The following is a 57,300-nucleotide window of genomic DNA, read 5'->3' on the forward strand; positions in this document are numbered from 1 at the left end:
TAAGCCCTAGAACGCCGGAAGTAGTTGGGGGTTGCCCCCTGTGAGATATGGTAGTCGCTTAGCAAGGTTGAGTCTAGTGGAAACTAGGCTCATTTGGGAGTTTAGCTTAGTTGGAATTGAGAGGCAATCGAGATTCCAATCGGCGGATAAGAGAAACGTAGTTTCTCACCGTTGGCTGAGTTAAACGACCATTTGGGAGTTTAGCTCAGCTGGGAGAGCATCTGCCTTACAAGCAGAGGGTCAGCGGTTCGATCCCGTTAATTCCCATTTTTCAAGCGGGTGTAGTTTAGTGGTAAAACTACAGCCTTCCAAGCTGTTGTCGCGAGTTCGATTCTCGTCACCCGCTTTGAACTGTTTGTTCATTACCAAGTTTTTAACTTGGGCGCGTAGCTCAGGTGGTTAGAGCGCACGCCTGATAAGCGTGAGGTCGGTGGTTCGAGTCCACTCGTGCCCATTTTTAATATTATGGTCCGTTGGTCAAGGGGTTAAGACACCGCCTTTTCACGGCGGTAACACGGGTTCGAATCCCGTACGGACTATATTATATTGGAGGATTACCCAAGTCCGGCTGAAGGGAACGGTCTTGAAAACCGTCAGGCGTGTAAAAGCGTGCGTGGGTTCGAATCCCACATCCTCCTTAATATTAACGCGGGATGGAGCAGCTCGGTAGCTCGTCGGGCTCATAACCCGAAGGTCGTAGGTTCAAATCCTGCTCCCGCAATATTTGGCTCGGTAGCTCAGTTGGTAGAGCAATGGATTGAAGCTCCATGTGTCGGCGGTTCGATTCCGTCTCGCGCCATAATTTAATATTATTCGGAAGGGTAGCGAAGAGGCTAAACGCGGCGGACTGTAAATCCGCTCCTTCGGGTTCGGGGGTTCGAATCCCTCCCCTTCCATCCTTTACGGGCATAGTTTAAAGGTAGAACTAAGGTCTCCAAAACCTTCAGTGTGGGTTCAATTCCTACTGCCCGTGTATAAGAATATGGCGGGTGTGGTGAAGTGGTTAACACACCAGATTGTGGCTCTGGCATGCGTGGGTTCGATCCCCATCACTCGCCTATTTTATATTATTGGGGTATAGCCAAGCGGTAAGGCAAGGGACTTTGACTCCCTCATGCGTTGGTTCGAATCCAGCTACCCCAGTTATACTTTGCCGGCGTGGCGGAATTGGCAGACGCGCTGGACTCAAAATCCAGTGTCCGCAAGGACGTGCCGGTTCGACCCCGGCCGCCGGTATAGTAATAAAGACAAGGTTTTAGGACCTTGTCTTTTTTTTCTCTGTTTTTGTTGAGTTACCAATTTTTTCCATTTTAAAATAAATCGTCAAGTTTATTAGCCAATGTTTTCTGTTTGCTAGGGTACAAATGAGAATAAGTATCAATTGTTGTTGTAATAGATGCGTGTCCTAATCTTTCTTTGACAACAAGGTAATCCTCTCCTTGATTTATTAGTAATGATGCATGAGAGTGTCTCAAATCATGAATTCTTATTTTCTTTAAATCTTTATCCCTTTCTAGTATTTGCTTAAACTTTTTATCAATCATATTTTTCGTAATTGTTATTGGTGTACTTTGTATTATTTGTAGTTCGTCTGTATTTTTCGTAAATTCCTCAAGTTTTTCTTTTTGTTTTACTTTCCAATCTTTTAGCATTTCTGCTAATTTCTGATTTATTGTTATATTTCTAGTTCCTGAACGTGTTTTTGTTGTATTAATGTAGCTTGTATTATTTACAAAGTATACCGTTTTGGTAACGTAAATCGTATTTGTTAAAAGATTTATATCATTCCAGTTCAATGCGAGGATTTCTCCCATTCTCATTCCAGTAAAGAAAGCAATTATGAAAAACAGGTCATAACTTATTTCATCATCTCGAATAAGTTCTCTAAATCTCGTGAATTCTTCTATACTCCAAAATTTAATACCAGGCTTCTTAATTGGTAATTTTCTCAGATTCTTAACTGGATTTTTGTCAATGAGAGATTTTCTTACACCAGTATCAAAAATTTTTTTAAGTAGAATTAGAACCTTATTAATTGTGTTATAGCTTAAAACTTCATTTTCATTTTGTTTTTTAGGTTTTGTTTTTAGGTATTCACGAAATTCGAATATATGGTCATACGTTAATTTATTTAAATTTGTATTTTTAAAATATGGCTTAATATGACGCTCATAATTGTTTCTTTGTGTACTTGTATAGCTTATTTTTCTGCCATTTTTCAGATCATCTTCTTCAAGTAAGTCGAATAACATATCCGTTGTTACTACAAAGTCAAATTGTTTTTCTTTTAATTCTACAACTCGAATATGTTGTTCTAGTTCTAGGGCTTCCTTTTTAGATTTTAATCCTTTTCGAATGATACGTATTCTTTTTTGTGTGACGGGGTGGAAACCATTAGAAACATCAACGGTCCATTTACCACTTTTAGTTTTACGAATAGTCATTCATTATGCTTCTTTCTGGAGTTCAATTCCTAGTAGTTCTTCAGCGACACTGGCTGGAATTGTACCAATCCGTTTGTTATCGTAGATATTAAAACCACGATTCACTAATAGTAATTTGCCAGTATGGATAATCTTTCTTGCAGTTCCTGGAGCAAATCCAAGTTCGATAAGGTCATCTTTTGTTACAGTTTTAATCATGTGATCTCCTTTTCTGATTAGATTAAGTAAGGGGAGGATTAACTCCCCTTGTCTAATACTTATTTTTGTTTTACATCTACTAAATGGATAGCATCCGCCTTGTAATACATCGTTGAACTAATCATAGTGGCTTGTAAATTGTCAAATGTAACTGGTACTTGATCCATTGCTTGGATATAGTCATTATCGACTAAAGCTTCTGGATTATCTACTGAGACTTGGGTTGATTTCTTTTTGAATTGTCCATCCTTGATCGTTACATTGTATTTCCAACCGATGATTTTATCGGTATTAAAACGTCTTTCGCTACCATCTCGGTTTTTGATAATTTCTCCGTTTGCATCTGCTCGGACTTCCGTTTCAAATTTTGGAATAACTTCATCCAATTCAAACTTTGTTCCAATGTTATTAAAATTCCAGTCATTTTGTGAAAGCATTTTTGCCATAGTTAATTTCTCCTTTTAATATTTTCTTTGATTGTAGGGATTAAATCCTCTCTTTTAAAGAGAATTGCCCTTTCTATTAATCCACTTGCTAAATCTGGTGGATATTCCATATTGTTGAGTGCGAGATAGTTAGCTTTCTCATACTCATGCAGTAAGTTATTGTCGTATAAAAACTTATACGCTTTTAGAATAGCTCCTGAACCTTTATAGGTAAACCATTCTAATTTTTGTTCCAGTTCTGTTTTTGGTTTTGAAATAATGATAGAGACAGGTTTTGAGTGACCTAAAAACTTTTCCCAAGATCTCAAAGGTTTTGAGAAATGGCTATCACTATAGAATCTCACTTTTTCTTTGAGATATCCCTTGGTAAAGTTAAGAAGTTCTATTTCTGAATGCAACCATTCTTGAATGAAGTAGTGAGCTTTTTCTTTTCTAAGTTCTAACTCAGTTCTTATCCAATTTTCTATAAAATGCTTGCTGATGCCGAGCTTCTCAGCTCGTTCTAAGCGTTTATCATAAACTCTAAGTCTTTCATCATCATTGGGTTTTCTCAAATATAAGGTTTGGCCGATTGTTTCATCTCCGTATGTATTGTAGTAGGTGCTTTTTCCATATATAAAGCGTTTCTTCTGACAAATCTTTAGAAGCTGATTAGGAGTGAAATAGGGTGTTTCATTAAAATCATCTATTGCAATATCAATTCGTCTTACTGAAAACTGATTGTAATTGTAGTAGAGGTTGTTCAGAAACTGTCTTTCGGACAGACTATTTGGATCTAATACCATATCTCTAAAGAACTCGAGTGCCTGTCCTGACATGACAAGCATGTAGGACGACTCTTTCGCTCCATAGTAGATACGGATATTCCCATGATGAAGCTGGCTATCATAGTTATAGTATTTAAGGCTCCCTTTATTCTCAATAAATAGGTCATAGTCAAGAAATAGAATGTCTTCGATTATTTCTCTTGGCGAAAATTCAGTCTTATCAAACTGAATTTGAATCCAGTCAAATACAGAACGTAAATGTTCATTTTTTGCCATAGATTTTGATTCAACTTTTTGCCTAATTTTGCCACCCTTAAAATCTCCGAAACCCTTGGAAATACTGAATTCTTTCGATGGTACACCTAACTTGCAGAGGGTGGTGTTACTACACACCCTATCGGTCAAAAATGGTCCGTCCGCATCTACGCTCATTTTCGGCTTTCTGCCTCCTGGCTCAGCCGAAAACTCGCTATTAGCCGAACCTATTTTTTGACCTCTTCTGAACAAACCCTAGTAAGCCGGTTTGCATCGACTCTTCAATATCTTGGATTTTCTTTTTTAGATTGGCATTCTCAATTTGTATCAGTCGTATTTCTCGCTTAAATTCCTGTTTTAAGGCGCTCAGTTCATCGTAGAGCTCATTTATTACTTGGTTTAGGGATTCTTGCTCATTGTCTGCTAGACTCCCAAATACGGCTTGTATAGCCTCTTTGAGACCTATTTCAAGTTTTAGGTTAGCTAACTTTTGAAATTGTCTAAGGTCTTCGTCTGTAAAGTCATAGGAAACTGTATAACTTAATTGATGAGTTCTTGGATTTCTACTGATAGGAATTTTAATTTTCTTAAATTCCTTGCCACTTATCTCTTTAATCAGTTGAATCCAATTTTTAAGAGTAGAGGTAGAGTTTAGGCCAGAAATTTGATTGACTAACTCTTTATTGGTCATCTTTTTGTGAAACCTCCGAAATTTTCTTGTGCAACTGAAGAGTTTTCTGTGGTATAATTGTTACATAATATGTTTTGATCTTGGAACGAACGGCACATTTGTTTCAAGATTTTTTTATTTTGTCGAATCTTACCTCCTTTATTAAAATTTTTTAAATCGACTACTAATTACATACGCTTTTACCTCCTTTTATGCTATAATATTCTCAATGGAATATTTAATCTCAAAATAAATATTCCTTATGGAATAATTCTATTTTATACCGTTTAGAATATTTTGTCAAGTAAAAATATACGATTAAGAATATTTATAGGAGACTTATGTATACAAAGGATTATAAATTTTCAGATAGATTAAAAACTCTCAGAAAATCAAAAAAATTAACTCAAGTACAAATATCGGAATTAATTGGAGTTCAGCAAGGGACATATTCTCGTTGGGAGAATGGAACGTTAGAACCGGGATTAGAATTAGTTGTAAAATTAGCAAATATCTTTGGTACTACTACAGATTATTTGCTGGGACAAAAACCTTATTCAATTATCAGTAGTTTACCTCTAGAACAATTAGATCTTACCAACATTGCAAACTTTTCAAAGGATGAGTTTGATATTTTGAAACATTCAATAGCAGTTTCGGTGGCAAGAAATAAAATAAAGGCAACAGAACTAAAAGATAGAGTTATAGAAAAAAATCAGTTGTCAGAAAAAGATGCAGAACTTTTGAATAAGATTTTTGAAGAAGTTAAAACTTATTGGGAAAACTAGAAGGACGCTAGTCTTCAAAATTTCCTCCCAAAATTTGTCTAAAACATTGACAGAATTCTATATAAAGAGGTTTATGATTATTTTAATGCAGATTGATGGTTTATTTGATTAAGTTTCAATAGGTAAAGATTAGTATATTCTTGTTGAGTGATTTTATTTTATGAAGGGTGTTTATAGTTGAAAGGGGGAAATAGATGGTCTCTAAACTTGATACAGCTTGGGACTTGTTTTTGGAGGGAAAAACATCAGAAGCTAAAAAGTTGGTTGAACAAGATTTTTCCATTGATACCTGTACAGATTTTAGTCTTTTAAATCTGATGGGATATTTATTGTTAGCAGAAAAAGACTATGCCTCGTGTACCCATATCTTTGAGAAATACATTTTATTAGCTAAACAAAATGAAGATAAAGAACATGAACATATTGGCTTACATCAATTAGCTATGATCTACAGAGATCAGGGTGATTTTCATAAGGCTTTAAAACTCATTGAAGATGAAGAGAAGATAGTTGAAGAGCATTTTCCAAATGATAATTTAAAGAAAGCTGTGAATAACTACGAACAAGGCTATGTGAGATTTAAATTAAACAACCTTGATGAAGCTCTTACATTCATGAATCTGTCATTGGAACAATCTTTAGAGACAGATGATGTGATTTCTCAAGCTTGTAGCTATAGAGGGTTAGGGGAAATCTATTTAGCATTGAAAGATACGGAATTATCCAACAGACATTTCAAACGAGCTATAGAACTTTTCGAAAGTGTTGGAGAATTTGAAGGGATAAAGGAAATTGAGGAATTGATTAATGAATGATTTGACATTTAGATTTTGCCATTAGTTTGTTTTTGCTTTGAAACTATGTTAGTCTAAGTTGTTAGTGTTAAAAAAAGACAAGGTTTTTTATCCTTGTCTTTTCGTTTTAGTATTGCTTTTGTTTCAATGTCAATAAGGATGATTAAAAGGCTGGGACAGTAGTCTCAGCCTTTTAATTGAAGATAAAATCTTCTTAGAAACTTTCCTTAGGAGAGTACATAACAGAAGGTTAGGGACTCTGAAGCTAAGTTTTGAGTATTTTTTTATTTGACAAATATAAGTAGACGGTGTATACTTTATAAAAGTAGACAACGTATACTTCGATAAGGAAAGGTGGTCAAATGAAACGGAATACGGAAGAACTGAAAGAAAAGTTAATTTCGGTCGGCATTGAAGAAATCAGAACTAACGGGATTGACCGGATGTCTATGCGTACAATAGCTCAAAAATGTGGGGTGACTCATGGAGCTCCCTATAAGCATTTTGGAAGTAAAGATAAATATATTCAAGTTGTTATGGAACACTTATCAATGTTCTTTTTGAAAAATATGATACTTGGGATTGATACTTCCATAGATGCAAGAACTCAACTAACTCTGATGGGCTGTAACTTTGTAAGGTTTGCCCAAGAGGAAACCTATCTATTTGAAGCATTATTTATCAAATTTCCATATAACTATATGGAGTTATCCCAGGAAACTATTTCAGTCAACTCCTCTTTACCAGGATTTGAACATTTTAAGTCGGTAGCGTTAAGACTTAAAGATGAGGAAAATCTTTCTAGTAGTGACGCAGAAATATTGATCAATTTTTGGAGTTTTATTGCTGGTTTGGCTCTATTGGTAAGGAGTCCTGTTGGAGAAAACTTTAAAGAAAATGATGTTCAAAAGACCGTCAGAACGATGCTTGATATTTATATAAAAGGAGATAGCTGATGAATGTTTTAATAATCTATTCACATCCGAATGAAACAAGTTATAATGCGTCAATCCTTCAAACTGTGCAAAAGCATTTAGCACCAGAGCATAGAGTTAAAATAATAGACTTATATAAAGAAAACTTTGACCCGGTTTTACGTTTTGATGAAATGCATAAAAGGAGAGATTTACAGCATAATGAAGACATGAAACCATATAGAGATTTATTGATTTGGGCAGATCAGTTGATTTTTATTTTCCCTACTTGGTGGAGTGGAATGCCAGCTATTTTAAAAGGTTTTATTGATCGTGTTTTTGTTGCAGGTTTTGCTTATCAGAATGGACCTCGAGGTCCGGTGGGGCAACTAGATGGAAAAGCGTGGATCATTACGACGCATAATACGCCAAAAATTTTTCTTCCTTTTTCTCAAGACTACGCAAAGGTTCTAAAATCTCAAATCTTGAAACCCTGTGGTATTAAACCGGTTAAAATGACACAAGTTACACGAGTGGAGTATATGAGTGATCGTCAACGGAAAGAAGAACTCGAAAAAATCGCACAGATAGCCAAAAGGATATAAAAACGTGCGTTATAAGTCATGACAGAGCATACAGAATATGAGCTGACAGGAAAAGGGAAATCGCTGATGCCGATTTTAAAGGACTTGAATCAATGGGGGAAAGAATGGTTGCATTAAATTTTCTTCTTCTTTTTGTCACTTTCATCTTGCCACTTAGGTTCTCATTTTGACCGCTTATCCCAAAAGGCCGTTTTTTAAACGGCTTTTTTGCTAGACTGATACTGTCAAAAAGGAGAGAGAACATGATATTACCAGCTAAAAACATCAGTAAACGGTATGGAAATCATCTAGTGGTTGATCATATTCACCTACAGTTTGAAAAGGGAACGTTTAATGCGATTCTAGGACCAAATGGGGCAAGGAAATCAACGACTGAGAAATAAGATTATTGACTCACTATTTATGGAAGTAGTTATTTAAGAGAGAAAGATGAGTTACCAAAAAGTTACTAAAATTTAAAAAATGAGTCTATTTTGCAAGATTCAAAAGTTCTAAAACCCTATTAAATCAAGGTTATAAGATTTAAAAAATGGGTTCATAGAACTCAAAATCCAGTGTCCGCAAGGACGTGCCGGTTCGACCCCGGCCGCCGGTATAGTATTAAAGACAAGGTTTTCGGACCTTGTTTTTTTCTTTTATTTGTTGAATTTTTGATGCTGAGTTACTTAACAGTTACTAAAAATTGTTTTTATTGTTTTCTGAAAATACTTTGACTATTTTCCTTTACTGTGTTATAATTAACCGGTAAAGTATTTACTGGTTAATAGAAAGGGAGTACGTATGAAAGTCGCTAATCAGATCGATGAGTTTTTAAATTCTATTTTACTTATTTCTGAGAATCAGCATGAAGTTTTGATAGGTTCTTGTACAAGTGGTTTTTCTTTAACCAATACGCAAGAACACATTTTAATGTTATTATCAAAGAATAATTATTCCAATTCTGAGCTTGCTAAATTGCTGAATGTTAGTCAAGCTGCTGTTACTAAGGCTGTTAAACAATTACTTTCTTTTGGGATGTTAGAAGCTCTAAAAGATGAGAAAGATGCTCGAATCGTTTTGTACCGTTTAACAGATTTGGGGCGTCCAGTTGCTGAGGAACATTCTCATCATCATGATCATACTTTGGCTGTTTATGATCAAGTTTTGAGCGAATTTTCTCAAGAAGAACAGATGGTTATTTCTAAGTTTTTATCTCGCTTATTGGAGGATCTTCGTTAATGCGTTATATCACTGTTAAAGATCTTTCATTTTATTATGATCGAGAGCCTGTTCTAGAAGGGGTGAATTATTACTTGGACAGCGGGGAGTTTGTGACGCTGACTGGTGAGAATGGCGCAGCCAAATCTACTTTGATCAAGGCAAGTCTTGGCATCTTAAAACCAAAAGTAGGGACGGTTGAAATTGCTAAGGAAAATGTAGCTGGTAAAAAATTACGAATTGCCTATCTTCCGCAACAAATTGCAAGCTTTAATGCTGGCTTTCCCAGTTCTGTTTATGAGTTTGTGAAATCAGGGCGGTATCCTCGTAAGGGTTGGTTTCGTCGGTTAAATCATCACGATGAGGAGCACATTCTAGCTAGTTTATCTGCTGTTGGGATGTTAGAGCATCGTGATAAACCATTAGGGGCTCTATCCGGTGGCCAGAAACAACGGGCTGTCATTGCACGAATGTTTGCGTCTGATCCAGATATTTTTGTCTTGGATGAACCGACTACTGGGATGGATGCTGGTAGTAAGGATGAGTTTTATGAATTGATGCACCACAGTGCCCATCATCATGGGAAGGCTGTTTTGATGATTACGCATGATCCTGAAGAGGTGAGCCATTACGCGGATCGCAATATTCACCTAGTGAGAAAACAAAACTCTCCATGGCGTTGCTTTAATGTCCATGAGAAAGATGGAGGTGAGGACCATGCTTAGTCTCTTTCAGTATGATTTTATGCAACGGGCCTTGTTGGCGATGGTTGCTATGAGTCTCTTCTCTCCTATCCTAGGTGTATTTTTGATTTTGCGTCGTCAGAGCTTGATGAGTGATACGCTGAGCCACGTTTCTCTATCAGGGGTTGCTTTTGGTCTCTTCCTTGGTTTCTCTCCGACTATTTCTACAGTCATTGTGGTGATCATAGCAGCTGTATTTCTAGAGTACTTACGCACGGTCTATAAAGATTTTATGGAAATAGGGACAGCGATTCTCATGTCAACCGGTTTGGCCTTGGCTTTGGTGATCATGAAGGGTGGTGGTAAAAGCTCCATGAGTCTGGACCAGTACCTATTTGGTTCTACCTTGACCATTACCGATGAGCAAGTGTTAGCTCTGTTTGTCATAGCGGCGATTGTTTTGTGTTTGACGGTTCTCTTTATTCGTCCGATGTATATTCTTACGTTTGACGAGGATACAGCTTATGTAGATGGTTTACCCGTGCGTCTCATGTCTATCTTGTTTAATATCGTGACAGGGGTGGCTATCGCCTTGATGATCCCGGCTGCGGGTTCCTTGTTGGTATCTACCATCATGGTCTTGCCAGCTAGTATTGCTTTAAAGCTAGGAAAAACCTTCCGTTCAGTCATGATTTTGGCAGTGGTCATTGGTTTTGTAGGGATGGTCAGTGGTCTCATTCTTTCTTATTACCCGGATACACCGGTTAGTGCGACCATTACCCTCTTATTTGTATTCTTCTTTTTGCTCTCAAATCTTTTTGTTAAATTTAGAAAATAGGTGATCTTATGAAAAAACTTGCATGGCTGGTGTTAGCCTTTTGTAGTCTTCTTTTAGTAGCTTGTAGTGGTGGTCAAAATCAGTCAGGGAAATTGAAAGTCATGACGACTTTCTATCCTGTCTATGAATTTACTAAGCAAGTCGTTGGAGACGAGGGAGATGTGGAGCTCTTGATCGGGTCTGGTTCGGAACCCCATGATTTTGAATTGTCTGCCAAGGGGCGCGCAAAAATCCAAGAGTCAGATGTCTTTGTCTACGAGAATGAGAACATGGAAACGTGGGTGCCTCAGTTGTTGAAATCAATGGATGGCAAGAAAACCAAGGTTGTCAAAGCGACGGAAAATATGCTGCTTTTACCAGGTGGTGAGGAAGAGCATGACCATGAGGGAGGGGAAGAACACCATCATGACTACGATCCCCATGTCTGGCTTTCTCCGCAGAGAGCCATTAAAATGGTGGAAACGATTCGTGATCAACTGGTGAAACAGTACCCAGATAAAAAGGCTAGCTTTACAGCTAATGCGGATGCCTATATTGCCAAGTTGAAAAAATTGGATGACAGCTATACGAAGAGCTTATCTGAAGCGAAACAGAAAAACTTTGTTACTCAACACGCAGCTTTCCGTTATTTGGCCCTGGACTATGGCTTGAATCAAGTTTCTATTTCAGGTTTGTCACCAGATAGTGAACCGTCTGCGACTCGCTTGAGTGAATTGACAGAGTACATCAAGAAGAATGACATCAAGGTCATCTACTTTGAAGAAAATGCTTCTAAATCCTTATCGAAAACCTTGTCTGCTGAAACCGGTGTGGATCTAGCTGTTTTGAATCCATTAGAGAGCTTGACAGATGAGCAGATGAAAGATGGTGAAGACTACATCTCTATCATGGGAGCCAACCTCAAATCTTTGGAGTTAACAACAACTCAAGCTGGAAAAGAAATCGCTCCAGAAGAGGAAGAAGACACCAAAACAGTAGCCAATGGCTACTTTGAGGACAGTGCTATTAAGGACCGAACTCTTTCAGACTATGTAGGTGATTGGCAGTCTGTGTATCCTTATCTAAAAGATGGAACCTTGGATCAAGTCTTTGACTACAAAGCTAAATTAACCAAGTCCAAAACAGTTGAAGAGTATAAAGCCTACTACACCACAGGTTATAAAACAGATGTCGACCGGATTGTCATTACAGACAAAACCATGACCTTCTATAAGAATGGCGAAGAGAAGAAGTTCGAATACCGCTATGCTGGGAAGCATACGCTAAACTATACAAAAGGGAATCGTGGAGTGCGGTATCTCTTTGAAGCAACTGATCCGAATGCGGGTGAATTCAAGTATGTTCAATTCAGTGACCATCAAATTGCTCCTAATAAGGCAGCTCACTTCCATATTTTCTTCGGTGGGGAAAGCCAAGAGGCTCTTTATAAGGAATTGGAAAATTGGCCTACTTACTACCCAAGTGACCTATCCGGATTCGAAATTGCGCAGGAAATGTTGGCCCATTAATCAATTAGAGAAGGAACCAGTTGGTTCCTTTTTTGATAGTAACAGAAACTTGTCAAATTGCTAGAAAAAGGATAAAATTAGGCTTATAGAATAGATTGAATATGGGGAGATTCATGATGAAAAAGTATCGTTTGCTATTGTTGATTTCTGCTCTACTGTTTTTCCTTGGAGCCTGTGGTGATAAAAAGCAGGAGACAGGATCTGAAAGTAAAGAAAGTACAGTTCGTCAATCGAAGGCTAGCTCAGCTACTAGTGAAACAAAGAAAGCTGAGAGTTCGAGTGATAAGAAAGAGAAAACAAAGATGGATATTGAAGCAATCGCTCAAGGGGATTATAGTAGTGTAGCTGGTGTCTGGCAAGATGATAAGGGGAATAAACTCGTCTTTGATCAAAATGGTTTGGTCTCTAACGAATATGAGTCTTATGGTCTTTCCTTGACGGATTATGGAACTGTTTCAGGAGGAGTCTACGGAGGAGTTACAGGAGGATTTTTGATGGAATTCATCCCTGCCGGGCTTACGATTGATGACCAAACGGACGAAAATGGAGAAGTCATCTTCCATGATGATTCTGATGTTAATAAGGACCGTCTCTGGACCGGAACTGGGATGTACAGTTTTACGGAACAAGGTTCTTTCCTCTATAAGGTTGGGAATTAGCTAGTATATGTGTAATGAAAAAGAATGAAGAGTGTCCTACTCTTCATTCTTTTTTAGATTTTAGGGAGCCAAGAAAGGTAGAAGTCTAGCTTCTCCGCTTTCAAGAGGTCTTGGTGGCTCACTCTGTCGACCTTTTTTCCATCAAGAGAAGCATCTTGAAGAAAGTGTGCTTGGGCTGTGTGAGCTGTGCTATGGATATGCAGCCATTTTTTCTCTTGAGGGAGAAAGAGGCGCAAGTGTTTGAAGAGGGGAATCCCTAGGTCATAGACTGGCTTGCCTGGACAAGTTGGATAGAGTCCTAAAACCGACCAGATATACCAGGAGGATAGGCTGCCATTATCTTCATCTCCTGGATAGGCTTGAAAGCTTGGCTGGAAGGCTTCCTTGCGAAGGGCCTGGATTAGGATGCTAGTGTATTCCGGGTGTTGGCTATAGCGGAAGAGATAGGGGATGTGAAAACTCGGTTGGTTTGAAATGGCAATTTGTCCAAAAGGAGCTTGGGCCATCTCACTCATTTCATGAATTTCGTAGCCATAGCCCGTCACTTCGTAATGCGGTGCTTGAGTGGCTAGTCGAGTTAAGTAGTGGGTAAATCCTCCTTCTCCACCAAAGAGTTGCTTGAGGCCCTCGATGTCGTGAAGGGCGCCTAAGGTTGCCTGAATGGCAGAGCACTCTGCATAGTCGCGTCCCCAACTGATGGGGGAAAAGTCTGGTCTGAAATGGCCCTTCTTATCTTTGGCCCGGATATAACCTGTTTCTGGATCAAAGAGGGTTCGATAGGAAAGACTAGACTGGGCATATTCTTTGGCCAAAGCTTCCTTGCCAAGTAGCTGGGCAGTTTGGGCGATACAAAAATCGCTATAGGAGAAGTCAATGGTGTGACTCACGCTTTCGTGATAGTCAGTGGATAGATAGCCTAATTCCTTGTATTCTTTAGCTCCTCGTCGACCGTAATGACCATTTGGGTCTTCCTTCCTAGCTGTATCTAGCATGGCTTCAAAAAGCTCCGTGTGGAGGTCGGGAGCTAGGCCTTTTTGAATGGCATCGGCAATGACCCCATCAATGAGGGTTCCAGGCATCATGCCTCTTTCGTCCGGCGCTAGCCATTTAGGGAGGAAACCGGTATCTCGGTAATGGCTGAGGAAGCCTTCGAGAAATTCCTGGTAAAGCTCGGGATAGACTAGGCTATAGAGAGGAAAGGTGGTCCGAAAGAGATCCCAGAAGCCCAAACTCGTGAAGTATTTTCCTTCTTGAATGCGGTTGTGGGCGAAATCGCGATGGACTGCTTTCCCCTCAGGGGTTACTTCATAACAAGTCTGAGGAAAGAGCAGACTACGGTAGAGACAGTGATCGAAAAATGTTCGATCCTCTCCGCCCGTATCTAAAATTTCAAATCGGTCCATTAGCTCTTGCCATTTGCGGCTCGCTTTTTCTTTCATCTCTTCAAAGCTAGCTGTAGGAAGGTGAGATTCGGCCAACTCAGGGTTGATAAAGGAAGTGCCTAATCGAGCTTCTAGGGTAGGGCTGTCAAATTCTAGGATCAAATCCTGTCCTAGCCAGTGAGTGCGAGTGATGGCTTGGTCAAATTCGACATGAAGATAGAAAGGATAGGTTTGTTGGTCGGTATGATTTTGGTCTAGGATGTAGAAATGTAGATTCGTTTCTCCGAATTCTACTTCAGCTAGTCCATTGGGGCAATGAATGGCCAGTGAAAGTGCAGACGGCCCTCTAAAGCGGAGAATGGCCCCGTAGAGGCTGGGTGTCAGCTCTGTATGGACTTGATAGCGCTCTGAGGTGAGAGCTAAATAATGGGGCTGAAAGACAGCTTCTTGGACCCGGTAACTGCTCTGTCTGAAATAGAGGTCTTCTTGAGTCGGAATGTCTGTTAGTGGGGTGAGGAGACACCAGGAAAAATCTCCAATCCAAGGGCTAGGCTGATGGGTCAAGCGAATACCTTGAAAGATAGGAAGGTTGGGGTTGAAAAACCAAGCGTCCTGTTCATGTGTCGTCTGTGGAAGGAAATAATTCATCCCAAAAGGAACTCCTGTGTAAGGAAGGGTGTTGCCGTTAGAATAAGCTGAGTGATTGTCTGTTCCTAAGCGGGTATCAATATGAGTAATATCGGTCTTCATGCGGGACCTCCTGTGTCATACTAGGGCCTTCAAGCCCTTTTCTTTCTTTATTTTAGCAGAAGCCCCTCAAATGGGAAAGTCTTTTTCAAAACTAGAAAAGTTTGTAGAAAAAGGGCTATAATTTGCGTATGTATTTCCCATCTGAAATCTTTTATACTGAATAGGAAAGAATCGATACGTGTGAGGAAAAGGAATGACTTATTCAAAAGAAATCGTCAGAGAATGGCTGGACCAAGTAGCAGAACGTGCCAAGGAGTACCCGGAGTGGGTGGATGTCTTTGAGCGTTGCTACACAGATACTTTAGATAATACAGTTGAAATTTTAGAAGATGGGTCAACCTTTGTGTTGACAGGGGACATTCCAGCTATGTGGTTGCGTGACTCAACGGCTCAATTGAGACCCTATCTTCATGTGGCAAAAAGAGACCCTCGTTTGCGCCAGACCATTGCTGGTTTGGTCAAGCGCCAGATGACCTTGATCCTCAAGGATCCCTATGCTAACTCTTTTAATATTGAGGAGAACTGGAAAGGCCACCACGAGACTGACCACACCGATTTGAATGGCTGGATTTGGGAACGTAAGTATGAAGTGGACTCGCTTTGCTATCCCTTGCAATTGGCTTACCTCCTGTGGAAGGAAACTGGTGAGACTAGCCAATTTGATGAAACCTTTGTCACAGCGACCAAGGAAATCCTTCATCTCTGGACAGTGGAGCAAGACCACAATAACTCACCATACCGTTTCGTCCGTGATACCGATCGTAAGGAAGATACCTTGGTAAATGACGGCTTTGGGCCAGATTTTGCTGTGACAGGGATGACCTGGTCAGCCTTCCGTCCAAGTGATGATTGCTGTCAGTATAGCTATTTGATTCCGTCAAATATGTTTGCAGTAGTTGTTTTGGGTTATGTCCAAGAAATCTTTGCAGCATTGAATCTAGCTGATAGTGAGAGTATCATTGCAGATGCCAAACGCCTCCAAGCGGAGATTCAAGAAGGGATCGAAAACTACGCCTACACTACAAATAGTAAGGGCGAGAAAATTTATGCCTTTGAGGTAGACGGTTTGGGAAATGTTAGCATCATGGATGATCCAAACGTACCAAGCTTGTTGGCAGCTCCTTATCTTGGCTACTGCGCGATCGACGATGAGGTCTACCAAGCTACTCGTCGGACTATTTTGAGCCCTGAAAATCCTTACTTCTATGAAGGGAAGTACGCAAGCGGACTCGGAAGTTCTCATACCTTCTATCGCTATATCTGGCCGATTGCCCTGTCGATCCAAGGTTTAACAGCTACAGATAAAGCTGAGAAGAAATTCTTGCTGGATCAGTTGGTTGCCTGCGATGGTGGAACAGGTGTCATGCACGAAAGTTTCCACGTGGATGATCCAACCAAATATTCGCGTGAATGGTTCTCTTGGGCCAACATGATGTTCTGTGAATTAGTCTTGGATTACTTGGATATCCGCTAATACTCTTCAAAAATCAAATTCAAACCACGTCAGCTTCGCCTTGCCGTATATATGTTACTGACTTCGTCAGTTCTATCTACAACCTCAAAGAAGTGCTTTGAGCAACCTGCGGCTAGCTTCCTAGTTTGCTCTTTGACTTTCATTGAGTATAAGGAGCACGCTTTAGCTTCACTGATTCTTGTTAGAATCACAAGTTTATATTTAAAACATTAAAAATTTAAGTTAGAATGAGGTTTTACTCATGGAAAATGTTGTTGTACACATTATCTCTCACAGCCACTGGGATCGTGAGTGGTATTTACCTTTTGAAAGTCACCGGATGCAATTGGTGGAACTCTTTGACAATCTCTTTGATCTCTTTGAAAATGACCCTGAATTCAAGAGCTTCCATTTGGATGGACAAACCATTGTCCTTGATGACTATTTAGAAATTCGCCCTGAGAACCGTGACAAGGTGCAGCGTTATATCGACGAGGGCAAGCTTAAGATTGGTCCTTTCTATATCTTGCAGGATGATTATTTGATCTCCAGTGAAGCCAACGTCCGCAATACTTTGATTGGACAAGCTGAATGTGCCAAATGGGGCAAATCAACTCAAATTGGTTACTTCCCAGATACCTTTGGGAATATGGGGCAAGCTCCTCAAATCCTTCAAAAATCAGGTATCCACGTAGCAGCCTTTGGGCGTGGAGTGAAGCCGATCGGATTTGACAACCAAGTTCTCGAAGATGAGCAGTTTACCTCTCAATTTTCTGAAATGTACTGGCAAGGGGCGGATGGTAGCCGTGTACTCGGCATTCTATTTGCTAACTGGTACAGTAATGGGAATGAAATTCCAGTGGATAAAGATGAAGCTTTGGCTTTCTGGAAACAAAAATTGGCAGACGTTCGTGACTATGCATCGACCAACCAATGGTTGATGATGAACGGCTGTGACCACCAGCCTGTACAGAGAAATATTAGTGAAGCCATTCGCGTGGCCAATGAACTCTTCCCAGACGTGACCTTTATTCATAGCTCCTTTGACGAATATGTGCGAGCAGTGGAAAGTGCGCTTCCTGAGCAATTATCAACGGTTACAGGAGAATTGACCAGTCAGGAAACCGATGGTTGGTATACTCTGGCGAATACCTCTTCTTCACGGGTTTACCTCAAACAAGCCTTCCAAGAAAACAGCAATTTGTTAGAGCAAGTGGTGGAACCTTTGACCATCATCACTGGTGGGCACAACCACAAGGATCAATTGACCTATGCTTGGAAGACCCTATTGCAAAATGCACCACACGATAGTATTTGTGGATGTAGCGTGGACGAAGTTCACCGCGAAATGGAAGTTCGTTTTGCCAAGGTCAACCAAGTCGGTAACTTTGTCAAGAGCAACCTTCTCAATGAATGGAAAGAGAAACTAGCGACTCAGAAAGCCCAAAGTGAACAACTCTTTACGGTGATGAACACTGGCTTGCATGGCAAGGTGGACACCGTCAGCACGGTTATTGATGTAGCGGTTTGTCCATTTAAGGAATTGCACCCGACAGAGGGCTTCAAGAAAATGGCTGCTTTGACCTTGCCAGATTATCACGTAGAGGATTTAGATGGTCATCTTGTAGAAGCAGAGATTGAAGATTTGGGGGCAAGCTTTGGCTATACCTTGCCAAAGGATAAATTCCGTCAGCCTTATATTGCGCGTCAAGTGCGCGTGACGGTTCCGGTTCACCTATCGCCTCTTTCTTGGACAACCTTCCAGCTCCTAGAAGGAAAAGCTTCCCATCATGACGGTATTTACCAAAATGGGGTTCTCGATACGCCATTTGTAACCCTCAGTATTGATAATGGCTTGACCCTTTATGACAAGACGACCAATGAGGCTTATGAGGACTTCCTTCGTTTCGAAGACCGAGGTGATATTGGAAATGAATACATTTACTTCCAACCAAAAGGAACCGAACCAATCTATGCGGAGCTCAAAACTCATGAGGTCTTGGAAAATAATGCTCGCTATGCCAAAATCTTGCTCAAGCATGACTTGACGATCCCGGTCAGCGCAGATGAAAAATTGGATGCGGAACAAAGAGGCATTATCGAGTTTATGAACCGAGAGGCAGGACGCTCAGAAGAAATGACAACCATTCCGTTGGAAACAGAGATGACCGTCTTTGTGGATGATCCGCAGATTCGCTTTAAAACTCGCTTTACCAATACTGCAAAAGACCACCGCATTCGTCTCTTGGTCAAGACTCATAACACCCGTCCGAGCAATGATTCTGAGAGTATCTATGAGGTGGTGACACGGCCAAATAAACCAGCAGCTTCTTGGGAAAATCCTGAAAATCCCCAACACCAACAAGCCTTTGTCAGCTTGTATGACGATATTAAAGGGGTGACGGTAGCCAATAAAGGATTGCATGAGTATGAAATCCTTGGAGACGACACCATGGCTGTAACTCTTCTTCGTGCTTCAGGTGAACTCGGTGACTGGGGCTACTTCCCAACACCAGAAGCACAGTGCTTGCGCGATATCGAAGTTGAGTTCGCAGTAGAGTGCCATCAAGCTCAGGATCGATTCTCAGCCTTCCGTCGTGCCAAAGCCTTTCAGGTGCCATTTACAGCCCTTCAAGTTGCAAAACAAGAGGGTAGTGTTGCAGCAACGGGCAGTCTCTTTAACCATCCAGCACTGAACTTGCCACAAGTCTGCCCAACAGCCTTTAAGGTGGCTGAGAATGAAGAAGGTTATGTCCTTCGTTATTACAACATGAGTCAAGAAAATGTTCGGGTATCTGAAAAACAACAAACCATTCTTGATTTGTTGGAACGCCCATATCCAGTCCATTCAGGACTATTAGCACCACAAGAAATTCGTACAGAATTGATCAAAAAAGAAGAAATTTAATTTCAAAAAGAAAACATAAACAGAAAGGAGGAGCGAAAAAGTAAGAACCAACTACTGACTCGCTCCTTTTTGCAGGTGAAAGCAATGACCATTGCAACGATTGATATCGGAGGAACTGGCATTAAGTTTGCTAGTCTAACTCCTGATGGAAAGATTTTAGATAAGACCAGCACCCCAACTCCAGAAACTTTAGAAGATTTGTTGGCTTGGTTGGACCAACGCTTGTCAGAACAGGACTATCGTGGGATTGCTATGAGTGTTCCAGGAGCGGTCAATCAAGAAACAGGAGTGATCGAGGGGATTAGTGCCATTCCTTACATTCATGGATTTTCATGGTATGAGGCCCTTGCTCATCACCAGCTCCCTGTCCATCTAGAAAATGATGCCAACTGTGTTGGACTTAGTGAACTGCTAGCTCATCCTGAGATTGAAAATGCAGCCTGTGTTGTCATTGGCACAGGGATTGGTGGGGCCATGATTATCAATGGGAAACTTCACCGTGGTCGCCATGGCTTGGGTGGAGAGTTTGGTTACATGACAACTATCGAACCAGCAGAAAAACTCAACAACTGGTCACTATTAGCTTCTACAGGAAGCATGGTTCGCTATGTCATCGAAAAATCTGGTCAAACCGATTGGGATGGCCGAAAGGTTTACCAAGAGGCTGCAGCAGGCAATGCCCTTTGTCAAGAAGCCATTGAGCGGATGAATCGTAATCTAGCTCAAGGACTACTCAATATTCAGTATCTGATCGACCCAGATGTCATTAGCCTAGGTGGCTCTATCAGTCAGAACCCAGATTTTATCAAAGGGGTGCAAAAAGCGGTAGACGTCTTTGTGGAAAAATATGAAGAATATACAATTGCGCCAGTTATCCAAGCCTGTACCTATCAGGCAGATGCCAATCTCTACGGTGCTCTTGTCAACTGGTTACAGGAGGAAAACCAATGGTAAACTTTACCGGGCTTAGCCCCAAACAAGCGCAAGCTATTGAAGTATTAAAAAATCACATTTCTCTACCAGATGTAGAAGTGGCAGTCACCCAGTCTGATCAATCTTCTATTTCTATCAAGGGTGAGGGCGGAAACTATCAATTGACTTATGACAAACCTCATCAGCTTTACCGCGCCTTGTCTGTGCTAGCAACAGCTTTAGTAGAAGGTGACAAAGTAGAGATTGAAGAACAGGCTGCTTACGAAGATTTAGCCTACATGGCGGATTGTTCCCGTAATGCGGTTCTAAATGTTGCATCTGCCAAGCAGATGATTGAAGTCTTGGCTCTCATGGGCTACTCAACCTTTGAGCTATATATGGAGGACACCTATCAGATTGAGGGACAACCTTACTTTGGTTATTTCCGTGGAGCATACTCAGCTGAAGAGTTACAGGAAATCGAAAGCTACGCCCAGCAGTTTGACATGACTTTTGTTCCATGCATCCAAACCTTGGCTCACTTATCAGCCTTTGTCAAATGGGGTGTCAAAGAAGTCCAGCAACTCCGTGATGTAGAGGATATTCTCCTTATTGGCGAAGAAAAAGTTTACGAGCTGATTGATGGTATGTTTGCGACGTTGTCTAAGCTACAAACTCGCAAGGTCAATATCGGGATGGATGAAGCTCACCTGGTTGGTTTGGGACGTTACCTTATCCTAAACGGTGTGGTTGACCGCAGCCTCCTCATGTGCCAACACTTGGAGCGCGTGCTGGATATTGCAGATAAGTATGGTTTTCACTGCCAGATGTGGAGCGATATGTTCTTCAAACTCATGTCAGCTGATGGCCAGTACGACCGTGATGTCGAAATTCCAGAAGAAACTCGTGTTTATCTTGACCGTCTCAAAGACCGTGTGACCTTGGTTTACTGGGATTATTATCAGGATAGCGAAGAAAAATACAACCGTAACTTCGGTAATCACCACAAGATTAGTCAGGATATTGCCTTTGCAGGCGGTGCTTGGAAGTGGATTGGTTTCACACCACACAACCATTTCAGTCGTCTCATCGCTGTCGAAGCTAACAAAGCCTGCCGTGCCAATCAGATCAAGGAAGTCATTGTGACTGGTTGGGGGGACAATGGTGGTGAAACAGCTCAGTTCTCTATTCTGCCAAGCTTGCAAATCTGGGCAGAACTCAGCTACCGCAATGATTTAGACCGTTTATCAGCTCATTTCAAGGTCCATACAGGTCTGTCGGTTGAGGACTTTATTCAGCTGGATCTGGCCAACCTTTTACCAGATCTACCAGGAAATCTAAGTGGTATCAATCCCAACCGCTATGTCTTTTATCAAGATGTTCTTTGCCCAATTCTTGATAAGCACATGACTCCTGAACAGGACAAGCCTCACTTTGCCCAGGCAGCTGAGATTCTTTCTGACATTAAAGAAAAAGCTGGAGTCTACGCTTATCTTTTCGAAACTCAGGCCCAGTTGAATGCTATTTTAAGTGGCAAGGTTGATGTGGGACGACGCATTCGTCAAGCCTATCAAACAGGTGATAAAGAGAGCTTGCAACAAATTGCTAGGGAAGAATTGCCAAAACTCAGAAGCCAGATTGAAACCTTCCACAAGCTCTTTAGCCAGCAATGGTTGAAAGAAAACAAGGTCTTTGGCTTGGATACCGTGGATATCCGTATGGGAGGGCTCTTGCAACGAATCAAGCGTGCAGAAAGTCGTATTGAAGACTATCTAGCTGGTTCCATTTCTCGTATCGATGAGTTGGAAGTAGAGATTTTGCCATTCAACGATTTCTATGGAGATAAGGACTTCGCAGCTACAACGGCCAACCAGTGGCATACCATTGCGACCGCTTCGACCATTTATACGACCTAATTCAAAAAGGGTGTCTTTAAAGAAAATGCTGTTGAAGGAGGAGAAAGATGTCCGATGGAGACATTTCTTCTTCTTTTTTCTCCATTTTTAAGGCTATGTCATAAATTTGTAGAATTTTTTCTATAATTAGGAGTTTGAAAAAGTTTTCATAGAGTTTTATAATAAAAAATGTAAACGTTACCAAAAGTAAAATGACAAAGGGGGGAGTCAGATGAAAAAGTTTGTTAAGACCTTGAGAGAAAATCTCATTTTCTTCTTGATGGTTTTACCAGGTGCAGCGTGGTTGATTTTATTCTTCTACATACCTGTTTTGGGAAACGTTGTCGCATTTAAAGACTATCATATCACCGGAGAGGGATTTATTGATAGTGTAATGAAGAGTAAGTGGGTAGGATTTGATAACTTCAAATTCCTCTTTAGTTCTAAAGATGCTTATATCATTACAAGAAATACCGTCCTTTACAACCTAGCCTTTATTTTCTTGGGCTTGATTGTTTCTGTTGGGATTGCCATTATCTTTAGTGAGATGCGTTCCAAACGCTTGGTTAAAGTGTTTCAAACATCAATGTTGTTCCCCTATTTCTTGTCATGGGTTATCATTAGCTTCTTTACAGATGCCTTCTTAAACGTCGATAAAGGCTTGATTAACCATATCTTAACATCACTTGGGATGAAAGGAATCAACTTCTATACAGAGGTTGCCATTTGGCCAGCGCTTCTCCTCTTCTTAGGAATCTGGAAAGGTTTTGGTTATAGCAGTGTTATGTACTATGCAACTATCATGGGAATTGATCCAACCTTCTATGAAGCTGCAACAGTGGATGGAGCATCTAAGTGGCAGCGAATTCGCCACATTACCATTCCTCAGTTGGCTTCCTTGATTACGGTCTTGACCATCCTTGCAATCGGAAATATCTTCCGTGCTGACTTTGGATTGTTCTACCAAATCCCACATAATTCAGGTGCCCTTTATAGTGTGACAAACGTAATTGATGTCTATGTCTACAATGGACTTGCTAAATCAGGAGATATTGCGATGGCCGCAGCGGCTGGTCTTTACCAATCAGTTGTCGGATTGATTCTCGTTTTACTTTCTAATATTGTAGCACGTCGGATTGATAAGAATGCAGCGCTCTTCTAGAAAGGAGGATACCATGGCAAAATCAAAAATTAAAAAAGAAAAAGTTGATAATGTTGGGATCCACTCCTTCAGTAAGAAAGCAGACATCTTCTTTAGTAGCATCGTCGGCTTGGTTGCTCTATCCTGTATCTTGCCCTTCATCTTCGTTGTCATGATTTCCTTGACAGATGAACAAAGTTTGGCTATTCACGGCTTCCAATTTTGGCCTGCTAAGTTTGGTGCAGATGGCTATCTTTTCCTTGTCCAATTTAAGGATAAGATTTTTCAAGCCCTCTTTATTACCTTGTTTGTGACGATTGTAGGGACAGCATGTAATGTCTTTATTACAACAACCTATGCCTACGCTATCTCTCGTAGAACCTTTAAGTACAGAAACTTCTTTACGGTCTTTGCACTCTTGAGCATGCTCTTTAGTGCAGGGATGGTACCAGGTTACGTCGTTACGACTCAGTTGCTTCATTTAGGAGATACGGTTGGAGCCCTCATCATTCCGATGTTATTGAGTCCCTTCAATATCATCTTGATGCGGACCTTCTTCAAACGGACGATCCCAGAAGCCATTCTTGAGTCTGCTCGGATAGATGGAGCAAGTGAGACGCGGATCTTCTTCCAGATCTGTTTGCCACTTTCTCTTCCAGGGATTGCGACCATCAGTCTCTTCACAGCCCTTGGCTTCTGGAATGACTGGTTCAACGCCCTTCTCTATATCAAGAGTGAAAACCTCTATCCTCTTCAATACTTGCTGATGCAAATCCAAAATAACATGGATTACATTTCTAAGTCAGTCGGTGCATCTAGTCAAATCGCTGGTGCGGTCCAATCCCTTCCTAAGGAAACTGGACGGATGGCCATGGTGGTGGTGGCAACAGTTCCAATCGCTATCCTCTATCCATTCTTCCAACGTTACTTTGTAAAAGGATTGACCATCGGTGGTGTTAAAGAGTAAGCAAATGTTGCTCACTCACCCTTCATAATGTTAATAAAGAAAAATAAAAAAGGAGTTTTTCTCATGAAAAATTGGAAAAAATATGCTTTAGCTTCTGCTAGCGTTCTCGCACTTGGAGCAACTCTTGCTGCTTGTGGTAACTTGACAGGTGATAACCAAAAATCATCTAAGAGTGAAGATGGCAAAACAGTTATCAAAATGTACCAAATCGGTGACAAACCTGATAACTTGGATACCTTGTTAGAAAATGCTAACAAGATCATCGAAGAAAAAGCTGGTGTTAAATTAGACATCAAATACCTTGGTTGGGGTGACTATGACAAGAAGATGAACGTTATCATTTCATCTGGTGAAAGCTACGATATTGCCTTTGCAAACAACTATGTCATCAACGCTCAAAAAGGTGCTTACGCTGACTTGACAGACTTGTATAAGAAAGAAGGAAAAGAGCTTTATGAAGCACTTGACCCAGCTTATATCAAAGGGAATACTGTAAACGGTAAAATCTATGCTGTTCCAGTTGCAGCCAACGTTGCATCTTCACAAAACTTTGCCTTCAACGGACCACTTCTTGAAAAATATGGTATTGATGTTTCAAACGTCACAGACTATGCTTCTCTTGAACCAGTCTTGAAAGCGATCAAAGAAAAAGATCCAAACGTTGTTCCATTCGCAATGAACAAGAGCTACGGTGGACCTTCTGATGACTTCGATTACATTGCAGTAGATGGACTTCCATTCGTTGTCGATTTGCAAGGTGACACCACTAAGATCGTTGACCGTTACACTATTCCACGTTATGTTGAAAACTTGAAGACTCTTCATAAATACTATGAAGCTGGCTATATTCCAAAAGACGTAGCTACAAGCGACACTGGATATGACCTTTCTCAAGATACTTGGTTGGTACGTGAAGAAACAGTAGGACCTGCTGACTATGGTAACAGCTTGCTTACTCGTGTAGCAAACCGTAAGATCGAAATCAAACCATTCACTCAACTTTACAAGAAGAACAACACTACTCAAGTTGCAAACTTTGTTATCTCAAACAACTCTAAGAACAAAGAAAAAGCAATGGAAGTATTGAACCTCTTGAATACAAATCCAGAACTCTTGAACGGTCTTGTTTACGGACCAGAAGGCAAGAACTGGGAAAAAGTTGAAGGTAAAGAAAACCGTGTGAAAGTCTTGGATGGCTACAACGGAAACACTCACATGTCTGGATGGAACACAGGTAACAACTGGATTCTTTACATCAACGAAAACGTAACGGATGAGCAAATTGCACAATCTAAGAAAGACTTAGAAACTGCTAAAGAATCTCCAGCACTTGGATTCATCTTCAACACTGAAAACGTGAAATCAGAAATCACTGCCCTTACAAACACTTTGAACCAATTCACAAGTGCCATCAATACAGGTACAGTAGATCCTGAAGTTGAAATTCCTAAGATGCTTGAAAAATTGAAATCAGAAGGTGCCTACCAAAAAGTCTTGGATGAAATCCAAAAACAATACGATGAGTACCTTGCTGCTAAGAAATAAGCTAGCATTACTTGCTTAAGTCTATCAAAAGACTTTGAGGTCTTCGCACTTCAAAGTCTTTTCTGTTGATGATTTCGAAATCGAAACCATCAGAGGAAATGTGCTATAATATAGGGTATAATCATCAGTTGTACTAGGGAAACTATACTAAGTCGTAAGTTCCCCTCTACAGCATATGAACATGGAGACACATTATGGGAAGAATGATTGAATTTATTTTTACAAGAGTCTACTTAGCCATGCTGGCAACAGGGATCTTTTGGGCGCTAACCTTTTGTGGAGGCATCCTATTTGGATTTGGGCCGGCTAGTGCAACGATTATGAGTCTATATGCCGAACATGGATCTGATTACAAACAATATGGTTGGTCTGAGGCTTGGTCGCTCTATAAAGAAAACTTCCGTCGGGCCAACCAGGTTTTCTATACATTTTTTTTAATCGAAGCCATTCTTATTTATGGCATGTATCTGATGATTCAATTGCCTCACTTGTCCCTATTTCAGATTTTTATCTTATTGGTCAATTTGATTTTCTTATTGGTGGCTCCCCTGACTTTTGCAGTCTATCTCAAGCTTCAAGTCCATTTTGACTTGTCCTATCTCAACAGCTTGAAGTTGAGTTTTATTGGTGCTTTTTTGGATATTCGTGCAGTGACGAAACTTCTCTTGGGGACCTTTCTTCTAGGAGTTGTTACCCATTTCGTTCCGGCTTTATTTTTCTTTGTTTTACTGGGCTTGTGGCATTTCTTTGTCAATGATATTTTTCAACCAGTCTATGAAACAATTCGCTCTAAAGTGGTTTCTTAATTATGAAAAAAATATGGTTAGCAACACTTTTGAAGTTCTATGCCTATATCATGGTGGGGATCATCACGACCTTAGGTGTGACAGTATCGTTGGTTTATTGGCATAATCAGCGAGCAGAAACAGAACGGATTGCTCAGTTGATTTCTTCCCGCTTGACTACTGAGGTAGAGGATATCTACAAAAGATCGACACAATGGGGAAAGAGTCTGGTAGAAAACCCTGCCAAGCTCGAAGGAGTTTACAAGTACTTTTCAATGTCGCCTTCTGAATACGAAAGTTGGCGACTGGACAATTATGTTTCCAACTATATTCAAGTCTCCCTGCACCGAAATGTTCAAACTCTTTACTTGGAACACGATGTCCTGGATGAAATTGATTTGGTGTTAAATGACTATACAACGGTCTTTGTTTCCAGTAAAAGTAAAAAAGGAGGGCAACAAGTTCCAGCGGATCAATACGTGGCTAGTTCACAAGCCATCCCAGTCTCCTTGACGGATGTGACGACTGGCGAGGATATTGGACTGGCTTACATTAAAATCAATCCAGCGCTATTGGATTCTGTCGTCGATAATATTCAAGACACGATTTCAGTTGCCGTCCAAATCTATAATCCCTTGGGCAAGGTTTTTTACCACAGAGGGGATATCAACCCTAAAGATCATAGCCAGTGGATTGTGCGAGATACTGCTTACGGTTATCAGATCTGGGTTGGAATCCCGAACTCTTACACGGTTCGAACAGCCTTATTTAGTTTTACCTGGATGATTTCGGTCGCCCTAATCCTAGTCTTGGTCTTGTATCTCTTGCTTCAACGAATTTTCCGTAATTACCAAAAACAAGTTTTGGATTTGGTAGATACCATGGAAGCCATCGGCCAGGGGGATTCTGAGCGACGGATCAATGTGGATACCAAAGAGCAGGAGCTCCTTTTAGTTGCAGAAACGACCAATACCATGTTGGACAATATGGACAAGTCTATCCGTGATATCTATCAGCTACAACTGAGTCAAAAAGATGCCAATATGAAGGCCTTGCAAGCGCAGATTAATCCGCATTTCATGTATAATACCATGGAGTTTATTCGCATGTATGCAGTCATGCAGGATCAAGAAGAATTAGCCGATATTATTTACGAATTTAGTAGTCTTCTTCGAAACAATATTTCAGAGGAGAAGGAGACGACCATCGAAAATGAGTTGGAATTTTGTAGAAAATACAGCTATCTCTGTATGGTACGTTATCCAAAATCGATTGCCTACGGCTTTAAAATTGAACCCGGTTTAGAAGAGATGGTTATTCCCAAGTTTACTCTTCAGCCATTAGTGGAAAATTACTTTGTCCATGGAGTTGACCACAAGCGCAAAGACAATGTCATTAGTATTAAAGTCCGTCGTGTTGGAGAAGCGGTGGAAATTCGTGTCCAAGACAATGGGAGAGGAATGGAACCAAGCCAATTGCAACGGATCCAACAAATATTGAGTCATGGGGATCCTCGAGAAGAAGTAGAAGAGAGTAAGGGACGGCAATCCATTGGGATTGTCAATGTCCACGAGCGTTTCCTTCTCTACTTTGGGGATCGTTACCACATTCAAATTACATCAGAAAAAGGAAAAGGTGTCCTCTATACGATTACCATCAAGGACGCTTAAGAGGAAAAAATCGTGTATAAAGTCTTACTGGTTGACGATGAATATATGATTACGGAGGGGCTGAAAAAACTGATTCCTTTTGAAAAATGGGATATGGAAGTTGTTTACACAGCAGAGGATGCAGACCAGGCCTTGGCCTATGTTGCGGATTATCCAGTGGATATCGTGATTACGGATGTCAATATGCCAGGAAAAACCGGTCTGGAAATGATTGATCAAATGCAGTCCATTCTTCCCCATGCAGCCTATATCATTATGTCGGGGTACCAAGATTTTGCTTATGTTAAAAAAGCCTTAAACCTCCGGGTAGCAGACTATCTGTTAAAGCCTGTCAATAAGGTGGAGCTGGGGAATATCCTAGAAAAATTATCCCAAACTCTGAAAAATCCAGATCAAGCGACGGCCAATCGGCTCCTTCATGAAGACTGGTCAGAAGAAGAGTTTGAGCAAGCCATCCGAGGGAGAAAACAACTCTGGATTGGAGTGGATAAGGAAAGGAAAGGCTTTGCCAGTTCGTCTTATCAGGTCTTAGGAAAAAATCTTCAACTCTATCTTTCCGATGAGGATGAAGGGGCTTTCCTACAGCGCCGTTTCCAAGCACCTTATAAGGAACATTTTCAACAATTTAAAGAGCTTGTTGAACGAAGTCTGTTTTATGGGGATCTCCCATTGGAGGAAGAAGATGGTGTCTTTAATTACTACGAACCCATCTACCGTGTCATCATTCAGGGAAATATCCAACAGATTTTGGAGGAGTTGAACTGGTTGGAAGAAACCGTGAAAAGTCATACCCCAAAAGTAGCGATAGCCAAGCAACTCTTTATTCAGTTCATTATGGATGTCTTTCATTTATTTGAACACCTGCAGGGAGATGACCTGACAGAAGTTGTGAAAGCTGTTCATGAGACAACGACTTTCGAGGATCTTGTTACCTGCGTTCGGAACCAATTGGAGAGTTTCTTCTCTCAATATCGGATGAACAATAATGTGGCGACCGTCTTAGAAGTAATTGGACGCGACTATCGGAAGGAACTGTCGCTCAAGGATATCAGCAAAGATCTCTATATCAATCCTGTTTATTTAGGGCAATTGATCAAACGTGAGACCAATTCCACCTTTGCAGAGCTCTTGAATAAACAAAGGATCAAAGCAGCTCAACAGTTGCTGTTGTCCACAACGGAAAGCATTGAAGATATTTGCTATGAAGTTGGCTACAGCAATGTCGGTTACTTTTATAAAGTATTCCGCAAGTTGTGTGGTAAGTCTCCTAAAGCCTACCGTCAACAAATCGGCGTAGAGGAAAGTGACTGATCTGAAAACATGAAAAATACCCTCCATTTTCTAATCAATGGAGGGTATTTTTTAGTTGCTTCTTCCGATCAAAATCGTGGCAGAAATGGTGACCTGAGTCAAATCGTTCCAGTCAATTTGAGCTGGATTGACGTGAAAGAGGAGAGGCGTCATGCTCAGAAGGGCCTCCCGCAATGCTGGTGTGAGTTCGAAGGTTTCCTGGCAATGGATGGTGTTTTCAATCGTAAAATGATCAGAGAAATGTTGAATAATCTGCTCATTGGAATAATCGGCCTGATCCAGGTGGTCCTTCACCTTCTGACGAATCTCTTGCAGATGGGCGGCTGTTGGGATGACCTTGATAAGGCGACCTTCTGGGGCCAGGACCCGTTTAAATTCCTGATAATTTGCTGGCGAAAAGATATCTAGGAGAAGGTTCATGCTCTGGTCCAAAAGAGGGAGACGGGCTAAATCTCCGACAAACCACTTGACCTTCCATTCCTGGTCGCTTTTGGCAGCCAGTTGGATCGATTCCTTAGATAAATCAAAGGCGTAAAAGGAATGGTCTGGATACCGTTCTTGCAAGCTGCGCGAATAGTAGCCTTCTCCGCAACCAATATCTAAAATGTTGGCTGGATGGTCCAGTGGAGACAAGCATTCTGACAGACTAGTGAGGATATGGTCGTAGAAACCGTTCTCTAGAACGAGTTGCCGGTTTTGAAAATTCTCCTTGTCATAGTCCTTCGAAGCCTTCACTTGTGGGGCCAAGTTCACATAGCCAAACTTAGCAAGGTCAAAGGAGTGGCGGTTAGTGCAGACCAAGCTTTGTTGGACTATGTCGAGGGCTTCTTGACAGATGGGACAGGCAAAAGCAGTGGCTGTCTGAAATCGTTGTAATTTTGGTTTGATCGTCATGATACATCTAGTGTACCAAAAAACCTCTGAAAGTCATAGCTTCAGAGGTCTTCTTTTTAATAAGTCAAAACAAAGTATTTTTTCTTACCGCGACGGATAACGGTCAATTCATTTTCTAATTTATCGCTATCGCTCAAGATATAGTCAAGGTCTTGGATGCGGTCGCCGTTGACGTAGATAGCTCCATTTTGAACATCTTCTCGGGCTTGGCGTTTGGAATTCACCACGCCAGAAGACACGAGCAATTCTACAATATTGTGGTTTTCGTCCGCTTGTACTTGGTAGTTTGGTACACCACGAAGTCCTTGTTTGAGTTCTTTGACAGAAAGGTTTTTGATGTTTCCTGCAAAGAGTTGCTCAGTGATGTTAAGGGCTTCCTTGTAGGCTTCTTCACCGTGAACAAGTGTTACGACTTCACGAGCCAAGACTTTTTGAGCCAAGCGTTCATGAGGAGTAGCTTCAAACTGTTTGCGGATGTCTTCAATCTCGTCCAGTGACAAGAAAGTGAAGATCTTCAAGAAGCGTACAGCGTCAGCATCCATGACATTCATCCAGAATTGGTACATTTCGTATGGAGAAGTCTTTTCAGGGTTGAGCCAAACCGCATTCCCTTCAGATTTACCAAATTTCTTACCAGTCGCATCTGTAATGAGGGGAACAGTGATGACGTGACCAGTCTTATCAGCCTTCCGACGAAGCAACTCTGTACCAGCTGTCATATTTCCCCACTGGTCAGAACCACCGATTTGCAAAGTGACATTGTGCTCTTGGTTCAGAACAAAGAAGTCGTAGCCTTGCATGATTTGGTAGGCAAATTCAGTGTAAGAAATTCCTGTTTCGATACGTTTCTTCACAGATTCCTTGCTCATCATGTAGTTGACAGTAAAGTATTTTCCAATGTCGCGAAGGAAGTCAATGAAGCTAATGCTGCCAAACCAGTCGTAGTTATTGACCATGACAGCCTTATTTTCCCCATTTTCAAAATCTAAGAAACGAGACAATTGCCCTTGGATAGAAGTGACCCAACCGTCTACAGTCTCCTTAGTTTGTAAACTGCGCTCGGCATCTTTGAAAGAAGGGTCTCCAATGAGTCCGGTCGCACCACCGACAAGCGCATAAGGTTTGTGGCCTGCCAATTGTAAGCGACGACTGGTCAAGATTGCAACAAGGTGCCCAAGGTGCAAACTATCAGCAGTTGGATCGTAGCCAGTATAATACGATACTTGTCCTTCTTCTAGGGCTTTACGCAAAGCATCTTCGTCAGTCGTTTGGAAAATCAAACCACGTTCTTTTAGCTCATCAAAAATGTGCATCGTTCTCTCCTTTTCTAAGCTACTGGCCGGATCGATGAAAACAGTCCAGTATCTGTATGGTTTCTCTCTATTTTACCATAATGACTTGAAATAGCAATGAAAGGACGAAAAAAATCCAGTTGGAAACGGTGTTCTCAACTTTAGGAATTGAAAAGAAAGAGGTCCATTTGGTATAATAGGAAGGACAAGGAGAAATAGAGTGAGTCAAATGAGAGAATTTTTTACAAAGTGCGGGAAGAAAATAAAAGACTTCTTTGCCAAGATGACTGTTGAAGTCGATGAGAAGGAAGACAAGGAGGGTTGGTCACTAGGAGATTTCGTAGCAACGATTCTCCGCACGATGAAACTCCTTTGGGATGTGCTATTGGTGTTTGCTTTAGGTGGTCTCTTGTTTGGTGCAGGGATCGCGATTGGCTATGCAGCCAGCCTATTTAATGAGACAGAGACACCGGATCCGACCCAATTGGTTCAACAAGTACGAAATATTTCCAGCGTTTCAAAGATTTCCTACTCAGATGGAAGCATCATTTCTGATATTGACAGTGACTTGATTCGGATCCCTGTCCAAAAGGATGCGATTTCGGACAATGTCAAAAAGGCTGTTATTGCCACAGAGGATGAGAATTTTAATAGTCATAATGGGGTAGTTCCAAAGGCAGTAATCCGGGCCACCTTGGGTTCAGTTGCTGGAGTCGGTTCTTCTAGTGGGGGTTCGACACTGACCCAACAGTTGATTAAACAACAAGTTGTGGGAGATGCACCGACCTTCTCACGGAAGGCCGCTGAGATTATTGATGCCCTTGCTCTTGAGCGGGTAATGGATAAGGACGAAATTTTAACGACCTACCTCAATGTCTCTCCATTTGGTCGAAACAACCGGGGACAAAATATTGCAGGAGTGGAAGCTGCAGCTCAAGGGATTTTTGGTGTTTCTGCCAAAGACTTGACCATCCCACAAGCAGCCTTCATTGCTGGTTTGCCACAGAGTCCAATTGTCTACTCACCTTACGCCTCTGATGGCAGCCTCAAGACTCCGGAAAATCAAGCTTTAGGCTTGGACCGTGCCAAGGATGTCTTGTACAACATGTACCGGACAGGGGCTATCAGCAAGGAAGAGTACGACCAATACAGTCAATATGATTTGAGCAAGGATTTCCTTCCGTCAAATGGCATCGAGAAGACGCCGCACGACTACTTGTATTTCCAAGCTGTTAGCGAAGCGGAAGATGCCATGTATGAGTATCTAATTAAGAGAGACAACGTCTCTAGCCAAGACCTAAAAAACAATTCGACAGTTAAATCTTATCAAGAGTTGGCGAAGAAGGAATTGAGAGAGGGTGGCTATACGGTCCAGACCACTATCAACAAAGCTATCTACAATGCCATGCAAGAAGCAGTTGCCAATTATGGCGGTATCTTGGACGATGGAACGGGTACGGTAGAAGTCGGGAATGTCCTCATGGACAACCGAACAGGAGCGATTCTTGGCTTTGTTGGGGGACGGAATTTTGACGGGAATCAAAATAACCATGCCTTTGATACAAAGCGTTCTCCAGGTTCTACCATTAAACCCTTGCTGGCTTATGGAATTGCCATTGACCAAGGCTTGATGGGAAGCAATAGCATCGTCTCCAATTACCCAACCAACTTCTCTAGTGGAGAGCCAATTATGCACGTGGATAACCGAGGAACTGGTATGATGGACCTCCGAGAGGCCCTCAATACCTCATGGAATATCCCAGCTTATTGGACCTATCGTACTCTCCGCGAAAAGGGTGTCGATGTACCTGGATATATGGAAAAAATGGGCTACGATATCGCTGAGTACGGCATTGAAAGTCTGCCAATGGGAGGCGGGATCGAAGTAAGCGTTGCCCAACATACAAACGGTTATCAAACCCTTGCCAATAATGGGAATTATCAAAAACGCTACATGATTGAAAAAATCATGGACCAAAACGGAAAAGTTGTTTACCAGCACGAAAGCAAACCAACTCGAGTTTACTCAGCAGCAACTGCGACTATCATGCAGGATCTGTTAAGAGGTGTCATCAGCTCCGGTGCAACAACGACCTTCAAGAGCCGGATCAGCCAGGTCAACCCAACCCTTGCTAATGCCGATTGGATCGGGAAAACCGGAACTACCAATGAGAATGGAGATATGTGGCTCATTCTGTCTACTCCAAATCTCACCTTAGGTGGCTGGATTGGACACGATAACAATGCTTCTATGGCTCCATTGACAGGTTACAACAACAACGCAAGCTACATGGCCTATTTAGCCAATTCTATCTACCAGGCGGATCCAAATGCTTGGGGAGTACAAGACCGCTTCACCCTAGATAGTAGTGTCATTTCATCGACTGTTCTGAAAGCTACAGGACAACGACCTGGTCGTGTCAATGTCAATGGTCGTGACATCGATGTGTCGGGTGCGACAGTTACCAGCTATTGGGCTAAAAATGGTGCTCCACAAACGACCTACCGTTTTGCTATTGGTGGATCAGATAATGATTATGCTAGTGCTTGGGCTGGAATGCTAGGAGGTTCAGCGGGGACTTCCAATGGGAATCGCAATAGCAATCGGACAGGCAATACTAGTACGCCAAGCAGTTCATCATCGAGTGGACAAAACCGGTAAAAATTATCAGGGACAATACCATAAAATCGTTTTCATGTCTAGAGAAAACCTTGTGTTTTTTGTGAAAATACGATATAATAAGGACAAGTAATTTGTCGTGTGCTTTATTTGAAATATTGTCCAAATAGAAGCTTACAGCAGTTAAATCAAACTTTATAAAAGTCGATTTAGCTGCTCTTTTTGTGCCTATTTTTAGAAACAAACAGATTTGTCACACAAACTTAATCTTTCTAAAAATTCCAAAAAGGATGAATGATACGGAGGAGATTTCTTCTCACGTGATGTAGATCACACCCCCTTCATAACATCGTTTCGACTGGATCAGAACTATTCTGATGTGGTCAGAAGCGATCTAGAAACCGGATTTTCAGAGAGGGCCTTCCCCTAGCTGGTATCCTAGTATAGAAAAGGAGTTAAAACTTTGGCAGGACATGACGTTCAATACGGGAAACATCGGACCCGTCGTAGTTTTTCAAGAATCAAAGAAGTTCTTGATTTACCAAATTTGATTGAAATCCAAACGGATTCATTTAAAGATTTTCTGGATCATGGTTTGAAAGAAGTTTTCGAAGATGTATTGCCAATTTCGAACTTCACAGACACAATGGAGTTGGAATTCGTCGGCTATGAAATCAGAGAACCAAAGTATACCTTGGAAGAAGCACGTATCCATGATGCGAGCTATTCTGCCCCAATCTTTGTAACCTTCCGCTTGGTCAACAAGGAAACAGGCGAAATCAAAACTCAAGAAGTCTTCTTTGGTGATTTCCCAATCATGACTGAGATGGGAACCTTCATCATCAATGGTGGAGAGCGGATCATCGTATCTCAGCTCGTACGTTCACCAGGTGTCTACTTCAATGATAAGGTGGACAAGAACGGTAAGGTTGGCTATGGATCAACGGTTATTCCGAACCGTGGAGCTTGGCTAGAGCTTGAAACAGACTCAAAAGATATTGCTTATACTCGTATCGACCGTACGCGTAAGATTCCATTTACGACCTTAGTTCGTGCCCTTGGTTTCTCTGGGGATGACGAGATTTTTGATATCTTTGGGGATAGTGAATTAGTTCGCAACACTGTTGAAAAAGATATCCACAAAAATCCAATGGATTCTCGTACAGATGAAGCTCTTAAAGAAATTTATGAGCGTCTTCGTCCAGGTGAGCCAAAAACAGCGGAAAGCTCACGTAGCTTGTTGGTAGCCCGTTTCTTTGACCCACGTCGTTATGACTTGGCCCCAGTTGGTCGCTACAAGATCAACAAGAAACTCAATATCAAGAACCGTTTGTTGAACCAAACGATCGCAGAACCATTGGTAGATGCTGAAACGGGAGAAATCCTTGTAGAAGCTGGTACCGTGATGACACGCGATGTCATCGACAGCATCTCAGAACATTTGGATGGTGATCTGAACAAGATTGTCTATACTCCAAATGATTCGGCAGTATTGACAGAACCAGTCGTTCTTCAAAAATTCAAGGTTGTGGCACCAACAGATCCAGATCGCGTTGTCACTATCATCGGCAATGCTAATCCAGATGATAAGGTTCGTACCATCACTCCAGCCGATATCCTTGCTGAAATGAGCTACTTCCTTAACTTGGCTGAAGGTCTTGGCCGCGTGGATGATATCGACCACCTTGGAAACCGCCGCATCCGTGCGGTTGGTGAATTGCTTGCCAACCAAGTGCGTCTTGGACTTTCACGGATGGAACGTAATGTTCGTGAACGCATGTCTGTTCAAGATAATGAAGTATTAACACCTCAACAAATCATTAACATTCGTCCAGTGACTGCAGCGATCAAAGAATTCTTTGGTTCTTCACAATTGTCCCAGTTCATGGACCAACACAATCCACTTTCTGAGTTGTCTCACAAACGTCGTTTATCAGCTTTAGGGCCTGGTGGTTTGACACGTGACCGTGCTGGATACGAAGTCCGTGACGTGCACTACACTCACTATGGACGTATGTGTCCAATCGAAACACCTGAAGGACCAAACATCGGTTTGATTAACAACTTGTCATCCTACGGACACTTGAACAAGTATGGATTCATCCAAACGCCATACCGTAAAGTAGACCGTGAAAAAGGTGTGGTCACTAACGAAATCGTTTGGTTGACAGCTGATGAAGAAGATGAGTACATCGTAGCCCAGTCCAACTCTAAGTTGAACGAAAAAGGTGGTTTTGCTGAGCCAATCGTTATGGGACGTCACCGTGGTAACAACCAAGAGTTTCCATCTGATCAAGTCGACTACATGGATGTATCTCCAAAACAAGTAGTTGCCGTTGCGACAGCATGTATTCCGTTCTTGGAAAACGATGACTCCAACCGTGCCCTCATGGGTGCGAACATGCAACGTCAGGCTGTGCCATTGATCGATCCAAAAGCGCCTTACGTGGGTACTGGTATGGAATATCAAGCAGCTCATGACTCAGGAGCTGCAGTCATTGCGCAACATGATGGTAAAGTTAGCTATGCAGATGCGGATAAGGTAGAAGTTCGTCGTAAAGATGGATCTCTTGATGTCTACCACATCCAAAAATTCCGTCGTTCAAACTCAGGTACTGCATACAACCAACGTACTCTTGTAAAAGTTGGTGACGTTGTTGAAAAAGGAGACTTTATCGCAGACGGTCCATCGATGGAAAAAGGGGAAATGGCCCTTGGTCAAAACCCAATCGTCGCTTACATGACATGGGAAGGTTACAACTTTGAGGATGCCGTTATCATGAGCGAACGCTTGGTGAAAGAAGATGTCTACACATCTGTTCACTTGGAAGAATTCGAATCAGAAACGCGCGACACTAAGTTAGGCCCTGAAGAAATCACTCGTGAAATTCCAAACGTTGGGGAAGATGCTCTCAGAAACCTTGACGAAATGGGTATTATCCGTATCGGTGCGGAAGTAAAAGAAGGCGACATCTTAGTTGGTAAGGTGACACCGAAGGGTGAAAAAGACCTTTCTGCTGAAGAACGTCTCCTCCACGCTATTTTTGGAGATAAATCTCGTGAAGTGCGTGATACTTCTCTTCGTGTACCTCACGGTGGAGATGGTGTTGTTCGCGATGTTAAGATCTTTACGCGTGCAAACGGAGATGAATTGCAATCGGGTGTGAACATGTTGGTTCGTGTTTACATCGCACAAAAACGCAAGATCCGCGTCGGAGATAAGATGGCTGGTCGTCACGGAAACAAAGGGGTTGTATCCCGTATTGTTCCTGTTGAAGACATGCCTTACCTTCCAGATGGTACACCGGTTGATATCATGTTGAACCCACTTGGGGTGCCATCACGTATGAATATCGGTCAGGTTATGGAACTTCACCTTGGTATGGCAGCTCGTAACTTGGGCATCCACATCGCAACACCAGTCTTTGACGGAGCAAGCTCAGAAGACCTCTGGGATACTGTTCGTGAAGCAGGTATGGATAGCGATGCCAAGACCATTCTTTATGATGGTCGTACAGGTGAGCCATTTGATAACCGTGTCTCTGTCGGTGTCATGTACATGATCAAGCTTCACCACATGGTTGATGATAAACTCCATGCTCGTTCTGTCGGACCATATTCAATGGTTACCCAACAACCACTCGGAGGTAAAGCTCAGTTTGGTGGACAACGTTTCGGGGAAATGGAAGTTTGGGCCCTTGAGGCTTATGGTGCGTCTAATGTCCTTCAAGAAATCTTGACCTACAAGTCAGACGATGTCAACGGACGTTTGAAAGCTTATGAAGCGATTACCAAAGGAAAACCAATTCCAAAACCAGGTGTGCCAGAGTCCTTCCGAGTACTCGTGAAAGAATTGCAATCACTTGGATTGGATATGCGTGTCCTAGATGAAGATGACAAAGAAGTCGAACTTCGCGATCTTGACGAAGGGGAAGACGACGATGTCATCCACGTAGATGATCTAGAAAAAGCACGTGAAAAAGCAGCCAAGGAAGCTCGCGCGGCTTTCGAAGCTGAAGGGAAAGAAGATTAATAAAATATGTAGTTCAAGAGGGAAGAAAACCTGAGAAGGTTCTCTACCCCCAAGCTTTAGGCTTGAAGGAGTGAAGGAAGTTCCTTCTCTCCTTCGCCAAAAAGCAGAAGAACATACAATCGATAATGAACATAAAGAAAGGTAAGAAATAGTGGTTGATGTAAATCGTTTTAAAAGTATGCAAATCACCCTAGCTTCTCCAAGCAAGGTCCGTTCATGGTCTTATGGAGAGGTCAAGAAACCTGAAACAATCAACTACCGTACATTGAAACCAGAACGTGAAGGTCTCTTTGATGAAGTCATCTTTGGACCGACAAAAGACTGGGAATGTGCGTGTGGAAAATACAAACGGATCCGTTACAAAGGGATCGTTTGTGACCGCTGTGGTGTGGAAGTAACACGTGCGAAAGTTCGTCGTGAACGCATGGGACACATCGAGTTGAAAGCGCCTGTGTCACATATCTGGTACTTCAAAGGCATCCCTTCTCGTATGGGATTGACCTTGGATATGAGTCCTCGTGCCCTTGAGGAAGTCATCTATTTCGCAGCTTACGTGGTCATTGATCCAAAAGATACACCGCTTGAGCACAAATCCATCATGACGGAACGTGAATACCGTGAACGCTTGCGCGAATACGGACCAGGTTCTTTTGTAGCTAAGATGGGGGCAGAAGCGATCCAAGACCTCTTGAAACAAGTGGATTTGGAAGCTGAAATTGCTGTCTTGAAAGAAGAATTGAAGACTGCAACTGGTCAAAAACGTGTGAAGGCAGTTCGCCGTTTGGATGTCTTAGATGCCTTCTACAAATCTGGCAACAAGCCAGAATGGATGGTTCTCAACATCCTTCCCGTTATTCCACCAGATCTTCGTCCGATGGTCCAATTGGATGGTGGCCGTTTTGCTGCCTCTGACTTGAATGACCTATACCGTCGTGTGATTAACCGGAACAACCGTTTGGCACGTTTGCTTGAGTTGAATGCCCCTGGTATCATCGTGCAAAACGAAAAACGGATGCTCCAAGAAGCCGTTGATGCTTTGATCGACAACGGTCGTCGTGGTCGTCCGATCACAGGACCAGGTAGCCGTCCACTGAAATCTTTGAGCCATATGCTCAAAGGGAAACAAGGACGCTTCCGTCAAAACTTGCTCGGTAAACGGGTGGACTTCTCAGGACGTTCCGTTATTGCCGTTGGTCCAACTCTTAAGATGTACCAATGTGGTGTGCCACGTGAAATGGCCATCGAGCTTTTTAAACCATTCGTGATGCGTGAAATCGTTGCGCGTGACATCGTGCAAAACGTAAAAGCCGCTAAACGCTTGGTCGAACGTGGAGATGAGCGGATCTGGGATATCTTGGAAGAAGTGATCAAAGAACACCCAGTTCTCTTGAACCGCGCACCGACCCTTCACCGTTTGGGGATCCAAGCCTTTGAACCTGTCTTGATTGACGGGAAAGCTCTTCGCTTGCACCCACTTGTCTGCGAAGCCTACAATGCCGACTTTGACGGGGACCAAATGGCCATCCACGTACCGCTTTCAGAAGAAGCCCAAGCAGAAGCTCGTATCTTGATGCTGGCTGCTGAGCACATCTTGAATCCGAAAGACGGGAAGCCAGTCGTTACCCCATCTCAGGATATGGTTTTGGGGAACTACTACCTCACTATGGAAGAAGCTGGTCGTGAAGGCGAAGGAATGGTCTTCAAAGACCGTGATGAAGCGGTCATGGCCCTTCGCAATGGTTATGTTCACTTGCATACTCGTGTCGGAATTGCGACGGATAGCTTGAACAAACCATGGACAGAAGCGCAACAACACAAGATTCTCTTGACAACTGTTGGTAAGATCCTCTTTAACGATATCATGCCTGCAGAACTTCCATATCTTCAAGAGCCAAATAATGCCAACTTGACAGAAGGCGTTCCAGCTAAGTATTTCTTGGAGTCTGGTCAAGATGTCAAAGCGGCGATTGAGAAATTGGAATTAAACGTTCCATTCAAGAAGAAAAACCTTGGAAATATCATCGCAGAAATCTTCAAACGCTTCCGTACAACAGAAACATCTGCTTTCTTGGACCGTTTGAAAGACTTAGGTTACCACCACTCAACCCTTGCTGGTTTGACAGTGGGGATTGCCGATATTCCAGTTGTTGAAGACAAGGCTGAAATCATTGAAGAATCTCACAAACGTGTAGAACAAATCACCAAACAGTTCCGTAAAGGGATGATTACAGATGATGAGCGCTACAATGCGGTTACAGCTGAATGGCGTGCAGCCCGTGAGAAATTGGAAAAACGTCTGATTGATAATCAAGATCCGAAGAACCCAATCGTTATGATGATGGATTCTGGAGCCCGTGGTAACATCTCAAACTTCTCACAGCTTGCCGGTATGCGTGGTTTGATGGCCGCTCCAAACGGACGGATCATGGAATTGCCGATCCTATCAAACTTCCGCGAAGGTTTATCAGTACTCGAAATGTTCTTCTCTACTCACGGTGCTCGTAAAGGGATGACCGATACGGCCCTTAAGACAGCCGACTCAGGTTATTTGACTCGTCGTTTGGTTGACGTTGCCCAAGATGTGATCATTCGTGAAGATGACTGTGGAACTGACCGTGGACTTCTCATTACCTCTATTACAGATGGTAAAGAAATGATTGAACCATTGGAAGAACGTTTGACAGGTCGTTATACCAAGAAAACTGTTAAACATCCTGAAACAGGAGAAGTCATCGTTGGTCCTGATACCTTGATTACAGAAGATATCGCTCGTGACATCGTCAATGCAGGTGTTGAAGCAGTGACCATCCGTTCTGTCTTCACATGTAACACTCGTCATGGTGTCTGCCGTCACTGTTATGGTATCAACTTGGCGACTGGTGATGCGGTTGAGGTTGGTGAAGCAGTCGGAACCATCGCTGCCCAATCTATCGGGGAACCTGGTACACAGCTTACAATGCGTACCTTCCACACGGGTGGGGTTGCCTCAAATACTGATATCACGCAAGGTCTTCCTCGTGTCCAAGAAATCTTTGAAGCCCGCAATCCGAAAGGGGAAGCGGTCATCACTGAGGTCAAAGGGGAAGTCACAGCCATTGAAGAAGATGCTTCTACACGGACCAAGAAAGTCTTTGTACGTGGTGCGACTGGAGAGGGAGAATACGTTGTCCCTTACACAGCCCGCATGAAAGTCGAAGTGGGAGATCAAGTCTCTCGTGGTGCGGCTCTTACAGAAGGATCTATCCAACCAAAACGTCTCCTTGCCGTTCGTGATGTCTTGTCAGTTGAAACTTACCTCCTTGCGGAAGTACAAAAAGTATACCGTAGCCAAGGGGTAGAAATCGGCGACAAACACATCGAGGTAATGGTGCGTCAAATGATCCGTAAGGTTCGCGTTATGGATCCAGGAGATACAGACCTTCTCATGGGTACTCTCATGGATATCACAGACTTTACAGATGCCAACCGTGATGTGGTTATTTCTGGTGGGGTTCCTGCGACGGCTCGTCCAGTCCTTATGGGAATCACCAAAGCCTCTCTTGAAACCAATAGTTTCTTGTCAGCGGCTTCCTTCCAGGAAACAACTCGTGTCCTCACTGACGCAGCGATTCGTGGTAAGAAAGACCATCTCCTTGGACTTAAGGAAAATGTTATCATTGGTAAGATTATTCCTGCAGGTACAGGTATGGCTCGTTACCGTAACTTGGAACCACAAGCAGTCAATGAAGTCGAAATTATCGAAGAAGTTCCAGTCACAGAAGAAGCAACCGAAATGGTTGAATCACCTGTAGTGGAAGAAAATTAATCCCAAAAGAAGCTTTACTGATTATCAGTAGGGCTTCTTTTTGTTTGTGTCAAAAAATAGCCTGACTTTCCTTCGTCGGGGTATATTTTGAAATAAAATGGAGAAAATGTTCGGGAAATTTACTGTATTTTTCTTTCATAAGCAGAATTCTTTTATTATCAAAGGATTTTATATATAATATTGGATACAAAGGACGGAGAGAAATATGTATCAAGTAATTGAAATGTATGGGGATTACGAACCCTGGTGGTTTTTAGAAGATTGGGAGAAGGACATTGTCACTAGTCAGAGTTTTGATGACTATTATGAAGCCCTAAAATACTACAAACGCCAATGGTTACTTTTAAGAGAGCAATCTCCATTATTTAAAAGTAGAAGTGATTTAATGACGATTTTTTGGGATCCTGAGGATCAGCGCTGGTGTGAAGAATGTGCGGAATATGTGCAACAATATCATTCAGTCGCCTTATTAGAAAACGATCAGAAGATACCGAGAAGCAAGCGCCGCCCAGGCTACGAAAAAGAGAATGCCCACACGGCTCATCGCTCTTGTAAGCTAGACTACGAGAGCAATAATCTATAGGAAGAGAAATTCAATATGCAGTTGAGTTTCTTTTTTTTTGCTCTTTTTTCTAAATTCAGCGCTAGTTGGCCAATTATTTGCGAATTATATAGTGAAAGGAGGAAATATGGTTCAAGAAATTGCACAATCTATAATTCGAATGGCATCGAATGCCGAAGCTCAGGATATTTATTTTGTTCCTCGATCGTCAGACTATCAGCTCTTTCTAAGGGTAGGGGATGAGCGACGCTTTATCGAGACCTATCAGCAAGAACAAATGGTAGCGGTCGTCAGCCATTTTAAGTTTATGGCAGGGATGAATGTGGGGGAAAGGCGCCGGAGTCAATTGGGCTCCTGTGACTATTCTCTAGGGGATAAGGTCTTGTCCTTACGTTTGTCTACTGTGGGAGACTATAGGGGATATGAGAGTTTGGTCATTCGCCTGCTCCACAATGAGGACCGGGAGCTCCGTTTCTGGTTCGACCAACTTCAAGAGCTAGAAGAGAAGGTGAGTAAGCGGGGGCTCTACTTATTTGCAGGTCCAGTCGGATCGGGGAAGACGACACTGATGCATGCCCTAGCCAAGAAGAAATTTTCGGGGCAACAAGTCATGTCGATTGAAGATCCGGTAGAAATTAAGCAAGAAGAGATGCTGCAACTGCAACTCAATGAAGCGATTGGCATGACCTATGATAGCTTGATTAAACTGTCTCTGCGTCATCGCCCAGATCTCCTCCTCATCGGAGAAATCCGTGACACGGAGACAGCTCGCGCAGTTATTCGGGCTAGTCTGACAGGTGTGACAGTCTTTTCCACCATCCATGCCAAGAGCATTCCTGGGGTTTATGAACGCCTATTGGAGTTGGGGGTGAGTGAGGAGGAGTTACGGATTGTCCTTCAAGGGATATGTTACCAGCGTTTGATAAAGGGAGGAGGTGTCACTGACTTTGCCATCCAAGATTACCAAAACCACTCCAGTCAAAAGTGGAACCAGCAAATGGACGCGCTTTATGAAGCGGGACATATTGAGCTGGATCAGGCGCAAGCCGAAAAAATTATCGATTGCTAAGCAAGAACATGTCATTGAGCTCTTTCACAATCTCTACAGTAGTGGCTTTCATCTATCAGAGGTCATCGACTTTCTTCGGCGCAGTCAATTGGTAGAAGCCAATTTTGTTGAAAGAATGCAAGCTGGACTTGCCAACGGGAAGCCCCTGTCAGCCATTCTCTCTGATCTAGGTTTCTCCGATCAGGTAACGACTCAATTGGCACTGGCAGAGCAGCATGGAAATGTTACCTTAAGTTTGGAAAAAATCCGTAGCTACTTGGAAAATCTGACCCAGGTTCGAAAGAAACTAGTTGAGGTGGCGACCTATCCCGTGCTCTTGTTGGGATTTTTGATCTTGATTATGCTGGGGCTGAAAAATTATCTCTTGCCTCAGTTGGAGAGTCAAAATGGGGCGACACGACTGATCAGTGTTTTTCCCCAGTATGTTTTGTTAGGGAGTGTGGTGTTGACGATTGGAGTTTTGATGCTCCTTTTCCTAGGCCGTCGTGCCAAGCGGCTGGCCCTGGTTTCATCTTTGGCTAGACTTCCTTTTCTTCGCCCCTTCCTACAGGATTATCTGACAGCTTTTTATGCTCGAGAATGGGGAAGTATGATTGCCCAAGGGTTGGAGCTGAATCAAATTTTTCCTGTGATGCAGGGGCAACGTTCCCGTCTCTTTCGAGAGATTGGACAGGATTTAGAACGGGCATTGGCTCGTGGCAGGTCTTTTTCTGACCATATTCAGACTTATCCTTTCTTTAAACGAGAGCTGGCCCTCATGATTGAATATGGGGAGGCCAAGTCCAAGCTCGGTAGTGAGTTGGAAATCTATGCAGACAAGACCTGGGCAGGCTTTTTCCATCGTTTGAACAAGGCCATGAATGTCGTCCAACCACTGGTCTTTGTCTTTGTTGCTCTTATGATTGTTTTGCTCTATGCAGCCATGTTGCTGCCTATTTATGAAAATTTGGAGGTTCCTTTATGAAATCATTGCGCACACTCAAGGTAAAAGCTTTTACTCTGATTGAAATGAAGGATAGTAAAATTCTTTATATTCTCCAATTTATGACAATTTTCTCAGATGTCACTTGCACCTTATCAATCAAGGCCCTAGCAATGGTCTTTTGGTTATCATAATCAATGCTTGCGATATCCTCACAGTCTAGTATCTGTTTTATATCATTTCTTCGTTCCTGACCTTTTATTTCTGGGTCATTTTTTAGTTCTTCTTCAAGTGCCATCCTCATCGTCATGAATTCTGATGACCTTTTTTGTAGCTCATCCAAGGTGATGCGGTCATCAATATACAAGTCGTTTAGCCTGCTTATTTTCCTAGTCAGATCCTCAATTTGTTTCTGATAGCTAACACGGTCTATAGTGCTTGATTGGGTGCTAAATAGTTGTTCAATGTAGCTCTGGTCATGCTGTAGCTTGCTTATCTCTGTAATGATATATTTCTCTAATTCGTCCTTGTCATAAGCTCCAGAGTGGCATTTTTGATTATTATTGTAGACAGTGACCCCAGCCGTCTTCCTTGGATGTCTCTGGTAGCATTCGTATCTAATAAATCTAGTGCCATCTTTGCGGATACCGCCCATTATTAGCTTGAGAGGTGCGTGACAATACCCGCATTGTGCAAGCCCTGACAGCATATACTTAGCCTGAAATGGTCTGGGGTTTGTCTTTTCTGCAGCAATCCTCTGTCTGATTTTTAGCTCCTCTTGCGTCCTCTTGTACACGTCTTCTGAGATGATGGACTCATGATCTCCAAGAAATAGCTGGCCCTTGTACTGATTATATCCACAGTAGACAGGATTTGACAGGATACCTCTGACAGCTCTATAATTCCAGCTAATTTCTTTTGGGTACTTCTCGTTTAAGTCATCCCTTAATTTAGTAATAGACCTACCTGCCAGATATCGTTCAAAAATGTACTTAACCACTAGCGACTGTGCTGGGTTTATAATCAGGGAACCTGTTTCTTTTTTGTAATCATAACCATAGGAAGTTCTGCCCCACATCATAGACTTACCAGACTTAGCACGGCCCAACTTGCCTAACTGCATCCGTTCCTTGATTTGCTCCCTCTCAAGCTGGGCGAACACACTCAACAGTCCTATCATAGCCTTACCAAAAGGGGTAGAGGTGTCAAAATTCTCTTGCAGGCTTAAAAACTCTATCCCATTTTTGACAAAAATGTCCTCGATCAGAAATAGCGTATCTTTCTGACTACGGCTCAAGCGGTCCAGTTTATAGACCAGCACTGTGTCAAACAGCTTGCTCTCAGCATCTCTGATAAGTTGTTCAAGCGCTGGCCTCTCCGTGTTGGATCCTGAGAAACCTCCGTCAGTGTAGATCTTGTAAATACTCCAGTCTTTAATATCGCAGTAGCTTGTTAGTTTGTCTTTTTGCTCGTCAATAGAGTAGCCTTCCTCAGCCTGGTTTGTTGTCGATACCCTGACATAGATAGCTACCTTATTTGTTGATATCATTGCTTTTATACCCCCTTTTTGATAAAATGGGTATAGTAAAACGGGCTTTTTAATGCCGTTTACTATACATCACGCCTCACGCTCTCCTCGACCAAAATTTGAGCGTGGGGCTTTTTTTATTTCACTTTCACTTCCATTTTCCCGTTCATCTTCTGGGAAACAAGAGAGTTACCATCATCTGTTTTGATGTGTATCATCGGGTATGATTTAAAATCAACCCCATTGATGCCAGCCCAAACGTTAAAGGCTTCATGCTCTTTTGCTTGCAATCCATCCGCAAAGGCTTGTAAATCAGTTTTAGAGTAGTATTTGTAGTCATTAGGCACATTCACGTAGAGGATGGTATCCTTGCTGTGGAATGTGTAAGAAGAAATATCTACACCTTTGTCCGTCAGATCCTGCTTAAAGTAATCAATAAAACTAGCCATCTGATCAGCTGAGATTTTCGGCAACTTGTCATCACTTTCAGAACTAGCCTCGGTAGTAGCCTCGGATGTCTCTGATGATTTTTCTGATGGTTTCTCTTTTACCTCGTTAGTTGTCGAGCTCTTGGCTGCCACTTTCGGAGCCTCAGGAGCTTTGGTTTTAGGTGCTAATCCTAAAGCCTGTAAAACAAAACCGAGTGCAGCCAACGCTAAAAATCCTGCTATAAAAACTTTAACCTTTTTCATAAAAATACCTCCCAGCTTTTAGTGTGGTTCAGTAATTGCACATCTTTTTAATTTTTGTAAATTTCAACTACTTCTCCGATTGTTCGGATGTCGTCATTCTCTGTTAGATAGATTTCCTCATAGCTATTATTAAGGCTTTGTAAGTACCAGGAACCATCGTAATCTCTTTTAAGTTTTTTAACAAAGTTTTTGCCATTTACCTGGAAGATACCAATGTCATTGATGTCTACCTGACTAGTAATATTAATAAATAATAGATCGTTATCTTCTATAAGTGGTTCCATTGAGTCACCAGCAACCTTAGCTATAGTATCATATTTTTCAGGGACATCATCGGCTCTGAGTTTAACTTCCATGTGTAAATTGTCTTCTTGGAAAGTACCATGACCAGCAGCTACTAACCCCTCTACGTAGTCAGTGATGTAATTGTCATCTTGAGATTTCTCAAAAATAGAGGGAACAACGGAAGCCTCTTGCTCCTCAAGTTGCTCTTTAGCAAAATACAAAACTTTTTCTTGTCTATCTCTTGAGAGTTTGCTGTAGATGGGTAATATTTCAGCCTGAGCTAAATCAATACCGTTAAAATAATCTAATGGCACATCAAAGAAATCAGCAAGGATTTTAACAGATGAAAGTCTAGGCTCTTCTTTGTTATTTTCCCATTTAGAAATTTTTCCCTTATTGAAGTTGATAGTATCAGGGTAATTCTTATTTAACGCATCAGCCAACTCTTCAAGAGTTAGGCCGTTATTTTTTCTAAGCTCTTTTATTCTATTTCCTATCATGATCATTACTCCTTATCTACTAAGATAATACCATAAAAGTTGCGTTATCGCAAATTTTTTGGAAAAAAATAAAAAAAGTTGTTGACAACGAAAAAAATACAGTGTATACTAGACTCATAAAACAAAGTTGCGAAAACGACAACTTAGAAAGGAGGGGTTACATGGGAGGTGCTTTAGTGCTAGATAAACCATATCATAATTTAAAAGGAATTATAGTTTCAAAAGGGTTGAAGCAGAAAGATATTGCTGAAAAATTAGATATGGATAAGTCAACGTTAAGCATGAAACTTAACCGATACCGTGGTAGAGATTTTACATTCTCAGAAGCAAGCAAGTTAGCAGAACTACTAGGTGTCAAGATGGAAGATTTCTAGTAGTATTTTTTTACTCTAAAAGTTGCGAAAACGACAACTTAGAAAGGAGATCACATGAACGAACTCATCAATGTTACACTCAATGACAACCACGAGCCTGTAGTATCTGGTAGACAGTTACATGAGGCGCTGGAAGTCAAAACGAAATATGCCGACTGGTTCAATCGAATGATTGACTATGGCTTTGCAGAAAATCAAGATTTTTTGCTTCTCAAAAATGAGCAGCAAACAGGTCGAGGAGGTCACAATAAAGTAGACCACATTATCAAGCTAGACATGGCAAAAGAAATTGCTATGATCCAGCGAACAGAACGAGGCAAGCAAGTCCGACAATACTTTATCCAAGTTGAAAAAGACTTCAATAGCCCTGAGAAAATCATGGCAAGAGCCTTGCTTATGGCTGATCAGAAGGTCCACAAGCTAGAGGCCCAGATAGAAGCTGATAGACCCAAGGTGCTATTTGCAGAGGCAGTCAGTGCTAGTCACACATCTATATTGGTCGGAGAGCTTGCCAAGCTACTCAAGCAAAATGGGGTAGATATTGGAGCAACTCGCTTGTTTAGCTGGTTACGAGCTCATGGATATCTAATTAAACGCAACGGACGTGATTGGAACATGCCAACACAGAAGAGTGTAGAGATGGGGCTTATTCGGGTTAAAGAAACAAGTATCACGCACGCTGACGGCCACATCACAGTGAGCAAAACGCCACTTGTAACTGGCAAGGGCCAGCAGTACTTCATCAATAAATTTCTTAACCAGGAATTGCTACCAGGTTAAAACAAAAAGCCCTCAAGGAACGGCAATTCCATTGAGGGACTAAGAAAAATACTTTACGAGGTAATTATATCATGAAATCAGTAAAAAAGAAATGGGAGCCACGCATCTCAAATGTCATGGCGGATGGATCACAGTTAGACGACCTTACAGGATATGTAATTCCTGCTGGTCATTCTTACTATGACATCATCCGAGGAATGCACAAACGGACGTGAAAGGGGCTTAAATATGGGGTATGCAATATATAATCAGAAACACTCAAGAAAACTACACAGCGTTAAATAACGCATTTACACAGGACAGTAGGCTTGAGCCAGCAACAATCGGGATATTAACAGTAATTCTGACTAATAAGCCCGACTGGGTTGTATATCCTGAGGAAATCGCAAGACGATTAAACATCAGCAGACGGACAGTAGATAGGCATTTTAAGATACTAGAACAATGTGGGTACTTGTTATCTGTGAGGATTAGTCACGGAAGAGGAAACGGAACAGAGTTTAAAAGGTTCTTCTCAGACAGTCCAATGACAGAGAATTACAAAACGTACTTAAAAAGTAAGCTAACAGATGAGTTATCCACAGGTATTTAGATAGGGTTATTTTACACTTGGAAGATTTTGCCATGTTAAAAATTGCCATGTTAAAAATTGCCATGTTAAAAATTGCCATGTTAAAAACTGCCCCCTAATAAGTACTAACTATATAACAAGTACTAACTATACAACAATCTAAGCCTACGGCACTAACTTAATAACAAGTACTAACCGACAACAAACTAGTACTTATAAATAAAAAAAGAAAAGAGACAAAAAAATGACTTCAAACGAAAACATCAAAACCATTGAACGCATCCAAGAGTTACAAAAAGATCTACACGGTATCGCAATGACTGGGATGCTAACGCTAGCAATCATTGGATCTAAAGGGATTGAGACAGCGATACTAGAAAATACATTGGAAACGATACACAACGTATCGCATGCTATCCAGGACGTACTAGACGGCAAAACATCAAAACAAGCTATCAACTCAAATCTAGCTAGCGAAGACGACGAAGAGGGAGACGAATAATGTTAGAAAAAATCAAAAAACTATTAAATTTGGACTATTTCAATGAAAACGAAGATGAACCAGTACAGCACAGTGGCAGTTTGATTGATATCCGCACACTACAAGCTCAGGTACGAGAGCTACAAGAAGTCATTCGCAAACAAAATGCAATCATGCGAGAACTCTCAGAAGATAATATCCGCTTAGGATACGAATGCAAGCACTACGCTGATAGAGTGGCAGTCCAACAGCGTCTCATTGATGTATATGAGAACATGAATAACTAAGGAGGCTCACATGGACAGAGGACTATTTGGAACCTTTGACTATGATCGTGACTACTTGCAGACTCCTCTGGAACGTGAGGAGCGTGACCCTGATGAATGGATATTCAGAGGCGGTCAATGGATTTATGTAGGAGATGAGTAGCCTATGGAAGTGCAATGCTACGAAAATGACGCTTATTGGCGTAAACGATACCAGGGACTCTGTTATGAGATGGGCGAAATCGTCAACGAGCAACAAGACAAGATTATCTCACTTAGCCAGGAAAACAAACGGCTGAAACGTGAGATTTGGAACATGAAACAGACCAAAAGGAGAAGAAGATGACTAACGACATTCAAACGGCGGAAAAGAACTTTTTAGAAAACCCACAGACTTTGACCAGTGGGATTGTCAGAAAGTATCTTGACCCACAAGGAAAAGCCAGTGATGAGGAACTTGCTTATTTTATCGCTCAGGCACGGGTTCAAAACCTAAACCCGTTCACCAAAGAGATTTATTTTATCAAATACGGCAATCAACCAGCTCAAATTGTCGTAGCCCTAAAAGCATTTCAGAAAAAAGCTGATGCTCACCCTCAATTTGACGGCATGGACTCAGGCATTATCTATGAAAAAGACGGAGAAATCCAACGGTCTGAGGGTGCTTTTTTGCCACGAGGCGCAGAAATTCTTGGGGCTTGGGCGGTAGTCTACCGAAAAGACCGTACACATCCAACAAAAGCAGAAGTGACATTTTCTGAATATGACAATTCCAAAATCAGAAAAGAGGGAAAAATCAACCAATATGGCAAAGAAAACAAGCCTAACACATGGGACGAAAAACCAGCTGTCATGATACACAAAGTAGCACTAGTAACAGCCTTGAGAAACGCTTTCCCAAATGAACTAGGTGGGCTTTATGAGGCGGACGAACTACGAGAGCCTAAAGATGTCACCCCACAACCACAAGAAAGCCGTGAGGAAATCTTAGAGCGTAGACTCAACGAGGCTAAAGCACAACAAGCTAAGTTAGCTGAACAAGGCAAGCTGAATGAGACAGCCTACACAGCAGATGAAGCCCCTGACCCCGTCGAGGAACCAGTACAGGGCGAGCTACTAGACGGTGAGCTTGAATACTAGGAGGACAACATGCAAGAATTACAAGTAAAAGTAACACAGGCACAGGTTGAGATCATTGACCGTGAGAAGTTTGAGCAAAATATCAGCGAGGTAGTGGCCAAATATAAGGATTATACTGTGACTGCTGCAACCATCAAAGATGACAAGCAGGTATTAGCGGACTTGCGGAAATTGAAAAAGCAGATCTCCGATGAGCGCATCAAGATCAAGCGTGAACTGTCTCAGTCGGCTGATGAATTTGATAAGTACATCAAGGACACCAGCGAGCCTATGGACGATGTCATTAACAAGATTGCAAATGATGTCAAGGAATTTGAAGATCATCAAAAAGCTGTCCGCTTGGATACAGTCAAGAGCTACTTAGCTAATAAATCGGCTGAGTATATGCTAGACCCTCGGATCTTCGACGAAAAGGCTACAGAATACATCAAGGCCAGCGACTTTATGGCAGATGGCGTGACGCTCAAGAAAACCACAATGAAATCACTTGATGACATGGTTACATTTGAGTACCAGAGCCAACAACAGCTAGAGAAAGCAAAAGCAACCATCTCAGGACAATGTGCGGAGTACGGTATGACTGATCAACCATACATCCGCATGCTACGGGACCTTACTCTTGTAGAGGTGCTTGAACAAATCAAGTCTGACTATGTTTTCGAAAAACAAAAAGCAGAAATGCGACTAGCTCAAGAACAAGCTGAGCGACTTCGAGCATCTCAAGAGGCTAAAGAAGAGGAGCAAGCTCCAAAATCGACAGAGACCGCCAATTTTGACCCAGAAACAGGCGAAATCTTGGACGGCGGGCAAATCCCCCAGAACACTCAAAACGAGCTGAGAGAGGCTGAAAACGAGCCGAAACGGTACACTCAAAAAATGACCCTTGAAGTGTATTTTACAAGCACAAACGAAAAGGATCATTTTAAGACAGCACTCGCTCAAGCAGGATTTGAACATAAGACAAATTACCAGGTCAGCGGTTATCAACGTATTGAGCCATTGACTCAAGCTGAGCTAAACGAACAGAACGGGTGGTAGACATGGAAATTAGAAAAATTTCAAGCAGCATAGCCCTCTACTCTGACGGCAAGAGATTGCAAGTCATCCACAATCTCGGTGATGAGTTTATCCTGGATCTTGAGATGAAGACTTATGAAACTCTGAATATTGACGATCTAAGCCGTAGCAGTGCGAGCGATATTACCCCAATTTTTAAAGTGAGTGGGTATTGCTCACGGCGTGGCGAAGACACCCAGCGCTTAAAATGGGCCATCCGTCAATTTGAAGACTTTGACGAGTACCTGATTGCCCATAATAGCGAACTGGTCGAATGGTGGAAAAATCCAAATAAGGAGGAAAAAAATGATGTTGTTTAAGGAAATTGGAATGGCAGTAGTATGGTTACTCTTGGGATACCTGTTAGGAGAACGTAGCGCTGGAAAGGACAAATCAGATGATTAACAATGTAGTGCTGGTTGGAAGATTAACAGCAGCTCCTGATCTACGCAAAACACCCAACGGCGTATCTAGTTTGCAGGGAACGCTGGCAGTAAATCGCAACTTCAAGAACCAGAATGGAGAGCGTGAGGCTGATTTTATCAACTTTCAAGCTTGGCGTGGTACGGCTGACATCATCGCTCAGTATTGTAGCAAAGGTGCTCTTATTGGGATCACAGGACGCTTACAAGTTCGGAGTTACGAGAAAAACGGAGAGCGTCGCTATGTTACCGAGGTGATCGCCGAAACCGTGACTTTGTTGGAAAAACGCAACAACAATCAAAACAACCAAAATAGCAACCCATCGAACGGATATAATTCGCCATTTGGAGGTGCTAATCCGCTTGATTTGTCAGATGATGATTTACCATTTTAGGGGGTATCGATGACAGATAGAAAAATGACTGTCTGGGCGTTATTCGATAGTGGGAACGGTAGCTACACAAAAGGCGTGAAAGCTCTGAATGGTTCGGGGGGGGCGAACATTGACATCTATCCAATCGGAATAGACATAGAAAACAAGAACGATCATTTTATAAATTTGAACCTTGCTGACTACGGGCGCTTGTTTGGAGACAACACACTTTTTGACAAACTAGACAAGTTGCCAAAACCTGATTTGATAATAGCTAGCCCACCATGTGAAAGCTGGAGTAATGCTAGTGCTATGTGCGAGGGTAACGCTTGCTGGAAACAAGAAGACCTCTCAGATAGCCTCTTTGCTCCACAAAGGGAGCCTAGCATGTTTACGATTAGGAACGCCTCTGACTACGAGAAAGCCTATATAAATTATCAGTATGATCGTCAATTTATGAAAAGAGTCAATGGGGAGCTTTGTGCTTTCAATACCATTGAGATCATCAAGCGGTATAACCCTAAATATTTCATCATAGAGAACCCGGCAAGTGGGCGCTTGTGGAAATATATTGAGGATGTCATGGATTTCAAACTCCCACATCTCAATCTCACACGCTACAACAATTATGACTACCCTTTGCAGAAACCCACAAAGTTTGCTAGTAATCTTGATTTGGGACTGAAAAATGACATCATCAAGCAAGATGTAGAGTGGAAACATTTTTCTAAGTCCTATAATGAGCGGTCAAATATACCGCAAACCTTGGTAATAGAGATTTTTACCAAGGTTTACAATAAATTTTTACAGGAGAAATAACATGCTAAATAAAATCGACATCCCAGGAACAACAATCACACTCGAAATCGTGGATAAAAATATCACGATTACAAACAAGATTGAATATGATATGCAGATGGTTTTTAGAAACCAGGACGCAGAGCCATCTTTAGATGAAAATGGCGACGTATTTGAGCCACTCTATTGGCTAGACATCAGGGTAACACCGAAAACGCCGACAGAGTATCATACGAGCCTTGGAGTCAAGAGGGAGAAACGCCACTTGGCCGAGCTTCAGAAGTTCTTTGAGTTCATTGAGAACAACAAGCGAAATCTATTTGACCTCTGTGGATTGAGAGGGGAGCTTAGTTAGGATGAAATTAACCCTGAACATTGAGCCTAAGCCTCAATCACGGCCAAGGTTTGCAAGACGTGGGAGTTTTACCACGACTTACGAAGATAAGGGCATGAAAGTCTGGCGCAATCATTGCCAGCTGCTCATTGCTAATCAGTACATGGGCCAGCCTATTCTTGAGGGAGCTTTGAGGGCAAAGCTTAGATTTTACATCAAGCCTCCTCAGTATATTTCCAAGATTAAGAAGAACCAACAGGCCCTCCTGGATGAAATCATTCCAGTAGACAAAAAGCCTGACATTGACAACTATGAGAAAGCTCTATATGACAGTATGTCAGGGGTCGTCTTTAAGGACGATGGTCAGATAGCCTTGCATGACGTTGGCAAGTTTTACAGCCTCAATCCTAGAATTGAGGTAGAAATCGAAAAAATCAACAAATAGGAGACACAAAAATGGGAATGATACTAATATTTTTTATCAGCTGTGTCATTGTATTAGCAGTGATCGCAAATATGGAGGACCATGATGAGTGACGAAACAAAAGAACTGATTTTTACCACAATCTTAGGCATGATGTGCTTTGTCGTCGGTGCAGTACTTGGGAACGTAGCGCCAGTCAATCCTCAGCCTAAAAAACAGCCCATAACCATCCACGTTGTGGACAACGCTGGCGGTATGATGGCAGGGCAAATCACAGACAAGGAAATCATAGAGGGGCGATACACGGTCACAGCAGGGGCTTATGGTAAGTTTCTAGTGACTAAGGATCAGTATGAGAGCCTAAAAGTTGGCGATGAAATTCCAGAATATTTGAAGAAAAGAGGTAATTAAGATGACAGAAACTATTAAGCTACCAAACTACTACGAGCCCGATTGGGAAAATGCAAGATATGGCTCATTGGAAGAACTTAAAGAGTTGTTACTCTACAAGCGTATCGTGAAATGGGACAAAGACTCTCTGTTACTTGAAGATGGCACAAAGGTCACTATTGAAATGTCTGAAAGTGATTGCTGTGCCTCAGCGGGTGGGGAGTTCCAAGATGTATCGCTTGACGCTGTGATTACTGATGTTAAAATTGGCAACCCTAAAGAAATCACTGACCACTGGGGAATAGGTTATAAAAACAAAGTAACTATCTTCCACAATCAGAACCCTGTAGCTATTGCCAACTGTAAAGCAGAGCATAATGGCTATTATTACAGCGTAGGCTCTCTAGTGATTGGTGACATTCATTTCCCAGTAGTGAAAGCGTAGGAGGCAACCAATGAACAAGCGACAACGTAAAAAGATGTTTACCAGGGCTTTCTCTAAGGCTTATGATGAGAGTCTGAAATGGCAAAAAAAAGAGCAGGTCACTATCACGACAGTTAAGGATAGGAGAGGTAAAGCCTATATTATTACCTCTATCACCTATCAAGTTGAAATCATGAATAATTGGACCGATAAACCTGAGGAAATTACCATAGAGGGCTACATGTTAGACAATAATAGATTGGGGTTAAAATGACATTGTTTGATGAAGTACAACAGCTTAGCTCAGAAAGCCACGCTAAGTGGTTTGAGCGCTACTTTAAAGAGTACGACCTTGAGCATAAAATCAAAGTGTCTGCACAAAAAGGATATACAGGACACCTAATCAATGCGATGTCAGTCAAGAGCGAATATCTACAACGTAGATTATGCGACGAAAGAACATTAGAAATGTTAAGAGAGCGACTTGGAGACGGCTTTTCAGTCGGGTATCAATTAACTTATTCTAAAAACATATTCACAGGACAGGAATATGTCTCTAATAAGAAGATACACATAACCTGGTAAAAACATCAAGACAGGAGCATAGATGAATGAATAAACGAGAGCTGATTGAACACATTAGTAGTGCATTGGATAAGTATTTAAAAAATACAACATTCGTAAAACCTGTACTGACGATCACAGAAATTGCAGAAAGTAATGAAGTGTCACTAGAATTTGAAGTTAATAAAAATTGTATTCTGTTGGATGATAATCGGCAAGAGTTGAATAAACCAGTAGTACCGCACTTTGTAGCGGATTGGATCGAAGAATGTAAAAATGATGATTTCCATTTATTCGGTGCAATGGAAGGCATTTCTTCAAACCAAAAAAAACTGGATTATTGGTTTAGAGAAGATGACAACATGGAACTCTTTGCCCGTGCATGGCTCGATGGCTACACAGTCGATAAAAAGAAGTTAGTTAAAGTAAAGTTAAAGGGCACTGGCCAATACTTATGCAATGACAATACAGGATTTCATTTTCAGCATGGTTTTAAAACGGATTTCACAAAAGACTATCTTGAACAAGCCAACTTTGGATGGGTGTTCGATTGCGAGGGTGTGGAGGTCGAGGAGGTGGAAGAATGAACCAGCTAACTTGTCCTAACTGTTATTCAACATCTACAACGCACCATCACACTGATTGGAATCATATTGACAATACCACTGGCTTACAGAAAGCAGTTAGTGTATTCCTATGTTTAGATTGTAAAACATTGTTTGTTGATGATAGAACATGGTAGTAGATATTAAGGAGGTGGCAGAAAGACAAGGCCTACTAACTTTAATCGGTTAGTGGGTCATACAGTGCGAGGAAATCAATAATTAAACTTTGGTTTTCCCTTAACACTCGCACTCTTACGGTCAAACAATAAAATAAAAAAAGGAGTTTTCTTTCTAAATGTTTCTATCATCATTACTAGGCGTCTGACCGTACGCCACCCCCCCTTGCCGAAGCGGGGCCGTGGAAAGTCGCTGGAGCATTACCAGCCGAGGGGTTAAAAGGGCTAAATAAAGAGAAAGGAGATGTCTCTCTTAATTCATAAATCAAAAAAATACAAAAATCATGGTAATTCAAAAACAATCAGGCAGACCATTAGCCCTTGGTGCGCTTGATTTTCAAGGGAGAGAAAGAAAATAGATGTTTTTTGAAGATACATATTACCTGGTAAAACAAAAAAGCCAAGGCACTCTCTGCCTCAGCTAATAGTCTTTG

At 41.9% G+C, this 57,300-nt stretch carries 56 protein-coding genes, 12 tRNA genes and 2 pseudogenes; 59 read left to right on the top strand and 11 right to left on the bottom strand.

The features are described from left to right. Positions 1-194: 194 nt before the first annotated feature. The 12 genes from FJR71_RS07310 to FJR71_RS07365 all read left to right on the top strand — a co-directional run bounded on the left by FJR71_RS07310 (position 195) and on the right by FJR71_RS07365 (position 1,236). A tRNA-Val gene (locus FJR71_RS07310) sits at positions 195-267 on the top strand. Positions 268-275: 8 nt separating this feature from the next. Continuing rightward, a tRNA-Gly gene (locus tag FJR71_RS07315) sits at positions 276-346 on the top strand. Positions 347-380: 34 nt separating this feature from the next. Continuing rightward, positions 381-454: transfer RNA gene (locus tag FJR71_RS07320), tRNA-Ile, on the top strand. Between the two features lie 13 nt (positions 455-467). Further along, positions 468-539: transfer RNA gene (locus tag FJR71_RS07325), tRNA-Glu, on the top strand. A 9-nt stretch (positions 540-548) separates the two neighbouring features. After that, positions 549-638 (top strand) — tRNA-Ser (locus FJR71_RS07330). A gap of 9 nt (positions 639-647) precedes the next feature. After that, positions 648-721 (top strand) — tRNA-Met (locus FJR71_RS07335). 5 nt (positions 722-726) lie between these two features. Continuing rightward, positions 727-799, top strand: a tRNA-Phe gene (locus tag FJR71_RS07340). A 16-nt stretch (positions 800-815) separates the two neighbouring features. After that, a tRNA-Tyr gene (locus FJR71_RS07345) sits at positions 816-896 on the top strand. A 6-nt stretch (positions 897-902) separates the two neighbouring features. Next, positions 903-973 (top strand) — tRNA-Trp (locus tag FJR71_RS07350). Between the two features lie 12 nt (positions 974-985). Then, a tRNA-His gene (locus tag FJR71_RS07355) sits at positions 986-1,058 on the top strand. 13 nt (positions 1,059-1,071) lie between these two features. Further along, positions 1,072-1,143 (top strand) — tRNA-Gln (locus FJR71_RS07360). A 9-nt stretch (positions 1,144-1,152) separates the two neighbouring features. Further along, positions 1,153-1,236 (top strand) — tRNA-Leu (locus FJR71_RS07365). Positions 1,237-1,310: 74 nt separating this feature from the next. Here the strand turns inward: FJR71_RS07365 and FJR71_RS07370 are convergent. From FJR71_RS07370 to FJR71_RS07390, 5 genes are read right to left on the bottom strand one after another with little or no spacing between them, the layout of a single operon-like run. Beyond that, entirely contained in the window at positions 1,311-2,444 is a 1,134-nt protein-coding gene (locus FJR71_RS07370) for a tyrosine-type recombinase/integrase (RefSeq protein ID WP_140814454.1), read from the bottom strand. A gap of 3 nt (positions 2,445-2,447) precedes the next feature. Continuing rightward, entirely contained in the window at positions 2,448-2,642 is a 195-nt protein-coding gene (locus tag FJR71_RS07375; protein WP_000598356.1) for a DUF3173 domain-containing protein, read from the bottom strand. Between the two features lie 59 nt (positions 2,643-2,701). After that, positions 2,702-3,088, bottom strand: a complete 387-nt coding sequence (locus FJR71_RS07380; RefSeq protein WP_001096844.1) for a hypothetical protein — start codon at positions 3,086-3,088, stop codon at positions 2,702-2,704. 2 nt (positions 3,089-3,090) lie between these two features. Beyond that, positions 3,091-4,287 carry a replication initiation factor domain-containing protein gene (locus FJR71_RS07385; protein ID WP_140814455.1) on the bottom strand — a complete coding sequence of 399 codons (1,197 nt, stop codon included), beginning with the start codon at positions 4,285-4,287 and terminating at the stop codon, positions 3,091-3,093. 40 nt (positions 4,288-4,327) lie between these two features. Then, positions 4,328-4,801: a hypothetical protein gene (locus tag FJR71_RS07390; protein WP_006152053.1), complete on the bottom strand. Its 474-nt coding sequence runs from the start codon at positions 4,799-4,801 to the stop codon at positions 4,328-4,330. Positions 4,802-5,121: 320 nt separating this feature from the next. Here FJR71_RS07390 and FJR71_RS07395 point away from each other — a divergent pair, with 320 nt between their 5' ends. The 11 genes and pseudogenes from FJR71_RS07395 to FJR71_RS07445 all read left to right on the top strand — a co-directional run bounded on the left by FJR71_RS07395 (position 5,122) and on the right by FJR71_RS07445 (position 12,766). Next, entirely contained in the window at positions 5,122-5,568 is a 447-nt protein-coding gene (locus FJR71_RS07395) for a helix-turn-helix transcriptional regulator (protein WP_140814456.1), read from the top strand. Positions 5,569-5,762: 194 nt separating this feature from the next. Beyond that, positions 5,763-6,383: a tetratricopeptide repeat protein gene (locus tag FJR71_RS07400; protein WP_006151778.1), complete on the top strand. Its 621-nt coding sequence runs from the start codon at positions 5,763-5,765 to the stop codon at positions 6,381-6,383. 341 nt (positions 6,384-6,724) lie between these two features. Then, positions 6,725-7,318 carry a TetR/AcrR family transcriptional regulator gene (locus tag FJR71_RS07405; protein WP_006151448.1) on the top strand — a complete coding sequence of 198 codons (594 nt, stop codon included), beginning with the start codon at positions 6,725-6,727 and terminating at the stop codon, positions 7,316-7,318. Continuing rightward, on the top strand, positions 7,318-7,881 hold the full coding sequence (locus tag FJR71_RS07410; protein WP_006151390.1) for an NAD(P)H-dependent oxidoreductase: 564 nt from the start codon (positions 7,318-7,320) through the stop codon (positions 7,879-7,881). Before FJR71_RS07405 ends, FJR71_RS07410 begins: the two co-directional genes overlap by 1 nt. A 27-nt stretch (positions 7,882-7,908) precedes the next feature. Further along, a pseudogene (locus FJR71_RS07415) lies at positions 7,909-7,998 on the top strand (winged helix-turn-helix transcriptional regulator); the annotation flags it as partial. A 125-nt stretch (positions 7,999-8,123) separates the two neighbouring features. Beyond that, positions 8,124-8,255 (top strand): annotated as a pseudogene (locus FJR71_RS07420) (ABC transporter ATP-binding protein); the annotation flags it as partial. A gap of 406 nt (positions 8,256-8,661) precedes the next feature. Next, positions 8,662-9,099 carry a zinc-dependent MarR family transcriptional regulator gene (locus FJR71_RS07425; RefSeq protein WP_048691340.1) on the top strand — a complete coding sequence of 146 codons (438 nt, stop codon included), beginning with the start codon at positions 8,662-8,664 and terminating at the stop codon, positions 9,097-9,099. Beyond that, complete coding sequence (locus tag FJR71_RS07430; RefSeq protein ID WP_048691339.1) at positions 9,099-9,803, top strand: metal ABC transporter ATP-binding protein; 705 nt, start codon at positions 9,099-9,101, stop codon at positions 9,801-9,803. The genes FJR71_RS07425 and FJR71_RS07430 overlap by 1 nt, the downstream gene beginning before the upstream one ends. Then, complete coding sequence (locus FJR71_RS07435) at positions 9,796-10,599, top strand: metal ABC transporter permease (protein ID WP_048691336.1); 804 nt, start codon at positions 9,796-9,798, stop codon at positions 10,597-10,599. Before FJR71_RS07430 ends, FJR71_RS07435 begins: the two co-directional genes overlap by 8 nt. An 8-nt stretch (positions 10,600-10,607) precedes the next feature. After that, positions 10,608-12,107 carry a zinc ABC transporter substrate-binding protein AdcA gene (locus FJR71_RS07440; protein ID WP_048691331.1) on the top strand — a complete coding sequence of 500 codons (1,500 nt, stop codon included), beginning with the start codon at positions 10,608-10,610 and terminating at the stop codon, positions 12,105-12,107. A 113-nt stretch (positions 12,108-12,220) separates the two neighbouring features. Then, positions 12,221-12,766 carry a DUF6287 domain-containing protein gene (locus tag FJR71_RS07445; RefSeq protein WP_140814457.1) on the top strand — a complete coding sequence of 182 codons (546 nt, stop codon included), beginning with the start codon at positions 12,221-12,223 and terminating at the stop codon, positions 12,764-12,766. A gap of 53 nt (positions 12,767-12,819) precedes the next feature. Here the strand turns inward: FJR71_RS07445 and FJR71_RS07450 are convergent, their stop codons facing one another. Next, positions 12,820-14,898, bottom strand: coding sequence for a GH92 family glycosyl hydrolase (locus tag FJR71_RS07450; protein WP_140814458.1), 2,079 nt, complete (start codon positions 14,896-14,898; stop codon positions 12,820-12,822). 193 nt (positions 14,899-15,091) lie between these two features. Between FJR71_RS07450 and FJR71_RS07455 the strand changes: the two genes are divergently transcribed. The 10 genes from FJR71_RS07455 to FJR71_RS07500 all read left to right on the top strand — a co-directional run bounded on the left by FJR71_RS07455 (position 15,092) and on the right by FJR71_RS07500 (position 29,485). Continuing rightward, positions 15,092-16,372 (top strand): glycoside hydrolase family 125 protein, encoded by a 1,281-nt coding sequence (locus FJR71_RS07455; protein WP_048691324.1) that lies wholly within the window; start codon positions 15,092-15,094, stop codon positions 16,370-16,372. Between the two features lie 241 nt (positions 16,373-16,613). Continuing rightward, positions 16,614-19,259 (top strand): alpha-mannosidase, encoded by a 2,646-nt coding sequence (locus FJR71_RS07460; protein ID WP_061564634.1) that lies wholly within the window; start codon positions 16,614-16,616, stop codon positions 19,257-19,259. Positions 19,260-19,343: 84 nt separating this feature from the next. Next, positions 19,344-20,213 carry an ROK family protein gene (locus FJR71_RS07465; RefSeq protein WP_061564635.1) on the top strand — a complete coding sequence of 290 codons (870 nt, stop codon included), beginning with the start codon at positions 19,344-19,346 and terminating at the stop codon, positions 20,211-20,213. After that, positions 20,207-22,087, top strand: coding sequence for a beta-N-acetylhexosaminidase (locus FJR71_RS07470; RefSeq protein WP_061564636.1), 1,881 nt, complete (start codon positions 20,207-20,209; stop codon positions 22,085-22,087). Before FJR71_RS07465 ends, FJR71_RS07470 begins: the two co-directional genes overlap by 7 nt. A gap of 211 nt (positions 22,088-22,298) precedes the next feature. Beyond that, on the top strand, positions 22,299-23,228 hold the full coding sequence (locus FJR71_RS07475; RefSeq protein ID WP_023022063.1) for an ABC transporter permease: 930 nt from the start codon (positions 22,299-22,301) through the stop codon (positions 23,226-23,228). A gap of 13 nt (positions 23,229-23,241) precedes the next feature. Beyond that, positions 23,242-24,174 carry a carbohydrate ABC transporter permease gene (locus FJR71_RS07480; protein ID WP_048691309.1) on the top strand — a complete coding sequence of 311 codons (933 nt, stop codon included), beginning with the start codon at positions 23,242-23,244 and terminating at the stop codon, positions 24,172-24,174. Between the two features lie 63 nt (positions 24,175-24,237). Further along, positions 24,238-25,719, top strand: coding sequence for an ABC transporter substrate-binding protein (locus FJR71_RS07485; RefSeq protein WP_048691306.1), 1,482 nt, complete (start codon positions 24,238-24,240; stop codon positions 25,717-25,719). Between the two features lie 194 nt (positions 25,720-25,913). After that, positions 25,914-26,525, top strand: a complete 612-nt coding sequence (locus FJR71_RS07490; RefSeq protein WP_048691304.1) for a YesL family protein — start codon at positions 25,914-25,916, stop codon at positions 26,523-26,525. Positions 26,526-26,527: 2 nt separating this feature from the next. Continuing rightward, a complete protein-coding gene (locus FJR71_RS07495) occupies positions 26,528-28,174 on the top strand; it encodes a sensor histidine kinase (RefSeq protein ID WP_140814459.1) in 1,647 nt (548 codons plus the stop codon). A gap of 12 nt (positions 28,175-28,186) precedes the next feature. After that, complete coding sequence (locus FJR71_RS07500; protein WP_140814460.1) at positions 28,187-29,485, top strand: response regulator transcription factor; 1,299 nt, start codon at positions 28,187-28,189, stop codon at positions 29,483-29,485. A gap of 51 nt (positions 29,486-29,536) precedes the next feature. Here the strand turns inward: FJR71_RS07500 and FJR71_RS07505 are convergent, their stop codons facing one another. Both FJR71_RS07505 and tyrS read right to left on the bottom strand, forming a co-directional pair. Then, positions 29,537-30,379: a putative RNA methyltransferase gene (locus tag FJR71_RS07505; protein ID WP_140814461.1), complete on the bottom strand. Its 843-nt coding sequence runs from the start codon at positions 30,377-30,379 to the stop codon at positions 29,537-29,539. A gap of 56 nt (positions 30,380-30,435) precedes the next feature. Then, the gene (gene tyrS, locus FJR71_RS07510; protein ID WP_140814462.1) at positions 30,436-31,692 is read right to left on the bottom strand and encodes a tyrosine--tRNA ligase; all 1,257 of its coding nucleotides are present in this window, start codon (positions 31,690-31,692) and stop codon (positions 30,436-30,438) included. Between the two features lie 199 nt (positions 31,693-31,891). Between tyrS and pbp1b the strand changes: the two genes are divergently transcribed. The 6 genes from pbp1b to comGB all read left to right on the top strand — a co-directional run bounded on the left by pbp1b (position 31,892) and on the right by comGB (position 44,724). Then, entirely contained in the window at positions 31,892-34,333 is a 2,442-nt protein-coding gene (gene pbp1b, locus FJR71_RS07515; protein WP_140814463.1) for a penicillin-binding protein PBP1B, read from the top strand. Positions 34,334-34,754: 421 nt separating this feature from the next. Continuing rightward, entirely contained in the window at positions 34,755-38,324 is a 3,570-nt protein-coding gene (rpoB, locus tag FJR71_RS07520; protein WP_125335657.1) for a DNA-directed RNA polymerase subunit beta, read from the top strand. A 151-nt stretch (positions 38,325-38,475) separates the two neighbouring features. Continuing rightward, a complete protein-coding gene (rpoC, locus tag FJR71_RS07525; RefSeq protein ID WP_061564643.1) occupies positions 38,476-42,129 on the top strand; it encodes a DNA-directed RNA polymerase subunit beta' in 3,654 nt (1,217 codons plus the stop codon). A gap of 205 nt (positions 42,130-42,334) precedes the next feature. Further along, the gene (locus FJR71_RS07530) at positions 42,335-42,712 is read left to right on the top strand and encodes a DUF1033 family protein (protein ID WP_006595139.1); all 378 of its coding nucleotides are present in this window, start codon (positions 42,335-42,337) and stop codon (positions 42,710-42,712) included. A gap of 106 nt (positions 42,713-42,818) precedes the next feature. Further along, the gene (gene comGA, locus FJR71_RS07535) at positions 42,819-43,760 is read left to right on the top strand and encodes a competence type IV pilus ATPase ComGA (RefSeq protein WP_140814464.1); all 942 of its coding nucleotides are present in this window, start codon (positions 42,819-42,821) and stop codon (positions 43,758-43,760) included. After that, a complete protein-coding gene (comGB, locus tag FJR71_RS07540; RefSeq protein WP_140814465.1) occupies positions 43,702-44,724 on the top strand; it encodes a competence type IV pilus assembly protein ComGB in 1,023 nt (340 codons plus the stop codon). The genes comGA and comGB overlap by 59 nt, the downstream gene beginning before the upstream one ends. A gap of 64 nt (positions 44,725-44,788) precedes the next feature. On the opposite strand, the gene FJR71_RS07545 is transcribed toward comGB, so the two are convergent. The 3 genes from FJR71_RS07545 to FJR71_RS07555 all read right to left on the bottom strand — a co-directional run bounded on the left by FJR71_RS07545 (position 44,789) and on the right by FJR71_RS07555 (position 47,693). Then, complete coding sequence (locus tag FJR71_RS07545; RefSeq protein ID WP_140814466.1) at positions 44,789-46,231, bottom strand: recombinase family protein; 1,443 nt, start codon at positions 46,229-46,231, stop codon at positions 44,789-44,791. Between the two features lie 116 nt (positions 46,232-46,347). Next, a complete protein-coding gene (locus FJR71_RS07550) occupies positions 46,348-46,902 on the bottom strand; it encodes a hypothetical protein (RefSeq protein ID WP_140814467.1) in 555 nt (184 codons plus the stop codon). A gap of 47 nt (positions 46,903-46,949) precedes the next feature. Next, positions 46,950-47,693 carry a helix-turn-helix domain-containing protein gene (locus tag FJR71_RS07555; protein WP_172605122.1) on the bottom strand — a complete coding sequence of 248 codons (744 nt, stop codon included), beginning with the start codon at positions 47,691-47,693 and terminating at the stop codon, positions 46,950-46,952. 155 nt (positions 47,694-47,848) lie between these two features. Between FJR71_RS07555 and FJR71_RS07560 the strand changes: the two genes are divergently transcribed. The 20 genes from FJR71_RS07560 (at position 47,849) to FJR71_RS07645 (ending at position 56,672) form a co-directional block, all read left to right on the top strand. Further along, the gene (locus FJR71_RS07560) at positions 47,849-48,061 is read left to right on the top strand and encodes a helix-turn-helix domain-containing protein (RefSeq protein WP_140814469.1); all 213 of its coding nucleotides are present in this window, start codon (positions 47,849-47,851) and stop codon (positions 48,059-48,061) included. A gap of 54 nt (positions 48,062-48,115) precedes the next feature. Next, positions 48,116-48,841, top strand: coding sequence for a phage antirepressor KilAC domain-containing protein (locus tag FJR71_RS07565; RefSeq protein ID WP_140814470.1), 726 nt, complete (start codon positions 48,116-48,118; stop codon positions 48,839-48,841). Between the two features lie 71 nt (positions 48,842-48,912). Then, entirely contained in the window at positions 48,913-49,056 is a 144-nt protein-coding gene (locus tag FJR71_RS09990) for a BOW99_gp33 family protein (RefSeq protein ID WP_172605123.1), read from the top strand. A 20-nt stretch (positions 49,057-49,076) separates the two neighbouring features. Then, positions 49,077-49,433, top strand: a complete 357-nt coding sequence (locus FJR71_RS07570) for an HTH domain-containing protein (RefSeq protein WP_140814471.1) — start codon at positions 49,077-49,079, stop codon at positions 49,431-49,433. Positions 49,434-49,656: 223 nt separating this feature from the next. Beyond that, positions 49,657-49,914, top strand: coding sequence for a hypothetical protein (locus FJR71_RS07575; RefSeq protein WP_140814472.1), 258 nt, complete (start codon positions 49,657-49,659; stop codon positions 49,912-49,914). After that, positions 49,914-50,180 (top strand): hypothetical protein, encoded by a 267-nt coding sequence (locus FJR71_RS07580; RefSeq protein ID WP_140814473.1) that lies wholly within the window; start codon positions 49,914-49,916, stop codon positions 50,178-50,180. Before FJR71_RS07575 ends, FJR71_RS07580 begins: the two co-directional genes overlap by 1 nt. Positions 50,181-50,190: 10 nt before the next feature. Further along, complete coding sequence (locus FJR71_RS10180) at positions 50,191-50,322, top strand: hypothetical protein (protein WP_281281326.1); 132 nt, start codon at positions 50,191-50,193, stop codon at positions 50,320-50,322. A gap of 3 nt (positions 50,323-50,325) precedes the next feature. After that, positions 50,326-50,505, top strand: a complete 180-nt coding sequence (locus tag FJR71_RS07585; protein WP_140814474.1) for a hypothetical protein — start codon at positions 50,326-50,328, stop codon at positions 50,503-50,505. Then, positions 50,502-51,299: a phage recombination protein Bet gene (gene bet / locus FJR71_RS07590; protein ID WP_140814475.1), complete on the top strand. Its 798-nt coding sequence runs from the start codon at positions 50,502-50,504 to the stop codon at positions 51,297-51,299. The genes FJR71_RS07585 and bet overlap by 4 nt, the downstream gene beginning before the upstream one ends. A gap of 9 nt (positions 51,300-51,308) precedes the next feature. After that, complete coding sequence (locus FJR71_RS07595) at positions 51,309-52,337, top strand: DUF1351 domain-containing protein (protein ID WP_140814476.1); 1,029 nt, start codon at positions 51,309-51,311, stop codon at positions 52,335-52,337. 2 nt (positions 52,338-52,339) lie between these two features. Further along, positions 52,340-52,675 (top strand): hypothetical protein, encoded by a 336-nt coding sequence (locus FJR71_RS07600; RefSeq protein ID WP_140814477.1) that lies wholly within the window; start codon positions 52,340-52,342, stop codon positions 52,673-52,675. Positions 52,676-52,752: 77 nt separating this feature from the next. After that, the gene (gene ssb / locus FJR71_RS07605) at positions 52,753-53,172 is read left to right on the top strand and encodes a single-stranded DNA-binding protein (RefSeq protein ID WP_140814478.1); all 420 of its coding nucleotides are present in this window, start codon (positions 52,753-52,755) and stop codon (positions 53,170-53,172) included. 9 nt (positions 53,173-53,181) lie between these two features. Then, positions 53,182-53,970, top strand: coding sequence for a DNA cytosine methyltransferase (locus FJR71_RS07610; protein WP_140814479.1), 789 nt, complete (start codon positions 53,182-53,184; stop codon positions 53,968-53,970). Position 53,971: 1 nt separating this feature from the next. After that, complete coding sequence (locus tag FJR71_RS07615; protein ID WP_140814480.1) at positions 53,972-54,304, top strand: hypothetical protein; 333 nt, start codon at positions 53,972-53,974, stop codon at positions 54,302-54,304. Between the two features lies 1 nt (position 54,305). Continuing rightward, on the top strand, positions 54,306-54,728 hold the full coding sequence (locus tag FJR71_RS07620; protein ID WP_140814481.1) for a RusA family crossover junction endodeoxyribonuclease: 423 nt from the start codon (positions 54,306-54,308) through the stop codon (positions 54,726-54,728). Between the two features lie 84 nt (positions 54,729-54,812). Further along, entirely contained in the window at positions 54,813-55,118 is a 306-nt protein-coding gene (locus FJR71_RS07625) for a DUF1372 family protein (RefSeq protein WP_140814482.1), read from the top strand. Position 55,119: 1 nt separating this feature from the next. Further along, positions 55,120-55,542 carry a DUF7448 domain-containing protein gene (locus tag FJR71_RS07630; protein WP_140814483.1) on the top strand — a complete coding sequence of 141 codons (423 nt, stop codon included), beginning with the start codon at positions 55,120-55,122 and terminating at the stop codon, positions 55,540-55,542. A 10-nt stretch (positions 55,543-55,552) separates the two neighbouring features. Beyond that, a complete protein-coding gene (locus FJR71_RS07635; RefSeq protein WP_140814484.1) occupies positions 55,553-55,795 on the top strand; it encodes a hypothetical protein in 243 nt (80 codons plus the stop codon). After that, positions 55,792-56,106: a hypothetical protein gene (locus FJR71_RS07640; protein WP_140814485.1), complete on the top strand. Its 315-nt coding sequence runs from the start codon at positions 55,792-55,794 to the stop codon at positions 56,104-56,106. The genes FJR71_RS07635 and FJR71_RS07640 overlap by 4 nt, the downstream gene beginning before the upstream one ends. Before the next feature lie 26 nt (positions 56,107-56,132). Beyond that, positions 56,133-56,672: a DUF1642 domain-containing protein gene (locus FJR71_RS07645; protein ID WP_140814486.1), complete on the top strand. Its 540-nt coding sequence runs from the start codon at positions 56,133-56,135 to the stop codon at positions 56,670-56,672. The last annotated feature ends 628 nt before the right edge of the window (positions 56,673-57,300 follow it).

Source organism: Streptococcus xiaochunlingii, assembly GCF_006385805.1.
GTDB lineage: Bacteria > Bacillota > Bacilli > Lactobacillales > Streptococcaceae > Streptococcus > Streptococcus xiaochunlingii.

Bases quoted from the DNA above. Each gene is read 5' to 3' on its own strand.
- FJR71_RS07455 (WP_048691324.1), top strand. From the start codon at position 15,092: ATGACTTATTCAAAAGAAATCGTCAGAGAATGGCTGGACCAAGTAGCA.
- FJR71_RS07490 (WP_048691304.1), top strand. From the start codon at position 25,914: ATGGGAAGAATGATTGAATTTATTTTTACAAGAGTCTACTTAGCCATG.
- FJR71_RS07530 (WP_006595139.1), top strand. From the start codon at position 42,335: ATGTATCAAGTAATTGAAATGTATGGGGATTACGAACCCTGGTGGTTT.
- FJR71_RS07545 (WP_140814466.1), bottom strand. From the start codon at position 46,231: ATGATATCAACAAATAAGGTAGCTATCTATGTCAGGGTATCGACAACA.
- FJR71_RS07585 (WP_140814474.1), top strand. From the start codon at position 50,326: ATGGAAGTGCAATGCTACGAAAATGACGCTTATTGGCGTAAACGATAC.
- FJR71_RS07615 (WP_140814480.1), top strand. From the start codon at position 53,972: ATGCTAAATAAAATCGACATCCCAGGAACAACAATCACACTCGAAATC.
- FJR71_RS07555 (WP_172605122.1), bottom strand. From the start codon at position 47,693: ATGATCATGATAGGAAATAGAATAAAAGAGCTTAGAAAAAATAACGGC.
- FJR71_RS07385 (WP_140814455.1), bottom strand. From the start codon at position 4,287: ATGAGCGTAGATGCGGACGGACCATTTTTGACCGATAGGGTGTGTAGT.
- FJR71_RS07430 (WP_048691339.1), top strand. From the start codon at position 9,099: ATGCGTTATATCACTGTTAAAGATCTTTCATTTTATTATGATCGAGAG.
- FJR71_RS07460 (WP_061564634.1), top strand. From the start codon at position 16,614: ATGGAAAATGTTGTTGTACACATTATCTCTCACAGCCACTGGGATCGT.
- FJR71_RS07445 (WP_140814457.1), top strand. From the start codon at position 12,221: ATGATGAAAAAGTATCGTTTGCTATTGTTGATTTCTGCTCTACTGTTT.
- FJR71_RS07620 (WP_140814481.1), top strand. From the start codon at position 54,306: ATGAAATTAACCCTGAACATTGAGCCTAAGCCTCAATCACGGCCAAGG.
- FJR71_RS07550 (WP_140814467.1), bottom strand. From the start codon at position 46,902: ATGAAAAAGGTTAAAGTTTTTATAGCAGGATTTTTAGCGTTGGCTGCA.
- comGB (WP_140814465.1), top strand. From the start codon at position 43,702: ATGAAGCGGGACATATTGAGCTGGATCAGGCGCAAGCCGAAAAAATTA.
- FJR71_RS07625 (WP_140814482.1), top strand. From the start codon at position 54,813: ATGAGTGACGAAACAAAAGAACTGATTTTTACCACAATCTTAGGCATG.
- FJR71_RS07640 (WP_140814485.1), top strand. From the start codon at position 55,792: ATGACATTGTTTGATGAAGTACAACAGCTTAGCTCAGAAAGCCACGCT.
- FJR71_RS07470 (WP_061564636.1), top strand. From the start codon at position 20,207: ATGGTAAACTTTACCGGGCTTAGCCCCAAACAAGCGCAAGCTATTGAA.
- FJR71_RS07480 (WP_048691309.1), top strand. From the start codon at position 23,242: ATGGCAAAATCAAAAATTAAAAAAGAAAAAGTTGATAATGTTGGGATC.
- FJR71_RS07600 (WP_140814477.1), top strand. From the start codon at position 52,340: ATGGAAATTAGAAAAATTTCAAGCAGCATAGCCCTCTACTCTGACGGC.
- FJR71_RS07595 (WP_140814476.1), top strand. From the start codon at position 51,309: ATGCAAGAATTACAAGTAAAAGTAACACAGGCACAGGTTGAGATCATT.
- FJR71_RS07400 (WP_006151778.1), top strand. From the start codon at position 5,763: ATGGTCTCTAAACTTGATACAGCTTGGGACTTGTTTTTGGAGGGAAAA.
- bet (WP_140814475.1), top strand. From the start codon at position 50,502: ATGACTAACGACATTCAAACGGCGGAAAAGAACTTTTTAGAAAACCCA.
- comGA (WP_140814464.1), top strand. From the start codon at position 42,819: ATGGTTCAAGAAATTGCACAATCTATAATTCGAATGGCATCGAATGCC.
- FJR71_RS07425 (WP_048691340.1), top strand. From the start codon at position 8,662: ATGAAAGTCGCTAATCAGATCGATGAGTTTTTAAATTCTATTTTACTT.
- FJR71_RS07435 (WP_048691336.1), top strand. From the start codon at position 9,796: ATGCTTAGTCTCTTTCAGTATGATTTTATGCAACGGGCCTTGTTGGCG.
- FJR71_RS07580 (WP_140814473.1), top strand. From the start codon at position 49,914: ATGTTAGAAAAAATCAAAAAACTATTAAATTTGGACTATTTCAATGAA.
- FJR71_RS07405 (WP_006151448.1), top strand. From the start codon at position 6,725: ATGAAACGGAATACGGAAGAACTGAAAGAAAAGTTAATTTCGGTCGGC.
- FJR71_RS07610 (WP_140814479.1), top strand. From the start codon at position 53,182: ATGACAGATAGAAAAATGACTGTCTGGGCGTTATTCGATAGTGGGAAC.
- FJR71_RS10180 (WP_281281326.1), top strand. From the start codon at position 50,191: ATGGACAGAGGACTATTTGGAACCTTTGACTATGATCGTGACTACTTG.
- FJR71_RS07440 (WP_048691331.1), top strand. From the start codon at position 10,608: ATGAAAAAACTTGCATGGCTGGTGTTAGCCTTTTGTAGTCTTCTTTTA.
- FJR71_RS07370 (WP_140814454.1), bottom strand. From the start codon at position 2,444: ATGACTATTCGTAAAACTAAAAGTGGTAAATGGACCGTTGATGTTTCT.
- FJR71_RS07560 (WP_140814469.1), top strand. From the start codon at position 47,849: ATGGGAGGTGCTTTAGTGCTAGATAAACCATATCATAATTTAAAAGGA.
- ssb (WP_140814478.1), top strand. From the start codon at position 52,753: ATGATTAACAATGTAGTGCTGGTTGGAAGATTAACAGCAGCTCCTGAT.
- FJR71_RS07495 (WP_140814459.1), top strand. From the start codon at position 26,528: ATGAAAAAAATATGGTTAGCAACACTTTTGAAGTTCTATGCCTATATC.
- tyrS (WP_140814462.1), bottom strand. From the start codon at position 31,692: ATGCACATTTTTGATGAGCTAAAAGAACGTGGTTTGATTTTCCAAACG.
- FJR71_RS07575 (WP_140814472.1), top strand. From the start codon at position 49,657: ATGACTTCAAACGAAAACATCAAAACCATTGAACGCATCCAAGAGTTA.
- FJR71_RS07565 (WP_140814470.1), top strand. From the start codon at position 48,116: ATGAACGAACTCATCAATGTTACACTCAATGACAACCACGAGCCTGTA.
- FJR71_RS07395 (WP_140814456.1), top strand. From the start codon at position 5,122: ATGTATACAAAGGATTATAAATTTTCAGATAGATTAAAAACTCTCAGA.
- FJR71_RS07645 (WP_140814486.1), top strand. From the start codon at position 56,133: ATGAATAAACGAGAGCTGATTGAACACATTAGTAGTGCATTGGATAAG.
- FJR71_RS07380 (WP_001096844.1), bottom strand. From the start codon at position 3,088: ATGGCAAAAATGCTTTCACAAAATGACTGGAATTTTAATAACATTGGA.
- FJR71_RS07390 (WP_006152053.1), bottom strand. From the start codon at position 4,801: ATGACCAATAAAGAGTTAGTCAATCAAATTTCTGGCCTAAACTCTACC.
- FJR71_RS07485 (WP_048691306.1), top strand. From the start codon at position 24,238: ATGAAAAATTGGAAAAAATATGCTTTAGCTTCTGCTAGCGTTCTCGCA.
- FJR71_RS07505 (WP_140814461.1), bottom strand. From the start codon at position 30,379: ATGACGATCAAACCAAAATTACAACGATTTCAGACAGCCACTGCTTTT.
- FJR71_RS09990 (WP_172605123.1), top strand. From the start codon at position 48,913: ATGAAATCAGTAAAAAAGAAATGGGAGCCACGCATCTCAAATGTCATG.
- FJR71_RS07410 (WP_006151390.1), top strand. From the start codon at position 7,318: ATGAATGTTTTAATAATCTATTCACATCCGAATGAAACAAGTTATAAT.
- FJR71_RS07635 (WP_140814484.1), top strand. From the start codon at position 55,553: ATGAACAAGCGACAACGTAAAAAGATGTTTACCAGGGCTTTCTCTAAG.
- FJR71_RS07375 (WP_000598356.1), bottom strand. From the start codon at position 2,642: ATGATTAAAACTGTAACAAAAGATGACCTTATCGAACTTGGATTTGCT.
- FJR71_RS07570 (WP_140814471.1), top strand. From the start codon at position 49,077: ATGCAATATATAATCAGAAACACTCAAGAAAACTACACAGCGTTAAAT.
- FJR71_RS07465 (WP_061564635.1), top strand. From the start codon at position 19,344: ATGACCATTGCAACGATTGATATCGGAGGAACTGGCATTAAGTTTGCT.
- FJR71_RS07475 (WP_023022063.1), top strand. From the start codon at position 22,299: ATGAAAAAGTTTGTTAAGACCTTGAGAGAAAATCTCATTTTCTTCTTG.
- FJR71_RS07450 (WP_140814458.1), bottom strand. From the start codon at position 14,898: ATGAAGACCGATATTACTCATATTGATACCCGCTTAGGAACAGACAAT.
- FJR71_RS07630 (WP_140814483.1), top strand. From the start codon at position 55,120: ATGACAGAAACTATTAAGCTACCAAACTACTACGAGCCCGATTGGGAA.